This is a genomic window from Dactylosporangium sp. NBC_01737, from assembly GCF_035963215.1.
Taxonomy (GTDB): Bacteria; Actinomycetota; Actinomycetes; order Mycobacteriales; family Micromonosporaceae; genus Dactylosporangium.
The window spans coordinates 4,452,062-4,508,938 of record NZ_CP109153.1; the positions used below are offsets into that span (position 1 = coordinate 4,452,062).

General features: G+C 72.7%; 51 protein-coding genes, 1 tRNA gene and 1 pseudogene (2 of these 53 only partly in view). 28 read left to right on the forward strand and 25 right to left on the reverse strand.

Annotated features, from left to right (window positions below; genetic code table 11):
* From OHA72_RS20280 to OHA72_RS20310, 7 genes are all read left to right on the forward strand, one after another.
* A protein-coding gene (locus OHA72_RS20280; RefSeq protein ID WP_327009364.1) for an ABC transporter permease crosses the window boundary here: on the forward strand, window positions 1–85 show its 3' end. The gene continues 710 nt to the left of window position 1, outside the view; 85 of the gene's 795 nt are visible here — the last part of the coding sequence; the start codon falls outside the window, past its left edge; it ends in the stop codon at window positions 83–85.
* On the forward strand, window positions 78–881 hold the full coding sequence (locus tag OHA72_RS20285) for an ABC transporter permease (protein WP_327009365.1): 804 nt from the start codon (window positions 78–80) through the stop codon (window positions 879–881). The genes OHA72_RS20280 and OHA72_RS20285 overlap by 8 nt, the downstream gene beginning before the upstream one ends.
* On the forward strand, window positions 878–1,807 hold the full coding sequence (locus tag OHA72_RS20290) for an ABC transporter ATP-binding protein (protein ID WP_327009366.1): 930 nt from the start codon (window positions 878–880) through the stop codon (window positions 1,805–1,807). Before OHA72_RS20285 ends, OHA72_RS20290 begins: the two co-directional genes overlap by 4 nt.
* Window positions 1,808–1,880: 73 nt before the next feature.
* Window positions 1,881–2,777 carry an ABC transporter ATP-binding protein gene (locus OHA72_RS20295; protein WP_327009367.1) on the forward strand — a complete coding sequence of 299 codons (897 nt, stop codon included), beginning with the start codon at window positions 1,881–1,883 and terminating at the stop codon, window positions 2,775–2,777.
* Between the two features lies 1 nt (window position 2,778).
* Window positions 2,779–3,516, forward strand: coding sequence for an ABC transporter permease (locus OHA72_RS20300; protein WP_327009368.1), 738 nt, complete (start codon window positions 2,779–2,781; stop codon window positions 3,514–3,516).
* Between the two features lie 38 nt (window positions 3,517–3,554).
* Window positions 3,555–4,667 (forward strand): sensor histidine kinase, encoded by a 1,113-nt coding sequence (locus OHA72_RS20305; RefSeq protein WP_327009369.1) that lies wholly within the window; start codon window positions 3,555–3,557, stop codon window positions 4,665–4,667.
* Between the two features lie 11 nt (window positions 4,668–4,678).
* Window positions 4,679–5,284: a response regulator transcription factor gene (locus tag OHA72_RS20310; RefSeq protein ID WP_327009370.1), complete on the forward strand. Its 606-nt coding sequence runs from the start codon at window positions 4,679–4,681 to the stop codon at window positions 5,282–5,284.
* 21 nt (window positions 5,285–5,305) lie between these two features.
* Here the strand turns inward: OHA72_RS20310 and OHA72_RS20315 are convergent, their stop codons facing one another.
* The 5 genes from OHA72_RS20315 to OHA72_RS20335 form a co-directional block, all read right to left on the reverse strand.
* Window positions 5,306–6,100: an SDR family NAD(P)-dependent oxidoreductase gene (locus OHA72_RS20315; RefSeq protein ID WP_327009371.1), complete on the reverse strand. Its 795-nt coding sequence runs from the start codon at window positions 6,098–6,100 to the stop codon at window positions 5,306–5,308.
* Complete coding sequence (locus OHA72_RS20320) at window positions 6,097–6,369, reverse strand: hypothetical protein (RefSeq protein WP_327009372.1); 273 nt, start codon at window positions 6,367–6,369, stop codon at window positions 6,097–6,099. Before OHA72_RS20320 ends, OHA72_RS20315 begins: the two co-directional genes overlap by 4 nt.
* Window positions 6,357–7,199 carry a hypothetical protein gene (locus tag OHA72_RS20325; RefSeq protein WP_327009373.1) on the reverse strand — a complete coding sequence of 281 codons (843 nt, stop codon included), beginning with the start codon at window positions 7,197–7,199 and terminating at the stop codon, window positions 6,357–6,359. Before OHA72_RS20325 ends, OHA72_RS20320 begins: the two co-directional genes overlap by 13 nt.
* Before the next feature lie 116 nt (window positions 7,200–7,315).
* A complete protein-coding gene (locus OHA72_RS20330; protein ID WP_327009374.1) occupies window positions 7,316–8,002 on the reverse strand; it encodes a flagellar basal body-associated FliL family protein in 687 nt (228 codons plus the stop codon).
* A gap of 118 nt (window positions 8,003–8,120) precedes the next feature.
* Window positions 8,121–9,305 carry a S8/S53 family peptidase gene (locus OHA72_RS20335; RefSeq protein ID WP_327009375.1) on the reverse strand — a complete coding sequence of 395 codons (1,185 nt, stop codon included), beginning with the start codon at window positions 9,303–9,305 and terminating at the stop codon, window positions 8,121–8,123.
* A 95-nt stretch (window positions 9,306–9,400) separates the two neighbouring features.
* Between OHA72_RS20335 and OHA72_RS20340 the strand changes: the two genes are divergently transcribed.
* Both OHA72_RS20340 and OHA72_RS20345 read left to right on the forward strand, forming a co-directional pair.
* Entirely contained in the window at window positions 9,401–12,049 is a 2,649-nt protein-coding gene (locus OHA72_RS20340; protein ID WP_327009376.1) for a CHAT domain-containing protein, read from the forward strand.
* 63 nt (window positions 12,050–12,112) lie between these two features.
* Complete coding sequence (locus OHA72_RS20345) at window positions 12,113–15,262, forward strand: hypothetical protein (RefSeq protein WP_327009377.1); 3,150 nt, start codon at window positions 12,113–12,115, stop codon at window positions 15,260–15,262.
* Here the strand turns inward: OHA72_RS20345 and OHA72_RS20350 are convergent.
* Window positions 15,252–16,343: a glycosyltransferase gene (locus tag OHA72_RS20350; protein ID WP_327009378.1), complete on the reverse strand. Its 1,092-nt coding sequence runs from the start codon at window positions 16,341–16,343 to the stop codon at window positions 15,252–15,254. The genes OHA72_RS20345 and OHA72_RS20350 overlap by 11 nt on opposite strands.
* 149 nt (window positions 16,344–16,492) lie before the next feature.
* Here OHA72_RS20350 and OHA72_RS20355 point away from each other — a divergent pair, with 149 nt between their 5' ends.
* Window positions 16,493–17,197 carry a DUF998 domain-containing protein gene (locus OHA72_RS20355; RefSeq protein WP_327009379.1) on the forward strand — a complete coding sequence of 235 codons (705 nt, stop codon included), beginning with the start codon at window positions 16,493–16,495 and terminating at the stop codon, window positions 17,195–17,197.
* Here OHA72_RS20355 and OHA72_RS20360 read toward each other — a convergent pair.
* The 4 genes from OHA72_RS20360 to OHA72_RS20375 all read right to left on the reverse strand — a co-directional run bounded on the left by OHA72_RS20360 (window position 17,165) and on the right by OHA72_RS20375 (window position 20,381).
* Window positions 17,165–17,710, reverse strand: a complete 546-nt coding sequence (locus tag OHA72_RS20360; protein WP_327009380.1) for a hypothetical protein — start codon at window positions 17,708–17,710, stop codon at window positions 17,165–17,167. The two genes, OHA72_RS20355 and OHA72_RS20360, sit on opposite strands and share 33 nt — an antisense overlap.
* A gap of 395 nt (window positions 17,711–18,105) precedes the next feature.
* Window positions 18,106–18,234 (reverse strand): hypothetical protein, encoded by a 129-nt coding sequence (locus OHA72_RS20365; protein WP_327009381.1) that lies wholly within the window; start codon window positions 18,232–18,234, stop codon window positions 18,106–18,108.
* A gap of 109 nt (window positions 18,235–18,343) precedes the next feature.
* Complete coding sequence (locus OHA72_RS20370; protein WP_327009382.1) at window positions 18,344–19,540, reverse strand: acyltransferase family protein; 1,197 nt, start codon at window positions 19,538–19,540, stop codon at window positions 18,344–18,346.
* A gap of 253 nt (window positions 19,541–19,793) precedes the next feature.
* A complete protein-coding gene (locus OHA72_RS20375) occupies window positions 19,794–20,381 on the reverse strand; it encodes a TetR/AcrR family transcriptional regulator (protein ID WP_327009383.1) in 588 nt (195 codons plus the stop codon).
* A 77-nt stretch (window positions 20,382–20,458) separates the two neighbouring features.
* Between OHA72_RS20375 and OHA72_RS20380 the strand changes: the two genes are divergently transcribed.
* Together OHA72_RS20380 and OHA72_RS20385 are read left to right on the forward strand one after the other, a co-directional pair.
* On the forward strand, window positions 20,459–20,941 hold the full coding sequence (locus OHA72_RS20380) for a nuclear transport factor 2 family protein (protein ID WP_327009384.1): 483 nt from the start codon (window positions 20,459–20,461) through the stop codon (window positions 20,939–20,941).
* Between the two features lie 23 nt (window positions 20,942–20,964).
* Window positions 20,965–21,414, forward strand: a pseudogene (locus OHA72_RS20385) (IS701 family transposase); the annotation flags it as partial.
* A gap of 393 nt (window positions 21,415–21,807) precedes the next feature.
* Here OHA72_RS20385 and OHA72_RS20390 read toward each other — a convergent pair.
* From OHA72_RS20390 to OHA72_RS20400, 3 genes are all read right to left on the reverse strand, one after another.
* A tRNA-Val gene (locus OHA72_RS20390) sits at window positions 21,808–21,879 on the reverse strand.
* Between the two features lie 81 nt (window positions 21,880–21,960).
* Window positions 21,961–24,117, reverse strand: a complete 2,157-nt coding sequence (locus OHA72_RS20395; protein WP_327009385.1) for a family 20 glycosylhydrolase — start codon at window positions 24,115–24,117, stop codon at window positions 21,961–21,963.
* 84 nt (window positions 24,118–24,201) lie between these two features.
* The gene (locus OHA72_RS20400) at window positions 24,202–25,263 is read right to left on the reverse strand and encodes a DUF5937 family protein (protein WP_327009386.1); all 1,062 of its coding nucleotides are present in this window, start codon (window positions 25,261–25,263) and stop codon (window positions 24,202–24,204) included.
* A gap of 99 nt (window positions 25,264–25,362) precedes the next feature.
* On the opposite strand from OHA72_RS20400, the gene OHA72_RS20405 reads away from it, so the two are divergent.
* Together OHA72_RS20405 and OHA72_RS20410 are read left to right on the forward strand one after the other, a co-directional pair.
* Complete coding sequence (locus OHA72_RS20405) at window positions 25,363–25,812, forward strand: MFS transporter (RefSeq protein WP_327009387.1); 450 nt, start codon at window positions 25,363–25,365, stop codon at window positions 25,810–25,812.
* A 98-nt stretch (window positions 25,813–25,910) separates the two neighbouring features.
* Window positions 25,911–26,648 (forward strand): MFS transporter, encoded by a 738-nt coding sequence (locus OHA72_RS20410; RefSeq protein WP_327009388.1) that lies wholly within the window; start codon window positions 25,911–25,913, stop codon window positions 26,646–26,648.
* On the opposite strand, the gene metH is transcribed toward OHA72_RS20410, so the two are convergent.
* Window positions 26,633–30,313, reverse strand: a complete 3,681-nt coding sequence (gene metH, locus OHA72_RS20415; RefSeq protein ID WP_327011618.1) for a methionine synthase — start codon at window positions 30,311–30,313, stop codon at window positions 26,633–26,635. The genes OHA72_RS20410 and metH overlap by 16 nt on opposite strands.
* Before the next feature lie 168 nt (window positions 30,314–30,481).
* Between metH and OHA72_RS20420 the strand changes: the two genes are divergently transcribed.
* From OHA72_RS20420 to OHA72_RS20430, 3 genes are all read left to right on the forward strand, one after another.
* Window positions 30,482–31,921, forward strand: coding sequence for a glycine hydroxymethyltransferase (locus OHA72_RS20420; RefSeq protein ID WP_327009389.1), 1,440 nt, complete (start codon window positions 30,482–30,484; stop codon window positions 31,919–31,921).
* A gap of 66 nt (window positions 31,922–31,987) precedes the next feature.
* Window positions 31,988–32,680 (forward strand): aspartate/glutamate racemase family protein, encoded by a 693-nt coding sequence (locus OHA72_RS20425; protein ID WP_327009390.1) that lies wholly within the window; start codon window positions 31,988–31,990, stop codon window positions 32,678–32,680.
* On the forward strand, window positions 32,677–34,038 hold the full coding sequence (locus OHA72_RS20430) for an MFS transporter (protein WP_327009391.1): 1,362 nt from the start codon (window positions 32,677–32,679) through the stop codon (window positions 34,036–34,038). The genes OHA72_RS20425 and OHA72_RS20430 overlap by 4 nt, the downstream gene beginning before the upstream one ends.
* Here OHA72_RS20430 and OHA72_RS20435 read toward each other — a convergent pair.
* A complete protein-coding gene (locus OHA72_RS20435) occupies window positions 33,974–35,164 on the reverse strand; it encodes an FAD-dependent monooxygenase (RefSeq protein WP_327009392.1) in 1,191 nt (396 codons plus the stop codon). The two genes, OHA72_RS20430 and OHA72_RS20435, sit on opposite strands and share 65 nt — an antisense overlap.
* Window positions 35,165–35,239: 75 nt before the next feature.
* On the opposite strand from OHA72_RS20435, the gene OHA72_RS20440 reads away from it, so the two are divergent.
* The gene (locus OHA72_RS20440; RefSeq protein ID WP_327009393.1) at window positions 35,240–36,505 is read left to right on the forward strand and encodes a DUF2786 domain-containing protein; all 1,266 of its coding nucleotides are present in this window, start codon (window positions 35,240–35,242) and stop codon (window positions 36,503–36,505) included.
* 564 nt (window positions 36,506–37,069) lie between these two features.
* On the opposite strand, the gene OHA72_RS20445 is transcribed toward OHA72_RS20440, so the two are convergent.
* The 4 genes from OHA72_RS20445 to OHA72_RS20460 form a co-directional block, all read right to left on the reverse strand.
* A complete protein-coding gene (locus OHA72_RS20445) occupies window positions 37,070–38,422 on the reverse strand; it encodes a hypothetical protein (protein ID WP_327009394.1) in 1,353 nt (450 codons plus the stop codon).
* A gap of 102 nt (window positions 38,423–38,524) precedes the next feature.
* Window positions 38,525–39,682, reverse strand: a complete 1,158-nt coding sequence (locus tag OHA72_RS20450; protein ID WP_327009395.1) for an alanine--tRNA ligase-related protein — start codon at window positions 39,680–39,682, stop codon at window positions 38,525–38,527.
* Between the two features lie 175 nt (window positions 39,683–39,857).
* On the reverse strand, window positions 39,858–40,925 hold the full coding sequence (locus OHA72_RS20455) for a hypothetical protein (protein WP_327009396.1): 1,068 nt from the start codon (window positions 40,923–40,925) through the stop codon (window positions 39,858–39,860).
* Between the two features lie 117 nt (window positions 40,926–41,042).
* Window positions 41,043–41,384: a YkvA family protein gene (locus tag OHA72_RS20460; RefSeq protein ID WP_327009397.1), complete on the reverse strand. Its 342-nt coding sequence runs from the start codon at window positions 41,382–41,384 to the stop codon at window positions 41,043–41,045.
* A gap of 30 nt (window positions 41,385–41,414) precedes the next feature.
* Here OHA72_RS20460 and OHA72_RS20465 point away from each other — a divergent pair, with 30 nt between their 5' ends.
* From OHA72_RS20465 to OHA72_RS20500, 8 genes are all read left to right on the forward strand, one after another.
* Window positions 41,415–42,692, forward strand: a complete 1,278-nt coding sequence (locus OHA72_RS20465) for a damage-control phosphatase ARMT1 family protein (protein WP_327009398.1) — start codon at window positions 41,415–41,417, stop codon at window positions 42,690–42,692.
* A 367-nt stretch (window positions 42,693–43,059) separates the two neighbouring features.
* A complete protein-coding gene (locus OHA72_RS20470) occupies window positions 43,060–45,060 on the forward strand; it encodes a peroxidase family protein (protein ID WP_327009399.1) in 2,001 nt (666 codons plus the stop codon).
* 71 nt (window positions 45,061–45,131) lie between these two features.
* Window positions 45,132–45,536, forward strand: a complete 405-nt coding sequence (locus OHA72_RS20475) for a hypothetical protein (RefSeq protein WP_327009400.1) — start codon at window positions 45,132–45,134, stop codon at window positions 45,534–45,536.
* 16 nt (window positions 45,537–45,552) lie between these two features.
* Entirely contained in the window at window positions 45,553–46,221 is a 669-nt protein-coding gene (locus tag OHA72_RS20480; protein WP_327009401.1) for a hypothetical protein, read from the forward strand.
* 105 nt (window positions 46,222–46,326) lie between these two features.
* The gene (locus OHA72_RS20485; protein WP_327009402.1) at window positions 46,327–46,989 is read left to right on the forward strand and encodes a hypothetical protein; all 663 of its coding nucleotides are present in this window, start codon (window positions 46,327–46,329) and stop codon (window positions 46,987–46,989) included.
* A gap of 20 nt (window positions 46,990–47,009) precedes the next feature.
* A complete protein-coding gene (locus OHA72_RS20490; protein ID WP_327009403.1) occupies window positions 47,010–48,248 on the forward strand; it encodes a hypothetical protein in 1,239 nt (412 codons plus the stop codon).
* 67 nt (window positions 48,249–48,315) lie between these two features.
* Window positions 48,316–49,776: a flavin-containing monooxygenase gene (locus tag OHA72_RS20495; RefSeq protein WP_327009404.1), complete on the forward strand. Its 1,461-nt coding sequence runs from the start codon at window positions 48,316–48,318 to the stop codon at window positions 49,774–49,776.
* The gene (locus tag OHA72_RS20500; protein WP_327009405.1) at window positions 49,773–50,573 is read left to right on the forward strand and encodes an alpha/beta fold hydrolase; all 801 of its coding nucleotides are present in this window, start codon (window positions 49,773–49,775) and stop codon (window positions 50,571–50,573) included. The genes OHA72_RS20495 and OHA72_RS20500 overlap by 4 nt, the downstream gene beginning before the upstream one ends.
* On the opposite strand, the gene OHA72_RS20505 is transcribed toward OHA72_RS20500, so the two are convergent.
* From OHA72_RS20505 to OHA72_RS20520, 4 genes are read right to left on the reverse strand one after another with little or no spacing between them, the layout of a single operon-like run.
* Complete coding sequence (locus OHA72_RS20505; RefSeq protein ID WP_327009406.1) at window positions 50,559–51,638, reverse strand: zinc-binding dehydrogenase; 1,080 nt, start codon at window positions 51,636–51,638, stop codon at window positions 50,559–50,561. The two genes, OHA72_RS20500 and OHA72_RS20505, sit on opposite strands and share 15 nt — an antisense overlap.
* A complete protein-coding gene (locus tag OHA72_RS20510) occupies window positions 51,635–52,987 on the reverse strand; it encodes an aldehyde dehydrogenase family protein (protein ID WP_327009407.1) in 1,353 nt (450 codons plus the stop codon). Before OHA72_RS20510 ends, OHA72_RS20505 begins: the two co-directional genes overlap by 4 nt.
* 28 nt (window positions 52,988–53,015) lie before the next feature.
* Complete coding sequence (locus OHA72_RS20515; RefSeq protein WP_327009408.1) at window positions 53,016–53,387, reverse strand: acyl-CoA dehydrogenase family protein; 372 nt, start codon at window positions 53,385–53,387, stop codon at window positions 53,016–53,018.
* Entirely contained in the window at window positions 53,384–54,160 is a 777-nt protein-coding gene (locus OHA72_RS20520) for an acyl-CoA dehydrogenase family protein (protein ID WP_327009409.1), read from the reverse strand. The genes OHA72_RS20515 and OHA72_RS20520 overlap by 4 nt, the downstream gene beginning before the upstream one ends.
* Window positions 54,161–54,217: 57 nt before the next feature.
* On the opposite strand from OHA72_RS20520, the gene OHA72_RS20525 reads away from it, so the two are divergent.
* Window positions 54,218–54,850: a TetR/AcrR family transcriptional regulator gene (locus OHA72_RS20525; RefSeq protein WP_327009410.1), complete on the forward strand. Its 633-nt coding sequence runs from the start codon at window positions 54,218–54,220 to the stop codon at window positions 54,848–54,850.
* Here the strand turns inward: OHA72_RS20525 and OHA72_RS20530 are convergent.
* Window positions 54,847–55,470 (reverse strand): hypothetical protein, encoded by a 624-nt coding sequence (locus OHA72_RS20530; protein ID WP_327009411.1) that lies wholly within the window; start codon window positions 55,468–55,470, stop codon window positions 54,847–54,849. The genes OHA72_RS20525 and OHA72_RS20530 overlap by 4 nt on opposite strands.
* Window positions 55,471–55,547: 77 nt before the next feature.
* Window positions 55,548–55,997: a PaaI family thioesterase gene (locus OHA72_RS20535; protein WP_327009412.1), complete on the reverse strand. Its 450-nt coding sequence runs from the start codon at window positions 55,995–55,997 to the stop codon at window positions 55,548–55,550.
* A gap of 83 nt (window positions 55,998–56,080) precedes the next feature.
* Here OHA72_RS20535 and OHA72_RS20540 point away from each other — a divergent pair, with 83 nt between their 5' ends.
* Window positions 56,081–56,877: the 5' portion of an AMP-binding protein gene (locus OHA72_RS20540; RefSeq protein ID WP_327009413.1), read on the forward strand. 661 nt of this gene lie beyond the right edge of the window; the window shows 797 of its 1,458 coding nt (coding positions 1–797); it begins with the start codon at window positions 56,081–56,083; the stop codon falls past the right edge of the window.

The following is a 56,877-nucleotide window of genomic DNA, read 5'->3' on the forward strand; positions in this document are numbered from 1 at the left end:
GGCCGCGTGGGCCGCGTGCCTGCTCGTCGCCGGCCGCGTCGTCTTCACGGCCGGCACCCGCAAGCTGGTGATCCAGGGTGGGTAACCCGTACGTGGTCCTGGTGCGGCTGCGGATGCGGGCGCAGACGGTGTACCGGGGATCCTTCGCGATCGACGTCGTCGCCAGCCTCGGCGCGACGATCAGCGGCTTCGGCGAGATCTACGTCATCTTCGCCAACGTGCCGGCGCTCGGCGGGCTCGACTTCGCCGCGGCCGTGCTGGTGTTCGCGATCGGGCACGTGGCGTTCAGCATCGCCGACCTGGTCGTCGGGCACCTCGACGCGCTGCCGAACTACCTGCGCACCGGCACGCTCGACGCGTTCCTGCTGCGGCCGCTGCCGGTCCTCGCCCAGCTGATCACCGCCGAGATCTCGTTGCGGAGGTTCGGGCGCACCGCGGCGGGCTCCGTGCTCGCGGTCGTGGCCCTCGCACACTCCGGCGTGGTGTGGTCGCCGGCGAAGGCGGCGCTGCTCGCGGTGACGGTGTGCGCCGGCGCGGCGCTGTTCGCGGGGCTGTTCGTCGGCGCCGCCGCCGTGCAGTTCTGGCTGGTCGAAGGGGCCGAGTTCACGGCGTCGTTCGTGTACGGCGGCAACTACGCCGCGCAGTTCCCGACGAGCGTGTTCGGCACGCCGGCGCGGGTGCTGTTCACGTTCGTGGTGCCGGCGGCGTTCGTCGCGTACCTGCCGGTGCTGACCCTGCTCGACATCCCCGGCACCCTCCCGGGCGGGATCTCCGGCACCGTGCTCGGCTGGTGCTCGCCGATCGCGGCGGTGGCGGTCTGGACGGTGGCGCTGCTCGGCTGGCGGGCGGGCCTGCGGCACTACACGGGAGCCGGATCATGAGCGGTGGCAACATCATCGAGCTCGACGCGCTGCGGCGGGTGTTCGGGGCGAAGACGGCGGTCGACGGGCTCACGTTCAGCGTGCCGAGGGGTGCCGCCGTCGGGTACATCGGCGCGAACGGTGCCGGCAAGTCCACGACGATCAAGATGCTCACCGGCATCCTCAAACCGACCTCGGGCTCGGCGCTGACCTGCGGGCTGGAGCCGCTGCGGCACCGGCGGCAGCTGGCGCGCCGGATCGGGGTCGTGTTCGGGCAGCGCAGCCAGCTGTGGTGGGACCTGCCGCTGCGGGACTCGTTCCGGGCGCTCGGCGCGATCCACCGGCTGGGTCGCGACGCGCTGCGCGAGCGGACCGCCGAGCTCGTCGACCGGCTGGACCTCGCAGAGTTCGTGGACACGCCGGTACGCCAGCTGTCGCTCGGGCAGCGCATCCGCGGTGAGGTCGCCGCCGCGCTGCTGCACGGGCCGGAACTGCTCATCCTCGACGAGCCGACGATCGGCCTGGACGTGCTCAGCAAGGAACGGCTGCGGGTGTTCCTCACCGAGCAGCGTGCCCTGCACGGCACCAGCCTGCTGCTCGCGACCCACGACATGGGCGACGTGCGCCGGCTCACCGAACGCATCCTCGTCGTCGACCACGGGCGGCTCGCGTTCGACGGGACGCTGCCCCAGCTGGTCGGGCAGGTCGGCGCCGAACGGATCGTGGTCGTCGACCTCACCGAACCGGCGCCGCCGCTGGACGGCATCCCCGGCACGCGCCTGGTCGGGACGGAGGCGGACGGGCTGCGGCAGCGGCTGTCGTTCGGGCCGGGCGAGACGACCGTCGCGGCGATCCTGACCGCGGTGACGCAGCGGGCACAGCTGCACGACCTGACGATCGAGGAGCCGGACATCGAAGCGGTGGTGCGACGCCTGTACGCGTCCTGACGGGACATTTGTCACCGCCGGCGTGCGACACACGCATCTGCCGCCACCGGAAGCCGGACCCTAGCGTCGATGCATGACCACGATCGAGCTGGATCACGTGTCGTACGCCTACAGCAGCACCAACGGGGGCGTCCCCGCCGTGCAGGACGTGTCACTGCGCGTCGGGGCGGGAGAGATCGTCGCGATGCTGGGGCCCAACGGCGCCGGCAAGTCCACGACGCTGCTCCTGCTGCTGGGCATGCTGCCGCCGCGGGCCGGCACCGTGCGGCTGTTCGGCGGCTCCGCCGACCGGGCCGTCGCCGCCGGCCGGGTCGGCGCGATGCCGCAGGTCGGCGGCATGCCGCCCCGGGCGAGCGTCGGTGACCTGCTCGAGTTCCTGCACGCGGTGTACCCGCGGCCGATGCCGGTCCGGGAGGCCCTCGCGCTCGCCGACCTCGGCGGGCTCGCGGGACGGACCGTGGAGCGGCTGTCCGGCGGGCAGCAGCAGCGGCTCCGCTTCGCGATGGCCGTCATCGGCCGGCCCGACCTGCTGATCCTCGACGAACCGACGGCGGCGCTGGACGTGCAGTCCCGGCGGGCGTGCTGGACGGCGATCCGCGAGTACGCCGCGCAGGGCCGCACCGTGCTGTTCTCCACCCACAACCTGGAGGAGGCCGACGGCAACGCCGACCGGATCGTCGTGCTCGACCGTGGGCGGATCATCGCCGACGGCACCGCCGCCAGCGTGAAACACCAGGTCGGCGTGCGGACCGTGAGCGTGGCGGGCGCCGCGTCGTCCAGCGGGTTCGCCCAGCTGCCCGGGGTCGTCGCGGTCGCGGACCGGGCCGGGCGGGTCGTGCTCACCACCACCGACTCGGACGCGACGGTGCTCGCGCTCGCCGCCCTCGGCCGGCTGCGCGACCTCGAGGTCACCGGCGTCGGCCTCGAAGAGGCGTTCCTTTCCCTCACCGGCACGAAAACAGGAGTCTGACATGCGCGCATATGTGCGGCTGGAACTGCGGCGGCTGGCCCGGATGCCAGGGCTGCTCATCTTCGCGGTGCTGATGCCGCTGCTGAGCTACCTGCTCTTCACGAACATCGACGGGTTGACGGGGCAGGAGCGCGACGTCGCCGCGACGTACACGATGATCAGCATGGCCGGCTACGGGGCGATCGGCGCCCTGCTCAACTACGCCTCCGGCGTCGTGGTCGACCGGTCGATCGGCTGGATGCGGCAGCTGCGGCTCACGCCGCTGTCGCCGGTGCGGGTCGTCGTCGGCAAGGGGCTCGCGGCGATGGTGACCGCGATCGTCCCCGTGGTCGCGTTGTGCGTCGCCGCGTCGGTCGTGAACGGTGTACGGCTCGACGCGGGGCAGTGGCTGGCGATCGTGCCGCTGCTGTGGTTCGGGGCGCTGCCGTTCGCGCTGCTCGGCCTCGGCATGGGGTACCTCGCGACCGCGCAGACGGTGCAGCCGCTGAACCTGCTCGTGTACCTGGGGATGTCGATCGTCGGCGGGCTGTGGCTGCCGCTGGACGCGCTGCCCGGCTGGGTCGCGGCGGTCGGGCGGTGGCTGCCGACCCACGCGTACGCCGACATGTCGTGGCAGGTCGCCTTCGGTGGTTCGCCGACGGTCACGGACCTGCTGACGCTCGCCGGCTGGTTGGTCGCGTTCACGGCGCTCGCCGTCGCCGGGTTCCGCCGGTCGGTCCGCAGCACCGCGAGCCTGTGAACGCCGGGCCGGAGCACGCGGAGGCTAGGGTGGAGCGCATGCCCGTGCAGCGGTGGAGGCCGTCAGTCGGCGGGCTGGTGTGGGTCGGGGTGTGGACGTTTCCGCTGCTGGACCCGCTCAGCACGATCGACGCCACGCACGGCGGGGTGCTTGCGGGCGTCGGGCTCGGGGTGTTCACGCTCACGTACATGGTGATCACCACGCTCGGGTTCGACCACCGCGACGACCTGCGCCGGGTCTCCGGCACCGGGTTCGGGGTCGTCGCCGCGCTCGGGGCCGGGCTGGCCGCCGCGTACGGCGAGCACTGGCTCATCCTGATGCTGTTCGTGGCGACGTGCGGGATGGCGGTGTACGCGGGCCGGGAGCGGGTGACCGTCGCGTTCGCCGTGCTCGTGTCGGTGCTGGCGGCCACGGTCCTGCTCGGGCTGCTGCACGACGCCCTGGCCACGGCGCTGACCACCGTCATCGGCACGGTCCTCGCGTCGGGGCTCGTCGGCGCGGTACGCCAGATGCAGCGGCTGATCCGGGAGCTGCGGCAGACCCGGGACGCCCTCGCGACCGTCGCCGTCGCGGAGGAGCGGCTGCGGTTCTCCCGTGACCTGCACGACCTGCTCGGCCACACGCTGTCGGTGATCGTGGTCAAGGCCGAGGTGGTGCGCCGCATCGCCGAACGGGACCCGCCCGCGGCCGCCGCGCAGGCCGCCGACATCGAGGACATCGGCCGCAGGGCGCTGGTCGAGATCCGGGAGGCGGTCACCGGGTACCGGGAGAGCGGGCTGACCGCCGAGCTCACCCGGGCGAAGGGGGTACTGTCCAGCGCGGGGATCACCGCGACGGTGCAACGGACCGCGGACCCGCTGCCGGAGGCCGCCGACCGGCTCCTGGCCTGGGTGCTGCGGGAGGCGACGACGAACGTGGTCCGGCACAGCGGCGCGCAACGCTGCGACATCGAGATCTCCACCATGGACGGCGCGGCGGCACTGAGCGTCGTGGACAACGGCGGCGCGGCTGAGCGTGCCGCGTCCGGCGGTGCCTCGTTCGGCAACGGGCTGCGGGGGCTCACCGAGCGGCTCGGCGCCGCCGGCGGCACGCTGCAGGCGGGTGCCCGCGACGGCGGCGGGTTCGCGCTGGTCGCGAGACTGCCGCTGTGACGGGCGCCGCGATGATCAGGGTGTTGCTGGCCGAGGACCAGGGCATGATGCGGGGCGCGCTCGCGCTGCTGCTCGGCCTGGAGCCGGACCTGGAGGTGGTGGCGCAGGTCGCGACCGGTGACCAGATCGTCCCCGTCGCGGAGCGGGTACGGCCGGACGTGGCGCTGCTCGACATCGAGATGCCCGGTGGCGACGGGATCACCGCGACCGCGCAGCTGCGCCGGCGGCTGCCCGGATGCAAGGTGCTGATCCTGACGACGTTCGGGCGGCCCGGGTACCTGCGCCGCGCGATGGAGGCCGGCGCGAGCGGCTTCCTCGTGAAGGACGGCCCGGTCGAGGACCTGGCCGCCGCGATCCGCCGGGTCCGCGCCGGTGGACGCGTCGTCGACCCCGCCCTGGCCGCCGCGGCCCTCGCCGCCGGGCCCGACCCGCTCACCGACCGGGAGCGCGACGTGCTGCGCGAGTCGGCGGGCGGCGCGACGGTCGCCGACGTCGCCGCCAGGCTGCACCTGTCGGAGAGCACGGTCCGCAACTACCTGTCGGCGGCGATCACGAAGACCGGCACCCGCAACCGCATCGAGGCCGTCGGTGTCGCGCAGTCCAACGGCTGGCTGTGAGCGCCCGGTCCGGCGGCGGCGCTACGGCAGGATCGCGTCGACGTAGCCGCCGTCGACGCGGACCGCGCCGCCCGTCGTCGCGGAGGCGAACGTGGAGCTGAGGTAGACCACGAGGTTCGCGATCTCCTCCGGCTCGATCAGCCGCTGCAGCAGCGAGTTGGGGCGGTGCCGGCGCATGAACTCCCGCTGCGCCTCGTCCCAGGGCAGGTTGCGGCCGACCAGGTCGTACACGAAATCCTCCACACCGCCGGTGTGGGTGGGGCCCGCGATGACGGAGTTGACGGTGACGCCGGTGCCGGCGGCCTCCTTCGCGAAGCCGCGCGAGACCGCGAGCAGCGCCGTCTTCGACATGCCGTAGTGGATCATCTCGGCGGGGATGGTGACGGCGGAGTCGCTGGCGATGTACTGCACCCGGCCCCACCCCCGCTGTTTCATCCCCGGGAGGTAGGCGCGGGTGAGGCGCACGCCGGTGAGGACGTTCGTCTCGAAGTACCTGCGCCACTCGTCGTCGGTGATCTCCAGGGCCGGCCGGGCGCCGAAGATGCCGAGGTTGTTGACGAGGATGTCGACCTCGGGCAGGACCTCCAGCGCCGTGCGGGTGCCGTCGTCGGTGGTGACGTCGGCGGCGACGGCCACGAACCCGGCGCCCGGCGCCTGTTCGCGCAGCGTGGCCAGGGCCTGCTCGACGGACCCGGCGGTGCGGCCGTTGACGCCGACCGTGGCACCGGCGCGGCCCAGGCCGAGCGCGATCGCGGCGCCGATGCCCTGGGTGGAGCCGGTGACGAGTGCGGTACGCCCGGCAAGCTCGATCTTCACGCCGTCAATCGTGCCACCGCCGGACCGGTCCGGCGCTGTGTCCGGCCGAGGCTCCCCCCGCAGCGCTGCCAGTGCCGCAGCATGGGGGCGACGTCCCAGCCGAGCTCGCGGGAGCGGTACACGGCGTCGGCGCACCGCACCGTCCAGCTCTGCCGTGCCGTGTCGCGTGCCGTGCCGGGTGGCAGCAGCTCGTCGCGCAGGTCCTGCAGGACGCGGATCGAGTGTTCGAACGCGGGCACCTCGCACTCGCGGTCGCTCAGCGCGGCCATCCAGTCCACGTCGCGGCCGTCGCAGACGGTGCAGGCGCAGCCGAACAGGTCCGGGTCGCCGTGGCGGCGGTGGGCTCTCGCGATGGCGCCGATCCGGCGGTACGACAGCGTCGGGCGGAACACCGCCGACGGCGCCGCGGGCCGGAAGCCGCGTGGCTGGGCGCCGGCGGCGACCGGTGCCGGGCGGGGGTCAGGTGGCGCAGCCCGGCGACGGTGCCGACCGCCGCGGCCTGCGCGCCGTGGCACAACGCGCCGAGGGCGGACACGTCGCAGCGCAGCAGCAGCGTCGGCACGCCGCAGCCGAGCACGGCGAGGAGGCCGTCGACCACGCCGGGCAGGGCGAACGGGTCGCGGTTCGCCTCCAGGACCAGCGCGACGGGGGCACCGGCGGCGCGGATGTGACCGGTCAGGACCGTGCGGTGCAGCCGATCCTGCAGCCAGGTCGGGTGCAGCGGCAGGACGGCGATCGTGTCGGGCAGCACGGCGGCGCGGTGCAGGATGCCGGCGAGCCCGGGTTCGTCGCCGCTGTCGACGTACCCGGAGTCGGTGAGCACCGGCACGCCCAGCTCCCGCTGCCGGCGCAGCCACCGCGGGTTGAACGGCGCGCTCGCCGGCAGCCGCGCCTGGCCGGCGTAGCGGGCCGCGTCGAGCAGCAGCGGCGCCTCGAACCGGCGCTGGCGCAGCAGGTACGCGGCGGTGGCGAGCAGGCCCGCCTCGTCGCGCTGGTACGGCGAGATGACGAGGCCCGCGCCGGGACGTCCGGCGATCGGCGCGCAGCGCAACGCCTGGTTGGCCGAACAGTGCACCAGCAACGTGCCGTCGGTGATCATGGCATTCGTCGATCCCGTCACTATTGGTACATCAAGCGTAACCAGTAGTGCGGGATTCACGAACATTCACGTTCGTACGTGTGTGCTATCTGAGTTTCCCGCGGCCCTGAGGCGGCTCAGTCGCAGGTGTACTTGAACGTCGCCGTGTCGGAGGCGGCGCTCGGCGCGGTCACCTTCAGCGTGGAGGTGTAGGTACCGGCCGCCCGCCTGGCGTTCGCCTCCCAGGTGTCGGTGTACGTCTTGGACCGCATCGTGGTGCCGAGCTCCTTGCCGCCGTCGACGGTGTACCGCAGCCGCACGTCCGGCACCGAGACGGTGATCGTGACCTTCATGGTCACCCGCACGTACCGCTCCTGGCGCGGGCACGGGCCGGTGACGCTCGCCGGTTCGACGCTGATCGACGCCGCCGTGACCCGCGGCCCGCCGGACGACGCCGTGACGGTCGTCTTCGCCGCGGCGGGTGTGGTCTTCGCCGGGCTGCCGCCCGGCGTCGCCGGCTCGGCGGCCGCGACGGCGTCCGGGTCCGCCGAGCCGGTCGGCACCAGCACGATCGGGTCGGTGGCCGCCGACTTCGGGCGCGGGCGGGCGGTGTCGGCGGACGCGCTGTACAGGCCGAACGCGGCGAGACCGGCGACGAGCACGAGGATCACCGCGCCGCCCCCGACGAGCAGCAGCGTCTGCCGCGACCCGGCCGCGTCGGACCGGTGACTGCCGCCTGCGCCGCCCTCGGCGCCTGGATCGCGGTCGTTGTCGCTGCCCGGGGTCAGCCACATCGGCGGCTCCGGCTGCTCGCTCTCGATCACGGGCAACAGTGCACCACGGCATCAATCCGAAGAACCCTCGGGAAAACGGCCAGAGCGGAGCCGACCGATCAGAAACCGGCCGGTTCCGTGCCGCTTCCCGTCGCGCGGTCCCGGGTGCTCAGCGCAGCGCCGGGTAGCCGCCGAGCGGGTTGCCCTGCGCCTCGGCGCGGACCGCGGCGGCCGCTGCCGTGACCGAGCCGGCCGTCGCGACGCGGTCGACGATCGCGGCGACGACCTTGGGCGTGGCGAACGATGTGCCGCTCCACGCCGCCCAGCCGCTGGTGAACAGCTCATGGTTGATGTACGTGCTGACGATGTCCGCGCCCGGTGCGGCGACGCTGACCCACGGCCCGGTGTTGCTCCACTCGCAAATCGCGGTGCCGTCGTGCGCGGCGACCGCGAGCACCTGCCCGGCCCAGCTCGCACCGCCGGCCGCCTGACCGGCGGCGAACGCGGCCGGCCAGAACGGGCGGTCGGCGATGCCGTTGTTGCCGGCGGCCGCGACCACGACCCGGTCACCGCCGGACAGGAACGTCTGCAGGGCGGCGGACAGCGCGGCGGGCGGCAGGTCCCCGATCGAGAAGCCGCCGAGGGACAGGTTGAGCACGTCGGTGTCGGTGAGGCCGGTGATCGCCACGGCGAGGTCGGCCTCGGTGCACACGCCGAAGCTGTCGAGGATCTTCACGATGCGGACCTGCGCGCCGGCGGTGTCCTGCGCGACGACCCCGGCGATGAAGTTGGCGTGCCCGACGTCGGAGTCCAGCATGCCGTCGGCGTCGCCGTCCAGGACGGTCTCGTGGTTCTCCGGCGTCGCGCTGTAGCACCCGGCCGGCAGCGGACTGTCCAGCCAGATGCCGGTGTCCATGACGACGACGCGGACCGGCGACGCGTTGTCCGGGGACGGGGCCAGCTTCGCCGGCGGGGCGTCCGCCGCGACCGGCGGGCCGAACGGGCCGCCGTGCTCGTGCGGGGTGGACATGAAGACGTGGTTGGGGCCGACGACCGAGCCCTGCGGCAGCTGCCCGCGCAGCCGGCGCACGGCGGCGGACACGTCGAGGCCGGACGTGCGCAGGCGGCGCAGCCCCGCCGACGGCTCGTCCTCGGCGATCTCGCTGGTGCGGTGGCCGAGGCCGGCCAGGGTGCGGTGGGCGATCGCGGTGCCGGTGTCCTGGACCAGGATCTCATCGGCGACGAACCGCACCGTCCGCCCGGCGTGCGTCTCGGTGCGCAACCACGGCAGCCCGGACAGGCGCTCGTCGCGGGTCTGCAGCCACCGTTCGAGACGTTCTCGTGCAACGGACATGCTCGCTCCTCTTGCTGGCAGCAACGTGCGTACATTCATCAACAGACGGACCGCTGACAAGAGACGCTACCGACCACCCGTGATACACATCGGGGGTGTCCTCCACCGCCGATGAACTGGCGCAGCGGCTGCTACCGATTGTGATGGCCGATCCCGGCAAGGCCAAGGCACTCGCCGAAGCGGCGCTGCGTGACGCCCGGCGCGGCGGCGACCGCGCCGCGCAGGCGGTGGCGCTGCGGACGCTGGGCCTGGCCGCCCGCGCCCGGCACGACGCGGCCGACGCCGCCCGGCACCTGCGTGCCTCGATCGCCGTCGCCCGGCGGCACCGGCTGACGCAGTACGAGGCGGAGGCGCGGATGAGTCACGCCCTGATCCTCGACGACCTCGGCCGCCCCACCGCGGCGCTGCGGGAGATCGACCGCGCCATGGCCGACCTGCGGGGGCAGCGCCGGACGCGGGCCACGATGCAGCGGGCCCTGATCCTGCGCCGGCTCGGGTTCGACCAGGAGGCGATGGAGCTGTACCGGGGGGCGCTGCGGGCGTTCCGCCAGTCCGGTGACGAGGTGTGGGAGGCCCGGACGCTGACGAACCGCGGGGTGCTGCACGGGTTCCGCGGCAACCTCCGCCTCGCCGAGGCCGACCTGCGCGCGGCGCAGACGCTGTACAACCGGCTCGGGATGGCGACCGCGGCCGCGCAGGTCGAGCACAACCTGGGTTTCGTCGCGGCGCAGGCCGGTGACGTGCCGACGGCCCTCGCGCGCTACGACCGGGCACACGACCGGCTGTGGAACACCGGCGTCGACGCGGTCAGCCTGCTGGACCGCGCGGACCTGCTGCTGTCGGTACGCCTGCTGCCCGAGGCCGACACGGCGATCCGGGCCGCGATCGCCGCCTGCACCGACGGGCACCTCGACTCGGTCCTCGGCCAGGCACACCTGATGATGGCCCGCCTCGCGCTGGCCCGCGGCGGCGTGTCGCCGGCCACCGAGTCCAGGGCCGCCGCGGCCGCGGCCCGCAAGGTGTTCGCGCGGCAGAAGCGCGGCGTGTGGATCGCGCGGGCCAGGGTCGCCGAGCTCGCGGCGGTCGTCGCGTCCGGCCGGGCGCACCGCGGCACGCTGCGGGACCTGCGCACCGCCGGGCGGGCGCTCGTCGACGCCGGCTGGCCGCAGCCGGGCTGGGAGGCGCTGCTGGACGCCGCCCAGCTCGCCGTCGACCTCGGCGAGTGCGACACGGCCGCGCAGCTGCTCGACGAGACCGCCGCCGCGTGGAAGCTCGGCCCGGCGCCGCTGCGGGTGCGCTGGTCGCACGTGCGTGCGCGGCTCGAGCTCGCCTGCGGCGCGACGGCCGAGGCCGCCAGGGCCGCCACCGCCGGGCTGCGGGTCGCCGACGAGTACCGGGCCAGCCTCGGCGCGACCGAGCTGCGGGTCCGTGGCAGCGTCGAGGCGGCGGCGCTCGCCGGGCTGCGGCTGCGGCTCGCTCTGGACCACGGCGGGCCGCGGGAGGCGCTCACCTGGGCGCAGCGGTGCCGGTCGGCGGCGCTGTCCCTGCCGCCGACCCACCCGTCCAGCGACCCCGTCGTCGCCCGGCACCTCAGCGAGCTGCGCCGCATCACCGGCGAGCTGACCGCGGCGCCCGCCGGGCCGCAGCGCGCCGGGCGGCTCCTGCGCCGGCAGCGGTCCCTGGAGGCGGAGATCCGCCGCCGCTCGTGGCGGGTGCCCGGCTCCGGCCCGACCGTGCGGACCGACGTCCCGTTCGCCGACCTCGTCGCCGCGCTCGACGGGCGGGTGCTGCTGGAGCTGCTCGCCATCGACGGCGTCCTGCACGCACTCGTGGTGAGCCGGATCCGGACCCGGTACCGGGTCACGCACCGGGTCGTCGGGCCGATCGCCGCGGTGGCGACGGAGCTCGAACACCTGCGGATCGCGCTGAGCGGTCAGATCCTCGGGCACGGCGGCACCAGCGCCGGGCGGGTCGCCCGCGGCGTCGAGGCCCTCGAACGGCTGCTGCTCGACCCCGTGGCCGACCTGATCGGCGCCGGGTCCCTGGTCCTGGTCCCGACGGGCGCGTTGCACGCGATGCCGTGGACGATGCTGCCCCGGTTGCGGGGACGGTCGATGACCGTCGCCCCGTCCGCCGCGATCTGGTGGCGGGTCGCGACCCAGCCGCCCGTCGACGGCCCCACCGTCCTCGTCGGCGCGCCGTCCGCGCCGCAGGCCGGCGCCGAGGTCGAGCAGATCGCGGCCGGCCGGACCGGCGCGACCGTCCTGGCCGGCGAACGTGCCCGGGTGGCGCCCACGCTCGCGGCCCTCGACGGGGCCGCGATCGGGCACATCGCCTCGCACGGTGAGTTCCGGGTGGACAACCCGCTGTTCTCGTTCCTGATGCTGGCCGACGGCCCGCTGACCGTGTACGACCTGTCGGTCCTGCGCCGCCCGCCCGCGCTGCTGGTGCTGTCGGGCTGCGACACCGGGCTGGCCGAGGTGCACCCGGGCGACGAGCTGATGGGCCTGGTCTCGGCGCTGCTGAACATGGGCACCGCGACCGTGGTGGCGAGCACGGGACCCGTCGACGACGGCGCGACCAGGTTGCTGATGCGCGACCTGTACACCCACCTCGGCGCGGGCCATTCGCCGGCGACGGCCCTGGCGATGGCCCAGTCGACCGCGCGGGCGTCGGCGCAGGCCCTCGACGACCCGGCGCTGCGCGCGAGCACCGACAGCTTCGTCTGCTTCGGCGCCGGCTGAGGTACGAATTCTTCTCTGGCTCGGCTCGCGGATTTGTCGGACCCCGGCCCTACGATGTGCCGCATGCGACGCCCGTGGACCCCGCTGACGGCAGCCGTGGTGCTGCTGATGCTCGGCGCGCTCGTCGCGTGGGGCGTGGGCGGCGCGCTCGGGCTGTCGTTCAGCCCGGTGGCCGTCCCGGCCGAGCGGCCCGTCGCCGCGCCGGTGACGCCGCTGGTCGCGGCGCCGCGGATCGGCACGATCAGCGTGCAGCACGACCCGCGGCTCACCCTCGCCGCGACCGCCGTCGCCGACGCACTCGTCCAGTGCGGCCACCCCCGGCCCGCGATCACCCAGGAGCCGGGCGCCGGACCTCCGGGCGCGGGGGAGCTGCGGGTCGTCGTCGGCGGGGCGCCGTTCGACCCGTCCCCGGAGGCGTATCGACTCGCGGGCGACGCCTCGGGGATCACCGTCGAGGCGGCCGGCGTCAGCGGCGCCGCCGCCGGGTTGTATGCGATCGCCGACCGGATCCGCTCCGGTGCGGCGGTGCTGCCCGACGTGCCGCCCGGCGCCGCCCCCGCCGTGTTCGCGCCGCGGCTCGGTCTGCGGCTCACCGACGCCGGGGCCGTCGGCCGGGAGCCCGACGCCGCCGCGTTCGCCGCCGGCACCGACTATTCGCTCAACACCGACGTCGTCGGCGCGGCGCTGCTGCCCGCGGCGCCGTGGGTCGACCGGGCCGCCGTCGACCGGATCGACGAGCAGTTCGGGCAGTTCGTCGAGCACTCCCTCGCGCAGGGCTACAACGGCGTCGTCGTCCCCGGCTTCCTGGAATACGTGACGTTCTCGCTCGTCGGCGACGGGCACGCCGTCTACCCGGCGGGCGACGACCACGTCGCCCGCGCGCAGGCGCTCCTCGCCGCGTTCGGCCCCGTGTTCCGACGCGCCGCCGACCTCGGCATGCGGGTCTACCTGCTCACGGACATGCTGGCCGTGTCGCCGCCCCTGGAGCGCTACCTGCAGCGGGAGTTCGGCGGGATCACCGGCGAGACCCGGCTGGCGGACCCGCGGTTCTGGCAGGTGTATCAGCTGGGGCTCGCCGAGCTGTTCGAGGCGATGCCGTTCGTCGCCGGGCTGATGGTCCGCATCGGCGAGGGCGGCGACGTCTACTCCCAGCCGGGCTGGGACTACTCGTCGAAGCTCGCGGTCACCGGCGTCGAGGCCGTCCGCGCCATGCTGCGGGCCCTGCTGTATGCCGTCGGCACCGCGGACAAGGACCTCATCTTCCGCACCTGGACCGTCGGCGTCGGCGCCGTCGGCGACCTGCACACCAACCCCGGGTCCTACGAGGAGGTCCTCGGCGGCATCGACGACCCGCACCTGATCGTCTCGACGAAGTACACGCTCGGCGACTTCTACAGCCACCTGCCGTTCAACGGCACCTTGGAGACGGGGACGCAGCGGCGGATCGTGGAGTTCCAGGCCAGGCGCGAGTTCGAGGGGTTCGGGGCACTGCCCAACGACCTGACCGGGCTGCACCAGCAGGCGCTGCGGCGGTTCCTCGCCGCCAACCCGCACGTCGAGGGCGTCTGGACGTGGACGCAGGACGGCGGCCCGCTGCGGGCCGGGCCGATGACGCTGTATCTGCGGACCGGGTTCTGGCAGCTGTATGACCTCAACGCCTACACCCTCGGGCGCCTCGCGTGGGACCCGGATGTGCCGGCGGAGCGGCTGACCGCCGACTGGGTGCGGCAGACGTTCTCGACCGACCCGGCGACCGTGGCCGCCGTCTGCGAGATGCTCGCGATGTCCCGGGAGGCGGTGACGAAGGGGCTGTATATCGGTGCGTACGCGGACCGCTCGGTGCGTGCCCTCGGCCTCGAACCACCACCCATGATGTGGATCTTCGAGTGGGACATCGTCACCGGCGACTCCGCCGCTCTCGACAGCATCTACGCGGTGACCCGCGACGCCGCGAGCGGGGGCACCGCGGACGGCGGCGCGGTCGAGGCCGCCGTCGCCGAGGGGCAGCGGGCCGTGGAGGTCGCCGACCGCATGCGGGCCCTGATCACCGCGACCGACCCCGCCACCTGGCGTGACCCGGTGCTGCGGGCGAGACTGATCGACACGCTGACCTATGAGGCCGATCTGTTCGGCACGCTCGGGGCGTACCGGACCATGGTGCTGCGGCACGCGCAGTGGCTCGACACCGGCGACGACGCCGCCTACGACGCGTGGCGCAAGGCCGAGAGCCGCTACATGGCGGCCCGCGACGCGCACGTCACGCGGTATGGCGGCGACGTGGACCTGCCCGCGTACAACTTCACCGCCGCCGACCTGGGCGCCGCCCGCGCCGACCGCGACCTCTGGATGGCGTGGCTGGCCAGGGCACTGCTCGTGGCGCTCCTGGCAGTGCTCGCGGCCGGGGCGCTGCGCGGACGGCGTGCCGGCGGCCCGGGCGTCGGCGGCTCGGGCTCTGGCGGTCCGGGCGGCGGCCGTCCGGGCGCTGCCGGGCTGCGGGCGCTGTGGATCGGTGCGACCCGGCCGTGGCGGCTCGCCGACCTCGACGCGATCCCGGCGCGCGCCGACCGGGTCGTCGTGCTCGCCGTGCCGGCGGCGGCGCTGGTCGCGAGCCGCCTCGCCTACACGTGGTTCGCCGCCCCGGCACACGTCGCCGCGACGCTCGGCGCGTGGCTGGTGTTCGCCGTCACGGCGAGGCTGCTGATCGGCCGGCACGACCCGTTCCATCTGTGGGCGGCGATCGGCGGGGTGGCGCTGCTGCGGACCGTGCTGCTCCTCGCCGTGCTCGCGGTGCGCGGGCCCGGGCACTACTGGCTGGAGTTCTGGACCGCGCCGACGGCCCGGTCCGTCTACATCTGCGTGGCGTTCGCGGCGTTCGGCTGGCTGTTCGTGGCGACGGGACTCGTCCTGCGCGACCGGCACGGGCTGCGCCGCCGCCGGGTGGCCGGCACGCTGCTGGTCGCGGCCGGGACACCGCTCGCGCTGCTCGGCGGCCTGGTCACCGCCACCGGCCTGGAGCGGGCGCTGACGGTCTGGAACGACCAGCTGGCGCTGCTGCCGTGGGGACTGTCGCGGATCCTGGGGATCACCGTGTATCTCGGCATCCCCGCCGCCCTGCCGGCCGTCGCCGCGGCGGCCGGGCTGCTGCTCGCAGCCCTCGGCGGCGCCCTGTGCCTGGGCAGGCCGGGCACGGGGCTGCAGCGCGTCAGCTCGTGAGTGCGCGGAGCACAGCCCCGGCGGTGGGCATGGCGGCGAGCTCGGTGCGGACCGTGGCCGCGGCCGTCGCGAACGCGGGCTCCTCCAGCAGGCGGGTGACCCCGTCGGCGACCGCGGCCCCGGTCACCTCGGCGGGGTGCAGGGCCAGGCCGGCGCCGGCGAGCTCGATCGCCTCCGCGTTCATGAACTGGTCGCCGCCCTGCGGCAGCACCAGGTGTGGCAGGCCGTGCGCGAACGTGCCGAACATGATCCCGGCGCCGCCCTGCGACACGACCGCGGCGCAGCGCGGCAGCAGCAGCGTGTGCGGCAGGTACGGGGCCAGCAGCACGTGCGCGGGCTGCCGGCCGAAGCCGGTCGGGTCGACGTCCGGGCCGACCGTGGCGACCACGTTCACCGGCAGCGCCGACAGCGCGGCGATCGCGGTGTGCAGCACGTTGCGGTTGTCGTGGAACACGGTGCCGAGCGTGACGTGGACCGTCTGCTCGTAGGGCAGCGCGTTCACGGCGGCGGGCAGCCGCTCGCCGGGCGCCGGGGCACCCGCGACCGGCCGCAGCGGCACGGCGTCCGGCCAGATCCGCTCGGCCGCCGACGCCCCCGCGGGTGGCCGGCGCAGGCTCGGCGGGCACAGCTCCAGGTAGGTCGCGGCGCGGTGGTCGCCGCTCGTGCCGAACCGCTCGAACAGCTCGTCGAGGATCGGGCCCAGCGCGCCCCACACCTGGATCGGCGGCATGATGCCGATGCCGTGCACGACCTGCCGCGCCCCGGTGACGGCGGCCGCGACGGGACCGGCCAGCTCGGTGTCCTCGGAGACGACCAGGTCGGGTTTCCAGTCCACGGCCCGCGGCACGAGGTCGGCGGCGCGGGACCGCGCCGACTCCGCGAAGTACGAGAGCCAGTTCGTGCCGGGACCGCCGCCGGCCTCGCGGTGCGACGGTCCGACGGTCCACGTGGTGACGCCGCGGCCCTCCGTGCGCGCCTCGAGGTGCGCGATCACGTCGGCGCCGGTCGCCACCACGACGTCATGGCCTGCGTCGCGGGCGGCGAGGACCAGCGGCAGGATCGGGTTGACATGACCGAACATCGGGCACGCGCTGAAAAGGATCCGCATACCTCGTCCACGCACCCCCGCCCGGTCCGGTTCAGGCCCCTGTCGAAATCCGGGTCCGCCGTTCGACGCGTCGGTGAGCGCACGAACCGCGGCGCTCCCGGCGAGACCGAAGGGGTCCGATCATGACCGTCACCGCCATCCACACCACCGCCACCACCAGCACCACCGCCGCACCGAGGCTGCTCGCGGCCGGGGTGCTCGCGGCGCCCGTGTTCACCGTTGCCGCCGTCGTGCAGGTGGCGACCCGCGACGGGTACGACATCACCCGCCACCCTGTCAGCATGCTGGCGCTCGGTGACCCCGGCTGGGTGCAGACCACCAGCTTCGTGGTGACCGGCCTGCTCAGCGTGGCCGCAGCGGTCGGCGCCCGCCGGGTCCTTCAAGACGGCCGGCCCGGCCGGAGCGGGCGCGGGCGCACGTGGGGGCCGGTCCTGCTCGCACTGATCGGGGTTGGGTTGCTCATCGCGGCGGTGTTCCGGATGGACGCGAGCGACGGGTTCCCGCTCGGCACCCCGGCCGGTCGCCTGACCACGATGAGCGGCCACATGATCCTGCACAACGTCGGCGGCAGCCTGTCGTTCTTCTCGATGATCGCGCTGTGCTTCGTGCTGGCGGCGAGGTTCCGCGCCGCGGGGGAGGCCGGATGGGCCGCGTCAGGCCGGGTCGCCGGGGTGCTGTTCGCGCTCGGCCTCGGGTGGGCGATGACCGGCGGTCAGGGCGGCGCGCTCACCCTGTTCCTGGGTGTCGCGGTCGGGTGGAACTGGATCGCCGCCGCGCTCGCCGCGCTCGTGGTGCTACAGCGCGGGGCTGGTCGCGGGGTGCGGTGAGCGTCCCAGCGGCAGCAGCCCGGCGAACAGCAGGACGGCGGCGAGGGGGATCAGGTCGAGGTTCACGCCGATCGCCGTGAACGCCGCCACCACCAGCACCGGGCTCCACACCGGGACGAGCCGCGCGAGCACCAGCAGCACCAGCAGGGTCAGCATGCCCACCTGGAACAGCGCCGGGCCCGCGATCTGCAGCGCGTCCGGCAGCTCCGGGAACGACGCGAACAGGTCCCCGACGATCACCCACAGGAAGCACGCGGCGCCGAACACCCCGGCGACCGCCGCGGCGAGCGCGACACGACGCCGCGCGGCCGTGCCGTGTACCGGGGGCAGCGCCCGGTACACGTGCACGGTCAGCACCGCCAGCAGGGCGAACGCGACGAAGAAGCAGACGTGACCGACGTTCCAGAGCGCGCCGTCCTTGTCGTGATGGCCGTCCCAGCCGTCGATGAGCCGCAGCGTGCCGTAGACGAAGAGCAGGACGGGAGCACCGAGTCGTACCAGCGGGGGAGTCATAAGGGCAGACTCGCAACCGTCGATCCGCACCGGCATCAGGGCACAGCCCGGACAGCACCCTGAGAAGCGCACCCCGAGAACGCGGCAGCCCGGACGTTGCCTTTCCGGCTACTGCCACACGAGCCGGTCCGCCCAGGCTCCGTCACCTTGCGCGTACCGCTGGAACGCCACGATGACGTCCGCGAGGTCCGAGGTGCTCGCCGTGTCCCAGTGGTCCACGACGTACCGGCCCTCTGCGCGTTCGACCTGAGGGAACCGTCCGTCGATGTGCGCCGGCGCGGGGTTGGCCGACCGGGGAGCCGTCGCAGGACGTCAGGACCAGGCGCGCACCGGTACGGACGAAGTCCGGGATGCTCGTCGTGCCGGTCCGCGGGGCGTGGCAGACCAGCTCCAGCTCATGCACGAAGCGGATGCGTCGGCGGCTCGTCCTCGACGGCTCCGGCGCGGAGGTCCTGGTGCCGGTCCACCACCCGCTCCTCGGCGATCGGTGCGGGCTCGAACCAGACGCCCATGTCGATGCTCATCGGTTTCCCGGGCAGGTGGTGTGATCGTCAACCTGACCCCGCACCCGATGCACGTCTTCCCTCCGGACTGCCCCGATCGGATCGCGCCCGACAGCTGATGGTCGGCGGATCAGCGGTGCGCGCCGATCGCCGGTTCGACGGCAGCGGCAACCAGCCCCTGCGCCTTGGTCTCCTCGCCACCAACCGAGACGCTGTAGCCAGTCCGCTCGGCGCGAATATCAGCAATCCCATGCCGTATCCATCGTTTCAACAAAGCCGACACAGGCCGTTCAACGAATCTGTGCACAAGCCACGCCAGCACCAGCATGGCGGCGAGGAGACCGAGCATCAGCGGCCAGTGCGGTATGGCGCGGTGGAGCCAACGGATCATGGTGAAGCCGATGACGTCATGAAGCAGGTAGAGCGGATACGTCAACGCCCCAGCCACCGTCAACCACTGCCACCGCACCCAGGACAGCCAGCCGAGCGCGACTCCCGCCATGGCGGCGTAGAAGATGGTCACCAGCAGTACGCTGATCCACCAGCGCTGCGTCGCCCCGGTGGACAAGGTGGCGATAGGTGCTTGGGCCGCCATGACGTACTGGGTTTGCAGCCACGAGAAGCCGACGATGCCCCAGAGAACGCCGGTCGGCCGGAATCGATACATCAGGTAGAACGCTATTCCGCCGACAAAGAACATGGACAGGTTCGGCGTGAAGACCGCCGTTAGCAGGGCGTTGTGCGATGCGGTAGCGGCCAGTGATGCGACTGCCCACAGGACGCAGAAGAAGACGACCCTTCGATAGGTCACGCCGCGCCACACCACCAGCGCAAAGAGGAGATAGAACTTCAGCTCGGTCCAGAGTGTCCAGTAGACGCCGTCGACGAGCGGAACATTGGCGGGCTCGGCGATCATCGTCAGGTTGAATGCTACCTGCGACCAGGGCAACCGATGGGTCTGCACTGGCAGCAGGGTCACCACCGCTGTTGTTGCGAGGACGGAGAACCAGAACGCCGGGTAGAGCCGCACCACGCGGGAGAGAAAATAGTCCCCCAATGACTTTCCCCAGGCGGTCATGCAGATGACGAAGCCGCTGATCAGGAAGAAGAGGTGAACACCCATCCAGCCGTACTGTGCAAATGTATGGAGGATGGGAAAGAGTTGCGGCATGGACGCCTCTTTACCCCATGCCTGTTGACCCTGACCCACCCAGTGGAAAAATACGACGAAGAGGGCGGCGAAGATTCGCAGCCCGTCGAGTACAAGTAGCCGGCCGGTTTTGTTGGGCTGCTGGGGGGTTTGGGCCGGGGAGGATGGCTGGAGCATGCGGCATCGTAGCGTACGGATGCTGCCGGCTGGGCGCGGCCGAAGCGGGCCGAGGTGGTGCGGGTGACGAACGCCGTGCTGCAGGGTGCGCGGGCGGTGTTCGTGGCGCTGGGTGAGGCGCTGTCGTGAGACTGCCGCGGTGCCCGGAGTGCTGGGTGTGGTGGTGCCTCGTCTGGTGGTTCGGGGGTGAACGACGCTGGTACGGCAGCCGCCGTTCGCGATCATCGCCGGGGCGGTCGACGCCACGGTCATTTTACTGGGGCTTCACCGATGTCGGCGGAGGTGTGGTCAGACTTTGGAAGCACGGGCGCAGTAGGTCGATGATCTGCTCGGGTGAGGCGTCCGCGAGGTGCGTGAGGCGTAGCAGGTATCGCTCGGCTATCACGCCGTGGATGATCGCGCTGAGCAGGCTTGCGCGCAGGTCGGCGTCGGCCGTCGGTATCGCCTCGGTGAGTTGGTTGAGTTGGGGCTCACCGGCGGTCCGGTAACGATCAGCGGCGTCGGCATTGGTGAGCATCGAGCGCAGTACCGCCAGGGAGGCCGCAGGCTCGCCGGTCAGGCGCCGGCCCAGCGATGCGAGCAGCGCCTCGGCCACCTCGCCTGAGGTGCCGTCGGGCAGCTCATCGGCGGGCACCTCGACGGCCCGGGCGAAGAGCAGGTCCTTGCTGCCGAAGTAGTGCATGACCAGACCGGCGTCGACACCGGCAGTCGACGCCACGGCCCGGATCGTGGTCCGGTCGTAGCCGAGCTCGGCGAAGATGTGACGGGCCGCGGCGAGGATGCGCTCCTCGCTCTGGCGGCGCTGCTGCGTCCTGGTGGGCCGGGGGCTCGATTCAGTCACGGGTTCATTCTACGGCCGTTGACCGACGGGCCTGTACGTTCTACGCTCGTTCAATCAACAGGCGTTCAATGAAGGGGGTGGCCGTGGCCTCCACATCACGCGAAGTCGTCGAGCGGATCCTGCGCGCGAGCCGCGAGCAGGACACTGAAACGTTCGTCAACCTGTTCGCGGCGGACGGCTATATCGAGTGGCCGTACCGACCCGAAGGCGTCCCGGGCCGCGTGGAGGGCCGCGACCAGATTCGCGAGTTCCTGACCGCGCTAGCCAACGGTCTCGTCAAGTTCGACGAGTACCGCAACACGGTCATTCACGAGACCACCGACCCGGAGGTGGTGATCGTCGAATACGAGGCTCACGGCACCGTGATCCCCACGGACGCACCTTTGCACCAGACGATCATTGCCGTTTTGCGGATCAGGGACGGCCTGGTCGTCTCGTACCGCGACTACCTCAACCCTCTGGTACTGGCCGAAACCCTGGCCAGCGTCGGCAACGTTGAACGGCGGCCTTCGTTCGGAACCTTGGACCGGTCCGGTGGACGCAGGGCGGCCACCGCGTAGACGCTGCTGGCTGGCAGCAGGTCCTGGATCAGGTGCTGGGCGCGTTCGCGGGCCGATTCGCGCGGGTCGAAACGCGTCGCGCGGCGGCCGGGTTCGTGACCGGCCTGCTGGCCGATCTCGAGGGTGAAAAGCAGTTGGCAACTCGCGGAACATGCCGGACACGCCCGGACGCGATGCAGCGGCTGCTGTACCGGGCGGTGTGGGACGCGGACGCCGTCCGCGACGACGTGCGAGCAGAGCTCGTGCAGCGCCTCGGTGATCGTGATGGCGTACTGGTCCCCGATGAGACCGGGGATCTGAAGAAGGGGACCCACAGCGTCGGGGTCCAACGTCAATACACCGGCACCGCAGGGCGGATCGAGAACGCTCAGGTCGCCGTATTCATGACCTACGCCGGCCGGCATGGGCACACTCTGATCGACCGTCGCTCCTACCTGCCAGTGTCCTGGACCGACGACCCGGAGCGGACGAGGCCTACGGCAAGTCCGGCGCTGGAACTCCTGGCACCGCTTCACGACTCTGGCCATGGCCACTTTGGCCGTCCCGGCAATCTGCGTCGCCGACAGCCGCGGTCGCGGCAACGACCCTGCCCCGCCGACCATGATCGAGCTAACCGTCAACGAGATCCGCCGTCTTGTCAACGCGTTCCTCATCGAACCCGTCCGTGACCGTATCCATCGTTTGCGCTGGTCAGGATGGCGACGCCAACACCAACTCCGCGCCAAACAATCCCACTACGCCCGCCGCCTCAACCTTGAACCCCAGCCATGATCTCGAACGACGGATGCCGTATTAGTCGCGCAATCAGTCATGCAGGGTACGAAAGAGGCCGTTTCCGATTATCGGAAACGGCCTCTGACCTGCGGTGGGCGATACTGGGATCGAACCAGTGACCTCTTCGGTGTGAACGAAGCGCGCTCCCGCTGCGCCAATCGCCCGCGACGTCTGTGCACTCTACCCGATCCACCCGGCAAACCGCACATCGGTTGCCGGGTGTCGTCGGGGACGGTGCGGGCGGGTCACACCAGAGTGAGGGTGAAGTCGTCCGCGTAGTAGGAGGGCTGGCCGTACCAGCCGTGGACGAAGACCGTCACCGACGTGGTGGTGGCGCCGGTGGTGAAGGTGACGGTGAGCGGGGCGTAGGCGTTGCCGGTGCCCGGGGTCCAGGTGCTGGCGTTGACGCCGGTGCCAGTGGCGCCGATGTACACGTAGCTGCCGCGCACGTACCCGGTGAGCCGGTACGTGCGGTTCGGCTGGACCGCTACCGTCTGCTGGCACTGCGCGGTGTCGCCGGCCGTCACGTCGCCGGCGAGGGCCTTCGTGCCGGAGCGGACCGGGGTGCTCACCACGGAGCAGCGGCTGCCGGTCCACGGCGCGAGCGACCCCGTCTCGAACCCGCCGTTGGCGAGCACCCCGGCGGGCGGCGACGACGCGGAAGGCGAGGTGGAAGGCGAGGCGGACGACGACGCGGACGGCGAGGTGGACGGCGAGGTGGACGGCGAGGTTGACGGCGACCGCGACGGCGACGCGGAGGGCGACGGCGACGCGGAAGGCGAGACCGACCGCGACACCGAGGGGGACGCCGACGGCAGCGTGCCCCACGGCACCTGCGGGGACCGGTAGTAGTTGATCCCCTGCACCGTCCAGCGCGGCCCCTGCGCACCCAGCCGCACCTTGAACGTGTCCCAGTTGCGGGCCGACTGCGGCGACCACGCCAGCTCCGCCAGGGCGGGCAGGCGCGGGAAGGCCATGAACTCGATGTCCGCCATGGTGCGGATGGTCTCGGTCCACAGTGGAGCTTCGACGCCGAGGACGGAGGCGGCCGGGACGCCCGGCAGGTAGGTGGCCGGGTCCCAGTTGTAGGCGGTCTGCACCTCGATCAGGCCCGCCCAGGTCAGGCCCAGCGGGGTCGCGTTGGTGTACTTCATGTCCAGGTACGTCTTGTTCGCCGGGGACAGCAGGACCTTGTCGCCCTTGGCGACGGCGGAGCTGAGGTCGGCGTCGGAGGTGGTGGTGCCCCAGTACTGCGCGACGCGGCCCGCGGTGTGGTCGGCCTGGCCGATCTGGTGCCAGCCCATGACGGTCTTGCCGGCGGCGCCGACGAAGGGCTGGACGCGGTTCATGAACGTGCGGTAGTCCGCCTCGGGGGTGCTGTGCGCCTCGTCGCCGCCGACGTGCAGGTAGGCGCCGGGCGTGATGGCGGCCAGCTCGTTGAGCACCTGCTGCACGAAGGTGTACGTGACCTCCTTGGCGACGCACAGCGAGCTGAAGCCGACCTCGGTGCCGGTGTACGGCGCGGGCGCGACGCCGTTGCAGTTGAGCTCGGCGTACGAGGCGAGCGCCGCGTTGGTGTGGCCCGGCATGTCGATCTCGGGCACGACGGTGATGTGGCGGGCGGCCGCGTACGCGACGAGGTCGGTGTACTGGGCCTTCGTGTAGTAGCCGCCGGCGCCGCCGCCGACCTGGGTGCTGCCGCCCACGGTGGCCAGGCGCGGCCACGCGTCCACGACGATGCGCCAGCCCTGGTCGTCGCTGAGGTGCAGGTGCAGGACGTTCATCTTGTACTGGGCGATCTCGTCGATGTACCGCTTGACCACGTCGACGCCGAAGAAGTGGCGGGAGACGTCGAGCATGGCGCCGCGGTACGCGTACCGGGGCCGGTCGATGATCCGCCCGCCGGCGACGGTCCACGGGCCGCTCTGCACGGTCCTGGCCTCGACGGCCGGCGGTAGCAGCTGCCGGAGGGTCTGGATGCCGTGGTAGAGGCCGGCCGCCGTCTGCGCGCGGATCGTGAGCAGGGACGCGGTGACGTCGAGCTGGTAGCCCTCGGCGCCAACGCTGGCGTCGGCGCCGGACAGCAGCAGCGCGATGCCGCCGGCCGGCGTGCCGCTGCCCACGGTGACCGGCAGCGCGAAGCCGGTCGAGGGGCGCAGCAGCGCGGCGAGGGCGTTGCCGACGTCGGCGGACTCGCTCTGGATGCCGGTGCCGGCGGTGACGGTGAACGTGACACCGGCGGCCGGCTGCACGGACGCCGGCGCGGGCACCACGTCCTGGAGGCTCACCACGGCGGCGTCCGCCGGCGGAGCCGCGACGGTCCACACGACACCGACGGTGACGGTCGCGAGGGCGAGCGCCGCGGCGAGCAGCGCGGGCCGGGGCGGGGTGGGACGGTGCACGGCGTCCTCCAGTGAAACTCATTGTAAAGTTTCCTGTTAATTGATGTCCTCCACTGCCCCACTGTCAAGGGCGTCATAGCTGTGTCATCGCAGCAGCGCCGCGAGCAGGTCCACGCCGAGCGCCGCGGTCGCCGTGATGTCGAGGTGGTGCCGCACGTACCGGCCGCGGCGCGTCGTCTGCAGCAGCCCGGCCTGCTTCAGCACGGCCAGGTGCCGCGACACCTCCGGCGGGGTCAGGTGCCACGCCTCGGCCAGCTCGCCGGTCGTGTGCGGCCCGCGCGCCAGGGTCCGGCACAGCCGCTGCCGCACCGGGTGCGCGAGCGCGTCGAGCCGCCGCCGCACCAGATCCATCGGCAGCGGGCGCCCGTCGTGGCGATCGGCCGCCGGGTACTGCACCACCGGCCGCCAGCCCGGCGCGTGGACGGTGAGCAGGTGCGGCCGCCCGTACACCGACGGGATGAACGTGACGCCGTCACCGACGGCACTCGTCGCACTGTCCTGGAGCTTGTCGAGGCGGATCCTGCTGCCGGCCGCGTCGGTGACCAGGGTGACGGCCGGCGACACCGCCGCGAGCGCCGCCGCCAGGCCGTGCCGGGCGAACAGGTCGGCCTTGTGCCGGGCGTCGGCGGCGAGCTGGTGCTCGACCTGCCGCCAGGCGTCGTGGAAGAACGCCTCCGCGCACGCCTGGAGCAGGTCCCGGACCGCGGCCCGCACCGCCGCCGGGTCGATGATCAGCCGCTCCGCGAACGCCGCCTGCCGCGGGCCACGCGCGAGCGCCAGCTCCAGCGCCCGGTCCAGGTCTCGGGCCAGCCGCGGAGAGCCGCAGCTCATGACCAGCGCAGCCGCCACGTACGTCTCGTCGGGGATGGCGTCGACGGCGTCGAGCTCCGCCTCCAGCGTCGGCCCCGGACGCCCCGGCACGAGGAAGTCCGCGCGCGAGGACCGCCACAGGAACTCGGCCTCCAGCAGCCGGTCGGCCAGCGCCGGCTTGAGCCCCGCGAGCGTCGCGCCGGCCCACGCCTGCAGCGCCGGGTGGTGCGCCGGCTCCGCGAGCACGTGCAGCATCGACGTGAGCTCGGCCAGGGGCGACGGCGCGAACACGCACCGCTCCGCGGGCATCGCCGTGATGTCGATCGTCAGCGCCACCCCACCATCGTGCCAGCGGACGGCCCGCGCGTGGCGCCGCTTGACGGGTCCCGTCAATCCGCGTGCTCCCGCGAGGGGCGCCGCCGCACCGTGGCCACCATGCGATTCGGTCCCCGTTATGCGGCCGCCCTCACCGTCGACGCGATCGGCGCGGGTCTGTTGCGCCCGTTTCTCGTGGTGTACGGCCTGAGCGTCCTGCACCTGCCCGCGGCCGCCACCGGTCTTGCCCTGTCCGCCGGTCTCCTCGCCGGGCTGGTCGCGGTGCCGCTCACCGGCCGCTGGATCGACGCGGGCACCCACCCGTTCCGGAGCCGGGTCCTGCCGGTCGTCGCGACGCTGCTGATCCGGGTCGCCGGCGTCGGCGTCCTGCTCGCCGCGCACGGCGTCCCCGCGTTCAGCGTCGCGTCGCTGCTGCTCGGCATCGGCAACCAGGTCTGGCCGCCCGCGCACGCCGCGCTCGTCGCCACGCTGACCGCTCCCGAACCGGCCGACGCGCCCTCGCCGCGGCCCGCTCCCTGCGCAACGCCGGCCTCGGCGCGGGCGCGCTGATCGCGGCGCTCGCCGTCACCGGCGGCCCGGACGCGCTGCGCCTGCTGGCCGCGGGCACCGCCGCCGGGTACGCGGCCGCGGCGGTCCTCGTCCTCACCGTGCCGGTGCCCGCGACCGCCGCCGCTGTGCGCACGTCGCCGGACGCCCCGGTCCCGGACGCCCCGGGTCACGGCACCCGGGTGCCCGGCATGGCGGTGCTCGTGTGGGCGAACCTGCCGTTCGCGCTGTGCTTCGCCGTCCTGGAGGTCGCGATCCCGGTCGTCCTGACCGACCACCTCGGCGCCTCCCCGGCATGGTCGGCGATCCTGTTCGCCGGCAACACCGTGCTCGTCGTCGCCCTGCAGGTGTACCTCGTCGTGCGCCTCGGGCACCGCTCCCGCCGCGCCGTCCTGGCCGCTTCCGGCGTCCTGCTCGCCGCCTCCTACCTGGGCTTCTGGGCCTGCGGCGCGGCGGGCGGCACCGCGACCGGACTCGCCGCCATCTGCGCCGTGGCAGTGGCGTACACCCTGGGCGAGATCCTCTACGCGGGCAGCGGCACCGCCCTCGTCACCGCTGCCGCTGCTCCGCACCGCCTCGGCCACGCCCTGGCGCGATGGCAGCTGTCCACCGGCCTCGCCAACGCCGTCGCCCCCGCGCTGCTCCTCGCCCTGCTCGCCGCCTCCCCGGCCCTGCTGTGGTCACTGCTGGCGGGCACGACCCTCCTCGGCGCGTACGCGGTGCACCGCTGGGCCCCCGAACCGGCAGCGCCCTCAACTCCCGCGGCGCCCTCAACTCCGCAGGTCCCCCGGCGCCCGTGGGCGCCGAGGGAGCGGTCGTGGGGTCAGGCCGGGTCGTAGGCGAGGTTGGGGCGCAGCCAGCGCTCGATCTCGGCGACCGGCAGGCCGCGGCGGGTGGCGTAGTCCTCGACCTGGTCGCGGTTGATGCGGCCGACCGTGAAGTAACGCGAGTCCGGGTGGGCGAAGATCAGGCCGCTGACCGCCGCGGCCGGGGTCATCGCGAACGACTCGGTCAGGGCGAGGCCGAGCTTGTCCGCTTCGAGCAGGTCGAACAGGGCCTGCTTGAGCGAGTGGTCGGGGCTTGCCGGGTAGCCCAGCGCCGGGCGGATGCCGCGGAACCGCTCGGCGTGCAGATCCTCCAGGGCCGGGGTCGCGCCGGGCTCGAACCAGGCGCGGCGGGCCTCGAGGTGGATGTACTCCGCGAACGCCTCGGCAAGCCGGTCCGCGAGGGCCTTGACCATGATGGCGCGGTAGTCGTCGTTCTCCGCCTCGTACCGGGCGGCGAGGTCCTCGGCGCCGTGGATGGCGACCGCGAAACCGCCGAGGTGGTCCGGGAACGCCGCCTCCGAGGTCGCCGGGGCGATGTAGTCGGCGAGGCTGCGGTTGGGGCGGCCCTCCGGCTTCTCGGTCTGCTGGCGCAGCATCGGAAACGTGACGCGCCGCCCCGCCACGTCGGCGTCCAGGACGATGTCGTCGCCGACGGCGGCCGCGGGCCAGAAGCCGTAGGCGCCGCGGGCAGTCAGCGAGCCGTTGGCGATGATCTCGTCGAGCAGGGCGTTGCCCTCGGCGAACAGCTCGGCGGCCACCGGCTGGTCGAGGATCGCCGGGTACTTGCCCTTCAGCTCCCACGCGAGGAAGAAGAACTGCCAGTCGATCATCTCGCGGAGCGTCTGCAGGGCGGGCTCGACGATCCGTACACCGGTGAAGTCCGGCGCCGGCAGCTGCGCGAACGACACGTCGGAGGCGTTGCCGCGGGCCTGCGCGAGGGTGAGCAGCGCGGTGTGGCGGCGCTCGGCGTGCTGGCGGCGCAGGCGCTCCTGCTCGTCGCGGTTGTCGGTGGTGAGCTGCTCGACCCGATCCGGGTCCAGCAGGCCGGCGACGACCCCGACCACGCGGGAGGCGTCCTGCACGTGGACGGTGTTGCCCTCGTACGCCGGAGCCACCCGCACCGCCGTGTGCTGCCGCGACGTGGTGGCGCCGCCGATGAGCAGGGGCAGCTTCAGGCCGCGGCGCTGCATCTCGGCGGCAACCGCGACCATCTCATCCAGCGACGGGGTGATGAGACCTGACAGGCCGATCGCGTCGGCGCCCTCCGCGACCGCGGTGTCGAGGATCTTCGCGGCGGGGACCATGACGCCGAGGTCGATGACCTCGTAGTTGTTGCAGCCGAGGACGACGCCGACGATGTTCTTGCCGATGTCGTGCACGTCGCCCTTGACGGTCGCCATGACGACCTTGCCCTGGCCGCTGCGGCCGGGAGCGGCCTCGGCGAGGCCCTGGGCCTTCGCCTCGGCGCGGGCGAGCTCCTTCTCGGCCTCCATGAACGGCTCGAGGTAGGCGACGGAGCGCTTCATCACGCGGGCGCTCTTGACGACCTGCGGCAGGAACATCTTGCCGGCGCCGAAGAGGTCACCGACGACCTTCATGCCGTCCATCAGCGGGCCCTCGATCACCTCCAGGGGGCGCTTCGCCGAGAGGCGCGCCTCCTCGGTGTCCTCCTCGATGAAGTCGACGATGCCGTGCACGAGGGCGTGGGAGAGCCGCTCCCGGACAGGGGCCTCACGCCACGACAGGTCCACGACCCGGGCGGTGCCGGAGCCGCTGACCGTGCCGGCGAACGTGACGAGCCGGTCCGTGGCGTCCTCGCGCCGGTCGAACAGGACGTCCTCGACGAGCTCGAGCAGGTCGGCGGGGATGTCGGCGTACACGGCCAGCTGGCCGGCGTTGACGATGCCCATGTCGAGGCCGGCACGGACCGCGTGGAGCAGGAACGCGGAGTGCATGGCCTCGCGGACGACGTCGTTGCCGCGGAAGGAGAACGACAGGTTGGAGATGCCGCCGCTGGTGCGCGCGCCGGGGCAGCGCTGCTTGATCAGAGGCAGCGCGTCGATGAACGCCTTGGCGTACCCGTTGTGCTCGGCGATGCCGGTGGCGACGGCGAGGACGTTCGGGTCGAAGATGATGTCCTCGGGGGCGAAGCCGGCGCGGTGCACGAGCAGGTCGTACGCCCGGCCGCAGATGTCGACCTTGCGCTGGGTGGTGTCGGCCTGGCCGAGCTCGTCGAACGCCATGACCACGACGCCGGCGCCGTAGGAGCGGATGACCCTGGCCTGCTCCAGGAACGACTCCTCGCCCTCCTTGAGGCTGATCGAGTTGACGACGCCCTTGCCCTGCACGCACTTGAGGCCGGCCTCAAGGACGCTCCAGCGGGAGCTGTCGATCATGATCGGGATGCGGGCGACCTCAGGCTCGGTGGCGATGAGGTTGAGGAACGTGGTCATCGCCTGCTCGCTGTCGAGCAGGTCGGCGTCCATGTTGACGTCGAGGAGGTTGGCGCCGCCGCGGACCTGCTCGAGGGCGACGTCGACCGCGCCCTGGTGGTCGTCGGACTCGATGAGCCGGCGGAAGCGCTTCGAGCCGGTGACGTTGGTCCGCTCACCGATCATGACGAAGCCGGTGTCGGGGCCGATCTCGAACGGCTCCAGCCCGCTGAACCGGGTCGCCGGGACGCGCGCCGGGACCTGCCGGGGAGCCATCCCGCGGACCGCCTCGGCGATCCTGCCGATGTGTGCGGGCGTCGTGCCGCAGCAGCCGCCGACGACGTTGACCAGCCGGTCGGACACGAAACCGGCGAGCAGGCCGGACGTCTCGGCCGGGGTCTGGTCGTAGCCGCCGAACGCGTTGGGCAGGCCCGCGTTGGGGTGCGCGGCGACGTACGTCTCGGCGAGGCGGGCCAGGTCCGCGACGTGCGGGCGCATCTCGGCGGCGCCGAGGGAGCAGTTGACGCCGACGATGAGCGGCTCGGCGTGCTCGACCGAGCGCCAGAACGCCTCGACGGTCTGCCCGGACAGCGTCCGGCCGCTCAGGTCGACGATGGTGACCGAGATCCACAGCGGCAGGTCCGGCGCGACCTCGCGGGCGGCGGCGACGGCGGCCTTCACGTTGAGCGTGTCGAAGATCGTCTCGATGAGCAGCAGGTCGACGCCGCCCTCGACGAGCGCGCTGATCTGGTCGGCGTACGCGGCGCGGACCGTGTCGAACGTCACCGCCCGGTAGGACGGGTCGTCGACCCGCGGCGACAGCGACAGGGTGACGTTGAGCGGGCCGACCGAGCCGGCCACGAACCGCGGGCGGTCCGGGGTGGAGCATTCGTCCGCCGCCTGCCGGGCCAGCCGCGCGCCCTGCACGTTCATGTCGCGGACCAGCGACTCCAGGCCGTAGTCGGCCTGGGCGATCGTGGTGGCGGTGAACGTGTTGGTGGTGGTGATGTCGGCGCCCGCGGCCAGGTATTGCCGGTGCACGTCGAGGACCACGTCGGGCCGGGTGAGGTTGAGCAGATCCGGGTCGCCGGTGACATCCTGGAGGTGATCCGGGGCGATCAGGTCCGCGCGGTAGTCGGCGGGCTTGAGGCCGGCCATCTGCAACATGGTGCCCCATGCGCCGTCGAGGACGACCACCCGCTCGTCGAGCAGCTTGCGCAGGCCTGCAATCGCCGCCGCTGTCATCGTCACGAGTATCCACCTTCCGTGGGTGAGACGGAAGGCGCCCTTACAGAGAGTGAATCCAGGTCGAGCGTGGCGGATCGTCGATGACCCGTCGCAGCGCCTCTCGCCCCGACCGTAGATTCTAGCCTGTTACCGTGGTTGGCCGTCACACAGTCAAGGGGTCCCGTCATGAGCGCGCAAAGTTCGGAATCGATCGCGGTCAATGCCGCACTCGACGTGGTCCGGGCCGTGGAGCCGCGGATCGCGGATGCCATCGCCCGTGAGCTGACCGCCCAGCGCGAGTCCCTCAAGCTCATCGCCAGCGAGAATTACGCCTCGCCGGCCACGCTGCTGGCGATGGGCAACTGGCTCAGCGACAAGTACGCCGAGGGCACCGTCGGCCGCCGTTTCTACGCCGGCTGCCAGCAGGTCGACACCGTCGAGTCGATCGCCGCGGAACACGCCCGTGAACTGTTCGGCGCATCACACGCATATGTCCAACCACATTCTGGGATCGACGCCAACCTCGTCGCCTTCTGGGCGGTGCTGGCCCAGCGCGTCGAGGCGCCGTTCCTCAAGGAGACCGGCGTCCGGCAGGTCAACGACCTCACCGAGAGTGACTGGGCGAGGCTCCGCCACGACTTCGGCGACCAGCGGATGCTCGGCATGTCCCTGGACGCCGGCGGGCACCTGACCCACGGCTTCCGGCCCAACATCTCCGGCAAGATGTTCCACCAGCGCAGCTACGGCACCAACCCGGAGACGGGCCTGCTGGACTACGACGCGCTGCGCGAGACCGCCCGCGAGTTCCGCCCGATGATCATCGTCGGTGGCTATTCGGCGTACCCCCGGAAGGTGAACTTCGCGATCATGCGCGAGATCGCCGACGAGGTCGGCGCCACCCTCATGGTCGACATGGCGCACTTCGCCGGGCTGGTCGCCGGCAAGGTCTTCACCGGCGACTTCGACCCGGTGCCGCACGCCCACATCGTCACCACCACGACCCACAAGACCCTGCGCGGCCCGCGCGGCGGCATGGTCCTGTGCCAGCCGGAGCTCGCCGACCAGGTCGACCGCGGCTGCCCGATGGTGCTCGGCGGTCCGCTGCCGCACGTCATGGCCGCCAAGGCCGTCGCGCTCGCCGAGGCCCGCACCGCGTCGTTCCGCGACTACGCCCAGCGGGTCGTCGACAACGCCGCCGCCCTCGCCGACGGGCTGCAGCGCCGCGGGGTCCGCCTCGTCACCGGCGGCACCGAGAACCACCTGGTGCTCATCGATGCCTCGCAGCTGGGCGGCGCCCCCACCGGTCTCACCGGGCGGCAGGCGGAGGCGGCGCTGCTGGACGCGGGCATCGTCACCAACCGCAACGCGATCCCGCAGGACCCCAACGGCGCGTGGTACACCTCCGGCGTGCGCATCGGCACCCCGGCGCTGACCACCCGCGGCCTGGGCGTCGCCGAGATGGACACCATCGCCGAGCTCATCACCACCGTGCTGACCAGCACCCGGCCGGCCGCGGACTCGAAGGCGAAGTACACCCTCGACGGGTCGGTCGCGGCGAAGGTGTCCGGCCAGGCGTCCGACCTGCTCGCCGGATTCCCGCTGTACCCCGAGATCACCCTGCACTGAGTACCCGCCGCCGTACCCGCCGGACATCGACCGGCGGGTACGGTTTCGGGCCACGGGGGTGGGTGCATGCTGGGTGTCATCGGTGGCGTCGGTCCGGTCGCCACGATCGAGTTCTACCGGTTGCTCGTCGCGGAGGTCGAGGCCCGCACCGGGAGCTGGCCGGACCTGCTGGTGCACAGCCAGCCGCTGCCGCTGCGCCTCGTCCACGCGGCCCTCGCCGGCACCCTCGCCGCCGCGGAGCACGCGGAGATCGACGCGCTGCTCGGCACCGCCCTCGACACCCTCGAACGGGCCGGCTGCGACCTCGTCGCGATGCCCTGCAACACCTTCCACCGCCACCTGCGCCCGCTGCTCGCCGGGCGGCACCTGAAGCTCATCGACATGGTCAACGAGACCATCGACGCCGCGGCCGCGCGTGGCCTGCACCGGCTGGTCCTGCTCGCCACCGGCACCAGCGTCGACCACGAGGCGTACGCGGCGGCCCGGCTGCGCGGCATCGAGATCCTGCGCCCCGCCGACCAGTCCCATGTCGTCGCCCTCGTCGAACGCTGCGTCGGCGCACTGCACGGCCCGCGCGACCTCGACGCCGCCGTGCGCGCCGCGGCCTCGGCGGCAGGCGCCGTCACCAACGCCGACGGGGTGCTGCTCGGCTGCACCGACCTGACGGTCCTGCGCGACGGCCTGTCGCGCGTCACCCCGGTCGTGGACAGCCTCACCTGCCTCGTCGCCGCGTGCGCCGACGCGCTGACCCGCGCATGAGGGCCGTCGCGGTCTGTCTCGGCTTCTTCCTGGTCATGCTCGACAGCACGATCGTGACCGTCGCGCTGCCGTCGATCGGTGGCGGCACCGCGACCCTGCAGTGGGTCGTCGACGCGTACACGGTCGTGTTCGCGGCGCTCGTCCTCGCCGGTGGTTCGCTCGCCGACCGGTTCGGGGCGCGCAGGTCGTACCACGGCGGCGTGTCGATCTTCGCGCTCGGCTCGGTCCTGTGCGCGTGCGCGGGCAGCCTGCCCGGCGGCGGCGGTGCGTGGCTGATCGCCGGGCGGGTCGTGCAGGGCGTCGGCGCGGCGGTGCTCATGCCGAGCTCCCTCGCCCTGATCCGCTCCACGTACCCCGAACCGGCGGCGCAGGCCAGGATCATCGGCCTGTGGGGCGGTCTCGGCGGGGTCGCGGCCGCCGCAGGCCCGTTGCTCGGCGGCGCGCTGCTCACCGTCGCCGGCTGGCCGTCGCTGTTCCTGCTCAACGTGCCGTTCGCCGTGCTCGTCCTGTGCGTCGGCAAGGGCCTGGTCGACCCGCCGGTGGTCCCGGGCGCCCGCGTCGACGTCCGCGGCGTGGTCACATCGGCGGGCGGGCTGGCGCTGCTCGTCGCCGGCTGCATCGCGTACCGCGCCGATCCGCTCACCGGCGCGGCCCTGGTCGCCGGCGGGGCGGCGGTCCTCGGGCTGTTCGTCGCGCTCCAGCGCCGCCACCCGGCCCCGATGCTGCGCCCGGACCTGCTGCGCCACCGCGCGCTGCGGGCGACGGTGATCACGGGGTTCGCCCTGAACTTCGGCTTCTACGGGCAGTTCTTCCTGGTCACGTTGTACCTGCAGCAGCAGCGCCACCTGTCGCCGCTGCTCACCGGTGTCGCCCTCGCGGTGCAGGCCGCCGGCGCCGTCGTCGGGTCCCCCTTCGGCGGCTGGGCCACCCACCGCTTCGGCCCGCGCACCGCGATGCTGACCGGCCTGCTCACCGGCGCCGCCGGCTTCGCCGCGCTCGCGGCGTGCATGCAGGGGGCGCTGCCGGCGGTGCTCGTCGCGCTGTTCGTCGTCGGGTTCGGCATCGACACCGCGATGACCGCCGCGACCTCGCTGACGCTGCAGGTCGCGCCCGACGGCCACGCGGGCGTGGCGAGCGGGCTGCTCAACACGCTGCGCCAGGTCGGCAGCGCCCTCGGGGTCGCGGTCCTCGGCGCGATCGGCGGCTTCGCCACCGCCATGCTGGTCGCGGCCGGCACCTATCTGCTGGCCGCGGCCCTCGTCGCGCTGCGCACCGCAACCCCGGTGAGCGCACCTACACCGCGGGTTCCGGCGCCGCTCGCAGGTCCGCGTGGGCGTCGTACCCGTGAATCCAGCTGACCATGTCGGGCAGGTTGGCGAGGCGTTCGTTGCGGGCCTGGGCCTCGGGGCCGTCGGGCACCTGGAAGCACTTCGCGTTGCCCCGCGACCCGATCTGCAGCTGCCGGGCGCGTGGCTTGCGGACCGTCTCGTACGCCGCCAGGGCCTCGCCGACCTTCAGGTCCGGCTGCCCCAGGAAGTGCGCGAGCACCGCCACGTCCTCGACGGCCTGGTTGCTGCCCTGCCCGGCGTGCGGCAGCATCGGGTGCGCCGCGTCGCCCAGCAGCGTGACCCGCCCGGTGCTCCACTGCCGCAGCGGCTCCCGGTCGAACAACGCCCAGCGGCCCGTGTCCTGCACGGCGCCGAGCATCGCGAGCACGGTGTCGTTGAACCCCTCGAACGCGGCGACCGCCTGGCTCGCGTCGCCCTTCGCCGACCACGACTCGTCGGTCCACGCCTCGTCCCGCGTGTACGCCACGAAGTTGATCAGCTCGCCGCGCCGTACCGGATAGACCACGAGGTGACTGACGGGCCCGAGGAAGAACGTCAGCCCCATCTGGTCGCCGCCCGGGACCCGGTCGACCGGGACGAGACCACGGAAGCAGCTCATGCCGGCGAACACGGCCTCGTCGGGCCCGGCGACGTGCTGCCGGACGGTCGAGCGGACCCCGTCGGCGCCGATGAGGACGTCGGCGCGGGTGCTCGTGCCGTCGGCGAACGTGACGTCGACCCCGTCGGGCAGCTCGTCGATCGCGACGCAGCGCCGGCCGAGCCGCACCTCGCCGCCGCCGGCCCGGAACGCGTCCAGCAGCACCTGCTGCAGGTCGGCACGGTGCAGGCCGAGGAACGGGGCGCCGAAGCGGTCGGTGTACCAGTCGCCCATCGGGTGCTCGTAGAACAGCTCACCGGTGCGCCACTCGTGGAACTGGATGCGGTGCAGGTCGGAGCCGACCTCCCGCAGGGCCGGGCCGAGACCGAGCCGCTCCATCAGCCGCGAGCCGTTCGCGCCGAGCGACACCCCCGCCCCGATCGCGCCGAACGTGGTCGCCTGGTCGTACACCTCGACCTCGTGTCCCTCGGCCAGCAACGCGATCGCCGCGGTGAGACCACCGATTCCGGACCCGATGACTACGATGCGTGAAGTCATGACACCTTCTCGACGTTTGAGGGTCTGCCGAACAGCGACGGGAGCCTATCAGTGGGCCACGGGTAGCCTTGCCCGGTGCAGACAGGCGCAACACAGACGGCAAAAGAACAGATCAGGGCGGTGCTCGACGGCAGCGTCGGGTACGAGCGCGGCCTCGACGCGCTGACCGTCGCGCCCGCCGCGGAGGTCGACCCGGTGCTGTTCACCGCCCTGCAGTCGGCCTGCGCACGGCTGTTCGACCGCGGCTGGCAACCCGGCGAGCTGCACCGGGTCGTCGGGCGGCGCGGCACCGCCCCGCACACGCTGCTCGTCATCGACGCCGTCGCGGCCCACCTGCGCGGCTTCCGGCCCGCGGCGGTCGACCCGCGCTGGCGGGCCCAGGCCGACGCGCTCGGCGCCACCGTCTGGTGGCCGGCCGACAACGTCTACTTCGACCGGCTGCCCGCCCGGTGGCGGGTCGACCGGATCGAGATCCTCGACACGGTCCTGGTGCTGCTGGGCATCCTGCGGACCCTGCCGGCGATCGAGGTGCTCGTCCCGGCACCCGGCACCGCCGCCGCGGCGGCCGCTGCCGCCGGCGCGTCCCGCGCCTCCCGCGGCGGCCGGCCCGGTGTGGTCGACGTGCGGCTGCTCGATCGGGTGCGGGCGCTGCTGGCGAAGGCCGAGTCGACGACGTATCCGGCCGAGGCGGAGACGTACACGGCGAAGGCCCAGGAGCTGATCGCCCGGCACAGCATCGACGAGGCGCTCCTCGTCGCGCGGGGCGCGGCGGCGACGGTCGTTCCCTTCGCGCGGCGGATCGGCGTCGACCACCCGTACGAGAGCGAGAAGGCCTCCCTCCTCGCCGCCGTCGCCGACGCGAACCGCTGCCACACGGTGTGGTCGCCAGAGCTGGGATTCACGACCGTGTTCGGTTTCGACAGCGACATCGACGCCGTCGACCTGCTGCACACGTCGCTGCTCGTCCAGGCGAACCGCGCCATGTCGGCGGCCGAGCCGCTGGGCGGCCAGGCGAACGGCAAGGCGGGCCGCGCCCGGCTGAAGACGTTCCGGCAGTCGTTCCTCGTCGGGTTCGCGGTCCGCATCGGCGAGCGGCTCAGCCAGGCGAGCGACGCCGCGGTCGCGGAGGCCTCTGCCGGCTCGACGGGCGGCTCCGGTGCCGCGGCCGCGCTGCCGCAGGATCTGCTGCCGGTGCTCGCCGCCCGCGACGCACAGGTCCGCGAGACGATGGACCGCGTCTTCCCCCGCACCGTGCGCGGCCGCGGCACCCGCGTCGACAGCGACGAGGGCTGGGACTCCGGCCGCGCCGCCGCCGACCGCGCGGCGCTGCACAAGGCCTAGGTGGGTCAGTCGGGAACGACACGTCTTCAAGGCGGCCCGGCGGGCCGCTGCGCGGGACACGCCGAAGCCCCGGACATCCTCAGCTTCACGCCGTCCATCGTGATCTGCGGACCGATCAGCGCGTCAACCGCCACGCAGTACAAGGCCTCCGCGCGGAAATACGCCGTCACATGCGGGTATGAAAGTATTCGAACGCCCAAACTCCCGCCAGAGGAAACGCCCGGCCCGGAACCCAGCGCTGCCACCACCTCGTCGGGATTCATTCCGAACCGCACCGGCAGGTGGACCCGCGTCGCCGGTCCGCGCTGTCGTGGGTCCCATCCGGCGTTCCTCGCATCGGTGGTGCACCGCACGACCGGTGCTGGTGTCACGAGAGCGGCGCGTTGCCCAGGCCCTGGCGACATGACGGCCGCCGCCCAACTGTCCACCGATACGCCACGCCGTCGATCACCGTCAGACGCGAGTTTCTTGCGGGCGAGTGCCATCCCACCTCCGTTCCGGGCCGCCGCCGTGGGCTGGGCGGGTCCGCGGACCCGGGGCTCCGGGTCCGCGGACGCGCGGGGGTCACAGGGTCTTCACGTACATTCCGGACGACACCCACGGCTGGATGGCGTCGATGAGGTCGGTGAACCAGAACGCGGTCCAGCAGTCGCGGATGCCGCCCCGGACCTGGTCGAGACAGTCGTACCTGGGGAAGTTCCCGCTGGCGTTGTCGGGGCTGCTGTGGATGATCCCGCGGGCGTTGACGCCGCTGTTCGGGTTGGTGATGCCGTTGATGGGCAGCCAGACCGGGCCGCCGCTGTCGCCGTCACCCATGACCTTCTGGCCGACGCTGGAGATGCCGCCCTCGACCCGGACGCAGACGCCGTCGATCTTGTTGTAGCAGTCGAGGGTGGGGCCGGAGGCGCGGATGGAACAGGCCCAGCCGGTGAACGCCCCGCTGACGCAGAGCCAGTCGCCGACGTTGGTGTGCGAGGCGGTCTTCACCGGCAGATAGCCCTGCGTGCCCTGGGCGTAGGCGCCGACGCCGGTGAAGATGCGGCCCAGGCTGCCGCCGGGCGTCTGGATGAACGCCAGGTCGTAGAAGATGCCCGGGCCGGGTGTGCCGTGGCCGATCACCCGGTCGCCGTTCTTCACGTCGTACCCGGTGAAGCGGCAGTGGTCGGCGGTGGTCAGGTAGTCGCCGCCGTTCCAGCGCACCGCGAAACCGGAGGAGCACCAGGAGACCTCGTCCGGGAGGACGGCCCTGACGAGCGATCCGCCGGAGAGGCCGCCGTACCCGTCGTCGTACTGGCGGCTCGCCAGGGCCGGCGGGTCGCCTGCGGGCGTGACCGTCACGTGGCCGTTGGCCTGTGCGGCCCGCAGGTGGGGCAGGGAGTGGCCGGGCGGCGAAGCGTTCGGGTCGATCCCGGGTGCCGCGGCCACCGCGACGTCGACGCCGCTGCCGTCCGGGCGTTTGGTGATCCGCACGATCTGTTCGCCGGCCGCCCCGGCGTCCTGGGCGATCAGCGAGACCTGCGCGTCCAGCTGCGCCCGCGAGTACCTCGCCGGTACGAGCCGGACCTTGATCCCGCTGCGGCGCACCGCGGCGAGGACCGTCGCCTCGGCGGCCGACGGCGGGCCGTTCCAGTAGACGGTCAGCGACGCCGTCTCGGGATCGACGCTGAGGCTGGTGAATCCGGAGCCGGGCCGGGCGCCGGCGGCGTCCTCGATCCGGGTGGCCGCGCTGTCCAGCACCTGCTGCACGGCGAACAACTCGTCCCAGGAGCGGAACTTCGCGGGCAGACCGGCCAGGCTCGGCCCGTCGGCCGCGGGGTCGGGCACCGGTGCCGCCCCCGCGGGTGAGCCGGCCACGGCCAGCCCGGCCGCGACGATGAGCGTGAGGAGGGATGTTGACAGTCGTCGTTCTCGTCCCACGTGTGCTCCCGCATTTGCCTGCGTAGGCGCCGGCCCCCGAATGGAACGGCACTCGACGATGTAACGCCGAGTATGGCCGCGGGAGATCACGGGAGTCGATCCCTACATCGCGGTCACGACCTCCTCGACGAGGTCGCGGGGGATGCCGTGGGTGTCGTGCAGGTAGTGGTAGTCGTCGTCGGTGAGGGGGCCGCGCTGCAGGAGGCGTTCGATCAGGGGGCGGCCGCGGCGCAGCAGGGCGCTGAAGCGGCGTTCCTCGTAGACCAGGACGTCGTGGACGTAGAGCGGGTCGATGCGCAGGTCGTGGTGGTCGACGGTGGACGCGATCGGTTCGGTCGGCAGGTCGAGCAGGGTGCGGGACGGGTCGTCGCGCCAGAGGGTGGTCAGGACGCGGCGGATGAGGCGGCGCAGGACGTAGCCGCGGCCGGTGTTCGAGGGGTGGACGCCGTCGCCGATGACGACGACGGAGGAGCGCAGGTGGTCGTAGACCAGCCTGGACGGGGTCCACAGGGATGACACCGTGCGTTTCCATGGTTCGAAGACGTCGGTGTCGAAGACCGAGGAGTGGCCCTGCAGCACCATCGCCATGCGCTCGAGGCCCATGCCGGTGTCGACGCTGGGGTGTTCGAGGGCGGTGAGGGTGTCGTCGGGGTGGCGGCGGTACCGCATCATCACGTGGTTCCACACCTCGACCCAGCGGTCGTCCGTCGATGGGGTGCCGGTGGGTTCCGTGTCGCCGGTCCAGATGAAGATCTCCGAGTCGGGGCCGCAGGGGCCGGTCGGGCCGTTGGACCACCAGTTGTCCTCGCCGAGCTGTTCGACCGGTACCCCGAGTCGCTGCCAGGTGTCCAGGGAGCCGGGGTCGTCGTGGTGCACGGTGACGTGCAGCCGCCACGGCGGGATGCCGAACCCGTCGCGGAGCAGCTCGTATCCCCAGCGGAGACTCCGGTCGCCCGGATAGTCACCCAGGGACCAGGAGCCGAGCATCTGGAACATGGTCAGGTGGGTGTCGTCGCCGACCTCGTCCAGGTCGGTGGTGCGCAGGCAGCGTTGCACGCCGGTGAGACGGCGGCCGAGCGGATGCGGCAGGCCCTCGATGTACGGCGTGAGCGGGTGCATGCCCGCGCTGGTGAACAGCACCGGGTCGCCCTGCGGCGGGATGAGGGTCGCGTCGCCGACGACCTGGTGGCCGCGGTCGCGGTAGAAGTCGAGGAACGTGCCGGTGATCTGCCGCGTGGTCAGGGTGGTGGTCGTGTCCATCGTGGTCCTCCTGGGATGGACCGGAAACGGACCCCACGGCACACAAAAACGCCGGCGACCGTTTCCGGTCGCCGGCTGAAGCGGGAGAAGATCAGGCAGCGGCGTCCGGCGAGCGGTGAGCTCGCGCGGCAGCAGCGGAGAAACGCCTGATACGCATGCGGGGGAGTCTACCTCCTCAGAAGCGCGACGAGTACTCGACGGTGAAGCCGCTGTTGACGGGTGCGCCGGCGTTGGTGAAACAGTTGATGCGGATGCCGAGCCCACCGGCGCCGGGAGTCCACGGCAGGTGCAGGCCGCAGTGGTCCGGCGTGGTGCCGAACGCGGTGACCTGGACGTTGCCGGGTGGGGACGCGACGCCGCCGAACGTGGCGGTCCAGACGGGCGGGCCGAAGGCGAGCGCGCCCACCGGGCCGGCGGAGTTGAAGTTGGTCAGCGGCGGGCCGAGCGGCGGGACGTTCCACAGGTAGGCGAACTTGTAGGGCGGGGCGGCGCCCCCGTACAGCGCGCGCTGGTAGTGCCAGGTGAGCGTGAACCGGGTGTTGGCGGTCGCCCCGGCGGGGTTGAAGCAGTAGACGCGGAAGAACTGGCCGTTGGCGGACGACTGCCAGCTCGCGACCTTGCACCGGGCGCCGGAGGCCGGGTTGACGGCGGTGACCTGGACGTCGCCGGCCTGGGGGCCGGCGGTGCCGAGACCGGGCAGCGCGACGGAGTAGAGGCCGGGGGCGACGTTGGCGACGGTGTTGGCGGCACCGACGGAGTTGTACTGGGTGATCGTGCCGCCGGCCGGGTTGGCGTCCACGTAGCCGTACCGGGTCGCGGCGAACACGCCGGAGCTGCGGGCGAACTGCACGGAGAACCCGGGCAGCGCGTCGAGGAACCCGCCCGGCCGGTAGCAGCTGACCCTGACGATCTCGTCGGGGCCGACGGGACCCCACGAGTCGGCCTGGCACCAGCGGCCCGGCGGGTTGCTGACCGCGTCCTGGACGGCGGTCACGTGCACGACGCCACCGGCGGCGGCGACGCCGGGGAACCTGACGGTCCACCGGCCGGGGACGCCGGGACTGACGCTGGTCGCGACGGGCCACTGCTGCGACACGACCCCGCCGGACCACAGGGCGAAACCGAACGTGTCGGGCAGCAACGCGGCGGCGGGCCGGGCGGCGCCGAGGGTGCCGGCAAGCGCGCCGGCGAGCACGACGGCGACGATGCCGGCCATCCGCCGGTACCTCATGGGCAACGTCATACAGGTGCCTCCATCCTGGGAAAGGGGGAGGCAGCGTATCGACCAGCGTGGATGAGGATGGGTCGGATCAAGGACTCCCGGCGGCGCGCCGCACAAAGAGTCGTATGGGGTGAAACCTCAGCGGGTCTTCTGCTGGGGGCGGCGCTGCAGCTGCGGCGGGAGCAGCGAGCCGCCCTGCTGCTGGCGCTCGCGGGCCTTCGCCGCCAGACGGGTCAGGTAGATCAGGGCCGCGCCGAGGACGCCGACGTCGTCGAGGTAGATCGGGTCGGGCAGCAGGTCGACCGGGGACACGGTGTAGATGAGCGCGCCCCAGAAGGCGAACTTGCCGCCTGCGCCCATCGCCTGCAGATATTTGCCGGTCTTCCACACGCGGGTGGCGAGGACGATCGCGGCGATCAGCACCCCGATCAGCAGCACGCCGCCGATCACGATGAGCGCATAGAACACGGTGTCGTCCATGGGCCTGAGTCTACGGGCGATACTCGCACCATGCCCGTTGACGCACCCCCGCCACGCATCCGCAGTGACGACCCGGCGTCCTTCGCCGCGTCGGTCCTGCGCGACCGCCACCCGGCCATCGTCGCCCGGGTCCTGGCCGACCTGCCGTTCGCGGCGCCGGTCCGTGACGGGCTTGCAAGGCTCTTGCAGGACCCGACCGTCACCCCGCTGCCACGGGACGCCCACGACCATGAGGACTGGGACCGCTGGGGGGAGCCGTACTTCGGGCAGTCGATGTTCGACGTGCCGTTCCTGTGGGCGGAGAACTACTTCTACCGGCGGCTGCTGTACGCGACCGGCTACCACGAGCCGGGGCCGTGGCGGGGGATCGACCCGTTCGGGCCGCAGAAGGCCGCGGACCTGCCGGGGGAGGAGGAGCTGCGGGCGCTCGACGCGCTGCTGGTCCTCCCTGAGGATGAGCAGGCCTCGGCACTGGTCGCGGCGGCGCTGTGGGGCAACCGGGCCGACCTCGGCTTCCAGCTGGCGCAGCGGCACGCCGCGGAAAGGGCCGCGGAACGCGACGCGGAAAGGGCCGCGCAACGAGACGGGGAAAGGGCCGCGCAACGAGACGGGGAACGAGACGCGCAACGAGACGGGGAACGAGACGGGGAACGAGGGGCGGCAAGGGCCGCGGAGCAGGGCGCCGGAGACGGCGCGCCGCAGCGGGTCGACGAGCTCGTCGCCGATGACACCGAGCGGCTCTGGAAGCATCTCGGCGGCGGCACCGTCTGCGTCGTCGCCGACAACGCGGGCCGGGAGCTGCTGCCGGACCTGGTGCTCATCGACTTCCTGCTGCGCACGGGGCGGGCCACGCGGGTCGAGCTGCACGTCAAGCCCGCGCCGTATTTCGTCTCCGACGCGCTGACCGCCGACGTGCTCACCGAGCTGTGGCGCTTCCCGGCCGACAGTGCCATCGGCCGCCGCCTGTGGGCGGCGCTGCGCGCCGGGGTCCTGGAGCTGGTCACCGACCCGTTCTACTGCGCGCCGCTGGAGTTCCCGCAGATGCCGGCCCGCCTCGCCGCCCGCTTCGGGGCGGCGACGCTGACCATCCTCAAGGGGGACCTCAACTACCGGCGGCTGGTAGGGGATCGCAGCTGGTCGCCGGAGACGTCGTTCTCAAGTACTACCGGATACTTTCCCGGGCCGGTCGCGGCCCTGCGGACGGTGAAGTCGGACGTGGTCGTCGGGTTGGCCGCGGGCGTCGAGGCGAAGCTGCCCGCGTCATGGCGCACCAGCGGCGCTTTTGCCATGGTCCAAGTGCGCGGCTGAAACACCGGCGGTGCCGGTGGGAGCGGCGGCGGTCGTCGTGGTGAAGGTCGGTCCGGCCCAGATGCGCTTCGTCGTCATGGTGAGCACTCTGCCGGGCGGTACTTGGCGGGCACTTGCGGTCGGCTTGCGAAACCCCTCAAGCGTGGCGGGCGTCACGCATCGACCGCCGTCTTCACCGGAAATGTCCGACATGCCGGTCGCATGCGCGCGGTGTCATGCGGGCGTGCAAGCCGTGCGCCGGGCGTTGCAAGGTCATGGGCGCCGCGCTGCAAGCCTTAAGCCAGACTTGAGGGCCCCTTCATTGACGCTCCTGCACAGGTAGGCGAAGCATTGCCACCGGCGAGGCGGTCGTACCTGTGGAGGAATCATGGGTCATCGCATCGGCAAGTTCGTTCCGTTCTCGGTCCAGGTTCTGGTACTTGCGGTGGTGGTGGCCGGGGGCACGGCCGTCGCCGCTGAGATCACTGCTGACCGCGTCTCCGGCCGGCAGCGTCCACCTGGGCGCGGCGGCGGCATCGACCTGGAGGTGCAGAGCCTCGACGGGTCCGGCAACAACCGTGCGCACCCCCGGTGGGGGCGGGCCGGGCTGCCGTACAGCAGGGTCGCGCAGGCGCGGTACGCCGACGGACGCGGTGCGATGGTCCAGGGACCCGACGTGCGCTGGATCAGCAACCGCGTCTTCAACGACAGGAACCAGAACATCTTCACCGACCGCCGGGTGAGCCAGTGGGGCTTCGTCTGGGGACAGTTCGTCGATCACACGATCGGCCTGCGCGAGGAGGGCGGCCCGAAGGACCCCGGCGTCGAGAAGGCCGACATCGCGTTCAACGCCAAGGACCCCCTCGAGTCGTTCGTCAACACCGTCGGCGGCATCCCGTTCACCCGCTCCAAGCCCGCGGCGGGCAGCACGTCCAGGTCCGGCGGGCCGCGCCAGCAGACGAACCTCGTCAGCTCCTACGTCGACGGCTGGGCCGTGTACGGCGGCACCCAGGAACGCCTCGAGTGGCTGCGGGAGGGCCCCGTCGACGGCAACATGAGCAACAACGGGCCGCACCTGCTGCTGCAGGGTGGCTACCTGCCGCGCCGCGACAGCCGCGGCGACCCCGGCACCGCGCCCGCGATGGCGGTCGACGGGATGCTGCTCGGCCGGCCCGGGAAGGCCGCCGTCACCGGCGACCAGCGGGCCAACGAGAACATCGCGCTCACCGCCGTGCAGACCCTGTTCGCCCGCGAGCACAACCGGGTCGTCGACCTGCTCCCCGCCACGCTCAGCGCCGAACAACGCTTCCAGATCGCGCGCCGGGTCGTCATCGCGGAGCAGCATTACATCACCTACGAGCACTTCCTGCCGGCGCTCGGCGTCGACCTGCCGCGGTACCGCGGGTACCGCCCCGACGTCGACGCGACGCTGTCGAACGAGTTCGCGACCGTCGGGTACCGCGCGCACAGCATGATCCACGGCGAGATCGAGATGTCCTCGGACGTGGACCGCTACAGCACCGCGACGCTCCAGCAGTTCGAGCGCGGCGGCGTCGAGGTCACCGTCGACGGCGACGAGGTCGAGCTCGCGGTGCCGCTCAACGTCGCCTACTTCAACCCCGACCTGGTCCCGGCGGTGCAGCTCGGGCCGCTGCTGCAGGGCATCGGCTCGGAGTCGGAATACCGCAACGACGAGCAGATCGACAACCAGTTGCGCAGCGTGCTGTTCCAGATCCCGGTGGCCGGCAACCCGCAGTGCCTCGACGGGCCCACCCTGCCGGAGTGCTTCCGCGGCGTCGTGGACCTCGGCGCAATCGACGTGCAGCGCGGCCGCGACCACGGCATCCCGAGCTACAACGAGCTGCGCCGCGCGTACGGGCTGCCCGCCCGCCGCACGTTCCGCGCCATCACCGGCGAGGCGACGGAGGCGTGGCCGCGCGACCCGGAGCTGACCGCCGGCAAGGAGGTCGACGACCCGTCGGCGCTGGACTTCGTCGGGCTGTTCGACGCCGACGGCAAGCGGGTCGACCCCGCGTCGGACGCGGCGGAGGCGTCGGTCACCCGCGGCGTGCGACGCACCGCGCTCGCGGCCCGGCTCAAGGCGGTCTACGGCTCCGTCGACCGGGTCGACGCGTTCGTCGGGATGGTCGCCGAACCGCACGTGCGCGGCAGCGAGTTCGGGGAGCTGCAGCTGGCGATCTGGGCCCGCCAGTTCCAGGCGCTGCGCGACGGCGACCGGTTCTTCTACCGCAACGACGCCGGCCTCGACATGATCAGGAGGGTGTACGGGGTGGATTTCCGCCGCAACCTGGGTGACATCATCGCCCTGAACACCGACATCCCCCGGGCCGAGCTCACCGCGGACGTGTTCATGGCACCCGCCGCCTGAGCGCGCGGTGCCGCCACGCGCCGCGCGCCGCGCCGGTGGTTTTGTTCCGTGGACCTGGGTAGGACCGCGCAATGCAACCTGAAGCCGACGAGTCGGTGCCGGAGCTGGCGACTCAGCCTGACGACGAGCCGCCGGCGCCCGCGCCACCGTCCCCGCAGATCAACGGCGCACCGTTTCGCGCGAACACCGGCGGCACGCCCGCCGCGACCCTGGCGTCCCTGTGGAATGACACCGACCGGCAGCGTATCCGCGGCAAGTGGCAGGAGCTGCAGCTGAAGTTCCTCGACGACCCGCACCTGGTCGCGGGGGAGGCCGAACGGCTCGTCCAGGAGGCGGTCATGTCCCTGACCGCCTCGCTGGACGCCCGGCGGACGCAGCTGCACCAGCAGCGGGCCAGCCGCGGGGTCGACACCGAGAACCTGCGTGCAGCCCTGCGCGACTACCGCGAGTTCCTCGACCGCATCCTCGGTCTCTGATGAGCAAGGGGTCCACATGAACTCGACGACGATCACGATCGGCCTGGTCGTGCTGGCCCTGGCGGTCGGCGGCTGGATTCTGCTGCGCGGCGGCAAGGAGGAGGAAGAGGAGGAGGCCACGTCGGGCCCGCCCGCGCCCCGTCCCCCCGCGCCGGCCAACATGCCCGCGAGCGGCATGTCACCCAACGGCATGGCAACGAACGGGATGGTACCGAACAACATGGCACCCAACGGGATGGCGGCACAGAACGGGATGGCGGTACCCAACGGCATGGCCGCGACCGGGATGGCCGCGCCGGGCGGATACGGTGCGCCCGCCGCGACGTACGGCGCCGCGTACGGTGCGGCCGCCGGTCCCGCGGTGCCCACGCCGATGTCGTCGGTGCCGGCGCCCGGGTCGACCTACTTCTCGTCGGCGACGTCGCCGTTGACGTCCGAGGCCCACGTGTACGAGGTCCGCACCCGCTGGCAGGAGCTGCAACTGCGGTTCATGGACGACCCGCAGACCGCGGCGGGCGAGGCCGAGCGGCTCGTCGACGACGCCCTGGCCGGGGTGACCGCGTCGCTGAACGCCCGCAAGGACCAGCTCAGCACGTGGCGGGCCAGCGGGCGCGACGACACCGAGCAGCTGCGGGCGGCGGTCCACGGGTACCGCGACTTCCTGACGCACCTCGTGGGGCCGTGAGTGCCCCTCGCCGTGAGCCGTAGCCCATGAACGAACTGCCCGTAATGACCGTTCTCGTTTGATACTTCGTGTCATGCGGAATACCTCCTGTGAAGGAGGACCGCCATGACAACCACCCAAGTTCTCATCACGATCGTCGTGCTTCTGGTGATCGCGGCGATCGGTTACGGCATCTGGTTCGTCACTCGGCGGCGGGCGCTGCAGCACCGGTTCGGCCCTGAGTACGACCGGGCCGTCGCCGAGGGTGACAGCCGCGTCGCCGCCGAGCGCGAGCTCCGCGAGCGGGAGCGCCGCCACGCCGAGCTCGAGCTGCGTGACCTCGCCCCTGAGGCGCGCACCCGGTACACCGCGGCGTGGGAGGAGATCCAGGCCCGCTTCCTGGATGACCCGGCCGGCGCCGTCCGCGACGCCGACGCGCTCGTCACCGAGCTGGTCGCCGAGCGCGGATACCCGACCGGCGAGTACGAGGAGCAGATCGCGCACCTGTCGGTGGAGCACGCCCGCACCCTCGGCCACTACCGCGACGCGCATGAGATCAGCCAGCTCAGTGACCGTGGCGAGGCCACCACCGAGCAGCTGCGCCAGGCCGTCGTGCACTACCGCACGCTCTTCTCCGAGCTGCTCGGCACCGACGCCACCCCCGGCGTCGCGAGCACCACGGACACGCACGCCACGGACACTCACGCCACGGACACGGACGCCGATGTCGACGTGCCCGTGCAGCGTGACCCCGCGGACGCCCCCCACGACACCAGCCGCCGGTCGTAGGGCCGGGAAAGGAACCCCCGATGCAGGATCAACGCGGCACCTTGGACGAGGGCCACGTGCCCGGCCCCCGCAACCCGGCCGACGACGATGACGTGGCAGTGGGCACCGCCCACACCGACCACGCGACCGGCGACACGCACGATCACGACACGCACGAAGGCACGCACGAAGGCACGGATGAGTCGTACCCGGCCGGCACGTACGCGTCCGGTTCCGCGGTCGCCGACACCGACCGTGACGACCTGGCCGACCGTGACGACGTCGAGGTCGTCGACCACGACCAGGCGCTCGCCGAGGAGCAGGCCGACGAGCGGGACGAAGAACGGGACGACGAGCGGGCCGAGGCGGACGAGGCGACCGACGACGAGACGGCCGACGAGGTCGAGGCCCGCCAGGAGAACGAGGACCGCGGCGACACCGACTTCGTCCCCGCGGACGTCGCCCCGCAGGCGGACGAGCGCGACGAGGTCGAGGCCGCGGCCGAGGAGGAAGCCGAGGACCGCGCCTGGACCGCCGAGCACACCGACGCGGCCGGCACCGACGTGGACAACACCGACGTGGACAACACCGACGTGGACAGCACCGAGGCGGTCAGCACCGATGCCGAGGACCGCGCCTGGGCCGCCGAGCACGCGACCCAGCTGCGAGCCGGCTCCCTCACCGAGGACGACACGACCACGGCCGACACCACCGACCACTACGACACGACCACGGCCGACACCACCGACCACTACGACACCGCCGACCATGACACCGCCGGCACCGACACCGCCGACCACTACGACACCGACAGCGACACCGCCGACGCTGACGCTGACGCCGGCCGCTACGACGACACCCTTGCCGAGCCGGTCGCCGCCAGCGAGGCGCTCGAAGGTGGCGAGGCGCTCGACGCGGGTGACGTGGTCGCGGTCCCGGTGCCGGACGGGTCGGCGCAGGACACGGCCGGTGCCGGGCAGGACCTGCGGCCCGGCGCGGTCGAGGCGCTGCCGGTCGGGGCGATCTGGGCCGACGGCGCCGGCGACGGGCTGCGGGAGCGGTGGCGTGAGCTGCAGCTGCGGTTCATCGACGACCCGCGTTCGGTGGCCGGCGAGGCGGACCAGCTCATCGCCGAGGCGGTCTCGACCGTCACCGGCGCGCTCGAGTCGCAGCGGGCGCAGCTGAGCGCCTGGCAGAGCGAGGGCGGCGAGGACACCGAGCGGCTGCGGGCGGCGGTCCGGCAGTACCGCGACTTCCTGAACCGCCTGCTCGACCTGTAACGCACGCTTCCACGCGAAGCTACCCGGTGGTAGCCTCCCTGGTACCAGTCGGTACCAGGGAGGCTGCATGCATGTCAGGGTCGCGATCGTCGGGGCCGGGTTCGGCGGGCTGGGCGCCGCGATCCGGCTCAAGCAGCGTGGTCACGACGACTTCGTCGTCTTCGAGCGGGCCGGTGACCTCGGGGGCACGTGGCGCGACAACGCGTACCCGGGCTGTGCCTGCGACGTGCCCTCGCACGTGTACTCGTTCTCCTTCGCGCTGAACCCGCGGTGGAGCAGCACGTACTCCCCGCAGCCGGAGATCTGGGACTACCTGCGCGACTGCGCGGACCGCTTCGGGCTGCGGCCCAGCATCCGCTTCGACACCGACGTGCGGCAGGCGTCCTGGGACGACGCCGCCGGGCACTGGCGGATCGAGACGTCCCGGGGCGGATCGCAGGGCGAGTGGACGGCCGATGTGCTGATCAGCGCCGGCGGCCCGCTCAACGAACCGGTCATCCCGAAGCTCCCGGGCCTGGAGACGTTCCGCGGCGAGACGTTCCACTCCTCCCGCTGGAACCACGGGCACGACCTCACCGGCCGCCGGGTCGCGGTCATCGGCACCGGGGCGTCGGCGATCCAGTTCGTGCCGGCGATCCAGCCCGAGGTCGGCCGGCTGACCCTGTTCCAGCGGACCGCCGCCTGGGTGATGCCGCGCAACGAGCGGCCGCTGCGCAGGTGGGAGCACGTGGCGTACCAGCGGATCCCCGGCGCCCAGCGGCTGATGCGCACCCTCGTCTACTGGGGGATCGAGTCCACCGTCATCGGCTTCCTCCGGCCGCGGGTGATGCGGCTGGCGCAGCGGATCGCGCTGCGCAACCTGCGCCGCGCCGTCGCCGACCCGGTGCTGCGGGCGCGGCTCACCCCCGGCTACGCGATGGGCTGCAAGCGGGTCCTGAAGTCCAACACCTACTATCCGGCGCTCACGCGGGACAACGTCGACGTGGTGACCGAGCCGATCGCCGAGGTCCGTCCACAGGGGATCGTCACCCGCGACGGCGTCGAGCACGAGGCCGACACCATCATCTTCGGCACCGGGTTCCACGTCACCGACCTGCCGATCAGCGAGCGGGTCCGCGGCCGGGACGGGCGCAGCCTCGCCGAGGTGTGGCAGGGCAGCCCGCAGGCGTACCGCGGCACCACCGTGGCCGGCTTCCCCAACCTGTTCCTGCTGCTGGGCCCCAACACCGGTCTCGGCCACAACTCCGTGGTCCTGATGATCGAGGCGCAGATCAACTACGTGCTCGGCGCGCTGGACACGCTGCGCCGCACCGGTGCCCGCAGCCTGGAGCCGCGCGCGTCGGCGCAGCGGGCGTTCACCGCCGCCGTCGACCGGCGCATGGCAAGGACGGTGTGGGCGACCGGCGGCTGCAGCAGCTGGTACATCGACTCGACCGGCCGCAACTCGACCCTGTGGCCCGGTTCCACCTGGCGCTTCCGGCAGCGGATGCAGCGCTTCGACGTCAAGGCATACGAGGTGACCGCGTGACCCTGTACACCGTCCGCAAGGGCGCCGGCGAGCCGCTCGTGCTCATCCACGGCATCGGCCACCACTGGCGCGCCTGGGAGCCCGTCATCGACCTGCTCGCCGCGCACCACGACGTGATCGCGATCGACCTGCCGGGCTTCGGGCGCTCGCCGGCCCCGGCCGAGAACCACGGCATGCCGAGCGCCGTCGAGGCCCTCGCGGCGTACTTCGCCGAGGCGGGACTCGACCGGCCGCACGTCGCCGGCAACAGCCTCGGCGGCGCCATCGCCCTGGAGCTCGCGGCGGCCGGCCACGCCCGGTCGGTGACCGCCCTGTCGCCGGCCGGCTTCTGCACCCCGGCCCAGGTGCGCCGGGCGCTGAGCATCCTGCGCGGCCACCGCGTCGGCGCCTTCACCCCGGCGCCGCTGCTGAAAGTCTTCTACCGCACCGGTTTCGGCAAGGCGTTCTCCTTCGGCTGGCTGGTGCGCAACCCCGGCGTCCTCACCGCCGAACGCGCCCTCGCCGACACCCTGGCGCTGCGCGGCGGCCGGGGCTTCGGCGCGGTCGCCCGCCACGGCCGCGCCTACACCTTCACCGCGGACCCCGGCGTCCCGGTCACGATCGCGTGGGGCTCCCGCGACCGGATCTTCCTGCCGGTCCAGGCCGGCGTCGCCCGCGACCGCCTGCCCGGCGCCCGGCACGTCACCCTCGACGGCTGCGGCCACGTCCCGATGAGCGACGACCCCGCCCTGGTCGCCGGCGTCATCCTGCGCACGACCGCCGCCGCCCGGCGGATGGACCGCCTAGAAGTGGACTAGCGTGCGGGCGCCGACGCCGTTGCGCATGCGGTCGAAGGCGTCGCCCACCTCGTCCAGGGAGACGTGGTCGGTGACGAGGGCGGACAGGTCCAGCCTGCCCGCGCGGTAGTGCGACAGCAGCACCGGGACGTCCACGGCCGGGTCGGTGCTGCCGTACATGCAGCCGGTCAGCGTGCGGGCGAAGTACGCGACCTCCAGGGCGCTGAACGTGACCTCGTCGGTGGTGGAGCCCAGGCCGAGGACGGTGGCCCGGCCGCCACGGCGGGTGACGGACCAGGCGGCCCGGATCGTCGCGGCGCGGCCGACGCACTCGATCGCGTGGTCGGCGCCGCGGCCGGAGGTCAGCGCCCGGATCTCCTTGGCGAGGGAGGTGCCGGGCGTGAGGAAGTGGGTCGCGCCGAGGGACAGGGCCAGGTCCTCCTTCGACGGTGACGCGTCCACGGCGATGACGGTCGAGGCGCCGGCGATGCGCGCCCCCTGCAGCGCGGCGAGGCCGACGCCGCCGAGGCCGATCACGACCACGGACTCGCCGGCGCGCACGCGGGCGGAGTTGAGGACCGCGCCGACGCCGGTGAGGACGGCACAGCCGAGCAGGGCCGCCTCGTCGAGGGGGATGTCGGCCGGCACCGGGATGCAGGCGTTGGCGCCGATGACGGTCTCGGTCGCGAACGCGCCGGTGCCCAGGCCCGCGTAGACGTCCTCGCCGCCGGCGGTGCGGGCGAACGGCACCCCGCGGGCGTCGTCGGCGTGCGCGCACAGGTACGGCTCGCCGGCCTCGCAGAACCAGCAGGACCGGCACGGCGGCGACCAGTTGAGCACGACGTGGTCGCCGACGGCCAGGCCGGTGACGGCCGCGCCGACCTCCACGACGACGCCGGCGCCCTCGTGGCCGAGGACGACCGGGAACGGCTGGCGCAGGGTGCCGTTGGCCAGGGACAGGTCGGAGTGGCAGACCCCGGCGGCGGCGAGCCGCACCCGCACCTGGTGCGGGCCGGCCGGGTTCAGGGTCAGCTCCTCCACGGCCGCGGCACCGTCCACGGCCCGCAGGACCAGGGCGGCGGTCACAGCTGGATCGCCTTCACCGACGTGAACTCCTCGTAGCCGTGGACGCCGAGCTCGCGGCCGTATCCGGAGTCCCCGATCCCGCCGAACGGGGCCAGGGGGTTGAACGACCCGCCGTTGACGTCGACCTGCCCGGTGCGCATCCGCCGGGCGACGGCGAGGGCGTGCTCCTGCGAGCCCGACCAGACGCTGCCGGCGAGCCCGTACGGCGTGCCGTTGGCGATGCGGACGGCGTCGTCCTCGTCGCGGTACCGGATGATCGACAGCACCGGGCCGAAGATCTCCTCCTGGGCGATGGCCGACGCGGGGTCGACGTCGGCGAAGACGACCGGGGCGACGTAGTAGCCGACGCCGGGCACGGATGCGTTGCCGTGCGCCAGTTTCGCGCCGTCGGCGAGGCCGCGCTCCACATAGGACAGCACCCGGTCGCGCTGGGCGGCCGAGGCCAGGGGGCCGAGGCGGGTGGCGGGGTCGGTGGGGTCGCCGACGGTGTAGCGGGAGGCCGCGGCGGCGGCGAGGGCGACGACCTCGTCGTGCTGCGACTCGTGCACGAGCAGGCGGGTCCAGGCGGTGCAGGTCTGGCCGGAGTTCAGGTAGCAGTTGCCGACGCCGACCTTCACCGCGGCGGCGAGGTCCGCGTCCGGCAGGACGACGTTCGCGGACTTGCCGCCCAGTTCGAGTGACACCCGGGTCAGGTTCCTGGCTGCCAGTGCCGCCACGGTACGACCGGCGCCGGTCGAACCGGTGAACGACACGAGGTCGACGCCGGGGTGCCCGGCCAGCGCCGCCCCGGTCGGGTCGCCGTATCCGGTGACGAGGTTGTAGACGCCCTCGGGCAGCCCGGCCTCGCGGACCAGGTCGAGCAGGCGCAGCGCCGACAGGGGCGCGACCTCGCTCGGCTTGTGCACGACGGTGTTGCCGGCCGCCAGCGCCGGCGCGAGCTTCGCGACGGTCTGGTGCAGCGGGTAGTTCCACGGGGTGATCGCCGCGACGACCCCGACCGGGTCGCGCACGATCAGCGAGTTGCCGATCCGCTCGTCGGCGCCGCCGGAGAGGCCGCCGAGCAGGTCGACCATCGAGGACAGCACCGCGATCGGCAGGCCGACCTGGACCTTGCGGGCGATCGCCAGCGGCGCGCCCATCTCGGCGGTGATCAGCGCCGCGAGCTCGTCGGCGTGCACGGCGAGGAGGTCGCGCAGCGCGGCGAGGTGCGTGGCGCGCCGGGCGGGCGACAGCGCCGACCACGGCCCGAGGGCGGCCCGTGCGGCGGCGACGGCCGGGTCCACGTCGGTGGTCTCGGGCACGGACCCGATGACCTCCTCGGTCGCCGGGTTGTAGACGTCGATACTCATCGTTGAGATCCCCTTTGTGCGGCGCGGCTCAGACGAACGCGTTCACGCCGGTGAGGGCGCGACCGATGATGAGCTTCTGGATCTGGCTCGTCCCCTCGTACACGGTAGTGACCCGGGCGTCGCGCAGGTATTTGCCCACCGGGTACTCATCGATGTAGCCGTAACCGCCGAAGACCTGCAGCGCCGCGTTGGCCGAGCGGACCGCGGCCTCGGAGGCGTAGAGCTTGGCGGTGGAGGACTCGGTGGCGAAGGGCAGCCCCCGGTCGATCAGGTCGGCGACCCGCCAGGTCAGCAGCCGCGCGGCGTCGGCCTCGACGGAGATGTCGGCGATGAGCTGCTGCACCAGCTGGAACGAGGCGATCGGCCGGCCGAACTGCTCACGCTGCTTCGCGTAGGTCACGGCCGCCTCCAGACGCAGCCGGCGGCCAGGGACATGCGGCCCTTCGCCAGCGCCGACATCGCGATCCTGAATCCCTCGCCGATGCCGCCGAGCAGCGCGTCGTCGCCGACGGTCACGCCCTCGAAGGTCAGCGCCGCGGTCGCCTGGCCGCGCAGCCCGAGCTTGCCGTGGATCTCCTCGATGCGCAGGCCCGGTGTCGCCGTCGGCACCAGGAACGCCGAGACGCCCTTCGGGCCGGGGCCGCCGGTGCGGGCGAAGACCAGGGCGACCTGCGCCCAGGTGCCGTTGGTGATGAACATCTTCGACCCGTCGAGGCGCCAGCCGCCGCCCTCGGCGTCGCTCAGCTTCGTGGCGCGGGTCGCCAGGGCGCCCGCGTCGGAGCCGGTGTCGGGCTCGGTCAGGGCGAAGCAGCCGAGGGCGTCGCCGGCGCACAGCCGCGGCAGCCAGGCGGCCTTCTGCCCGGCGGTGCCGTAGCCGTTGATGCTCTTCGCGACGAGTCCGAGGGACACCGACACGATGCCGCGCACCGACGAGTCGCCCTTGCCGAGCTCCTCCAGCACCAGGCAGTACGTGGTGTGGTCGCCGCCGCTGCCGCCGTGCTCCTCGGGGATCGTGATGCCGAGGATGCCCAGGTCGGCGAGCTTCTTGATGATCGACAGGTCGACCTGCTCGGCACGGTCCCAGGCGGCGGCGTGCGGGGTGATCTCGCGGTCGACGAACTCGGCGGTCACCTGGCGGATCGCGCGCTGTTCGTCGTTGAGCGTGAAGTCCATGGCCATCCTTCAAACCCGGTCCGTTAACTAACGCCGTTAGTTTCTAAGATCGTAGCCATGGTCCGCCCCAGAACGCCACTGCTCAGCCGAGACCGCATCGTCGAGGTGGCCACCGCGATCGTCGACGCCGACGGCCTCGACGCACTGTCCACCCGGCGGCTGGCCCGTGAGCTGGGCGTTCAGGCGCCCTCGCTGTACAACCACTTCGCCACGAAGGAGCAGATCGTCGACGCGATCGGCGACAGCATCGTGGCCGGCGTCGACCTGTCCATGCTGGGGCGCGACCCGTGGCCGGAGGCGCTCAAGGCGTGGGCGCGGGCGTACCGGGCGGCGTTTCGCGCCCATCCGAACGTGGTGCCGTTCCTGGCCCGGGGCCCGGCCCGCCGTCCCGCGTCGCTGCGCCTCGCCGACGCGGTCTACGGCGCGCTGGTCAACGCCGGCTGGCCGCCCGGGTACGCCACCCGCATCGGCGCGACGATGCGGTTCTTCGTCGCGGGGTCGGCGCTGGGCTCGTTCGCGCTGGGGTTCGTCGACGACCCCGACCTGTACGCGCGCGACTACCCGCACCTGCGCGACGCGCACCGCCTCGCCGGCCAGCACGCCCACGTCGACGACAGCGCGTTCGAGCTGGGCCTGGAGGCCCTGGTGGACGGCCTGGAGCGCAGGTTCCTGCAGCTGCCCGCGAGCTAGGCGGCCGCCGCCTGGGGCATCACCAGGAGGATCTGGCCGCCGGGGCGGGTGCTCATGCGGACCGGCATGCTCAGCATCCGGCCGGCGCGGATGAGGACCGTGGCGGTCTCCAGGTCCGCAACCCGCAGGCCGGGGGAGCCGGACCGGGACGGACCCGACACCAGCAGCACGCCGCGCCACGCCGACTCGGCGAGCTGGCGGGCGTGGCGGATCTGGCGGGTCGAGCGCGGCAGCTCGGGCGCGCCGCACAGGTCGGCGTAGCCCTGCTGCCAGGCACGGTCCAGGGACGCGGCCGTCGTGGGCGCGGTGAGGACGCGGAAGATCTCGTAGCGGTGCCGCGTGCCCGCGGTGTAGCGGTGCACGCTCGCCGAGTGGCCGGCTGCCCCTAGCAGCTCGACCAGCCGGTCCGCGGCGACGGACCGGTTGAACTCGGCGAGCACCCCCGCTGGTGCGTGTGCGAAGGCGGCACGGACCCGGGTGCCCCCCAGCGCCCGGGCCCGTCCTCCTCCGCCACACACCCCTGTGCACCGCACCAGCACGGCCGCCTCGAACGCGGCGACGGTCGAGGCCCGATAACGCTCGCCGGTTGAGGAGCGCTCGCCGGTTGACACGATGTTCACCTGTTCACCGTGGCCGGTCCGACCACGCCGGCGGAATCGCGGGAGTCGTTCCTTGAGGGAAACTTGACGCTGCGAAATCAGGCGGACATCAAGACCTGGGTGCAGCGGCTGGCGGCGAGGGTGGTGCCGCCGGTGTCGTACAGCTCGGCGGCGCAGAACACGACCTTCCTGGTGCGGCGCAGCACCGTGCCGACGGCCCGCAGCGTCCCCGGCCGGGTCGGCCGGAAGAACTCGACCCGCAGGTCCGCGGTCAGGAACAGCTCGTCCCGGCCGAGCGTGGTGAAGCAGGCGCCGCCCATCGCGGAGTCGAGGATCGCGGTGACCAGCCCGCCCTGGATCACCGGGCCGCCGGGGGTGGTGAAGCCGTACTCGACGGTCGCGTCCCACTCGACCGTCGAGCCGCCGGGCTCCCACCCGGTGCGCCGGAAGCCCAGCGTGCGCCACAGGTTCGGGCCCTCACCGCGGCTGTTGTTCCAGTCGCCGACGTCGGCGAAACGTTCACCGGCGGTGATCGGACGATCGGTCATCGTTGTGGCTCCCTGAGACTCGGCATTGACACTAGACAGGTATCGGCATAGGCAGTGTAGAAACCTGGACTGGAGGTTCGTCGATGTCCAACCTCGCCCGTCTCGCGGAGGCGTCACTCGACCGGCACGGCGACTACCCCGCGCTGTGCTTCGAAGGGTCCTGGCACACCTCGGGGGAGGCACACGACCGCGCGACCCGCATCGCCGGAGGGCTCCGCGAGCTCGGGGTGCGCCCCGGCGACCGGGTGGCCGTCGTCATGGCCAACTGCCCCGAGGTCTCGCAGGTGTACCAGGCGGTGTGGCGGGCCGGTGCCGTCGTCACCCCGGTCGTCTTCCTGGTCACCGCCGACGAGCTCGGTCACGCCCTGCGCGACTCCGGTGCCGTCGCCGTGGTCACCTCGCCGGAGTTGATGCCGAAGTTCGGCGAGCTGTGCCGGGGGCTCGGCGTGCCGACGGTCGTCGTCGGCACCCCGTCGTTCGAGGCGCTCCTCGCCGCGGACCCGGCCCCGATCGTGGACCGCGACCCGGGCGAGCTCGCGGCGCTGCTGTACACCGGCGGCACCACCGGACGCAGCAAGGGCGTCGCGCTGAGCCACGCCAACCTCGCGTACGCGGGGCGGGTCTCCCGGGAGGCGGCCCACACCCCCGGCCTCAACACCGGCATCACCGCCCTGCCGCTGTCACACTCCTACGGCCTGATGGTCACCGTCGGCGCGATGCAGGCCGCGGAGCCACCCGTCGCCGTGCTGCAACGCTGGTTCGACCCGGCCGGCTGGCTGAGGCTCGCCGCCGAGCAGCGCGCGCAGACCGCGGCCGTGGTCCCGTCGATGATCGTCATGCTGCTCGGCCAGCCCCTGGCGGAGGTGGACCTGAGCGCCCT

Bases quoted from the DNA above. Each gene is read 5' to 3' on its own strand.
- OHA72_RS20310 (WP_327009370.1), top strand. From the start codon at position 4,679: ATGATCAGGGTGTTGCTGGCCGAGGACCAGGGCATGATGCGGGGCGCG.
- OHA72_RS20465 (WP_327009398.1), top strand. From the start codon at position 41,415: ATGCCCGTTGACGCACCCCCGCCACGCATCCGCAGTGACGACCCGGCG.
- OHA72_RS20435 (WP_327009392.1), bottom strand. From the start codon at position 35,164: ATGACTTCACGCATCGTAGTCATCGGGTCCGGAATCGGTGGTCTCACC.
- OHA72_RS20455 (WP_327009396.1), bottom strand. From the start codon at position 40,925: ATGACGTTGCCCATGAGGTACCGGCGGATGGCCGGCATCGTCGCCGTC.
- OHA72_RS20365 (WP_327009381.1), bottom strand. From the start codon at position 18,234: ATGAGCATCGACATGGGCGTCTGGTTCGAGCCCGCACCGATCGCCGAG.
- OHA72_RS20305 (WP_327009369.1), top strand. From the start codon at position 3,555: ATGCCCGTGCAGCGGTGGAGGCCGTCAGTCGGCGGGCTGGTGTGGGTC.
- OHA72_RS20460 (WP_327009397.1), bottom strand. From the start codon at position 41,384: ATGGACGACACCGTGTTCTATGCGCTCATCGTGATCGGCGGCGTGCTG.
- OHA72_RS20490 (WP_327009403.1), top strand. From the start codon at position 47,010: ATGCAGGATCAACGCGGCACCTTGGACGAGGGCCACGTGCCCGGCCCC.
- OHA72_RS20320 (WP_327009372.1), bottom strand. From the start codon at position 6,369: ATGGCCGCGCTGAGCGACCGCGAGTGCGAGGTGCCCGCGTTCGAACAC.
- OHA72_RS20450 (WP_327009395.1), bottom strand. From the start codon at position 39,682: ATGGACACGACCACCACCCTGACCACGCGGCAGATCACCGGCACGTTC.
- OHA72_RS20495 (WP_327009404.1), top strand. From the start codon at position 48,316: ATGCATGTCAGGGTCGCGATCGTCGGGGCCGGGTTCGGCGGGCTGGGC.
- OHA72_RS20370 (WP_327009382.1), bottom strand. From the start codon at position 19,540: ATGCTCCAGCCATCCTCCCCGGCCCAAACCCCCCAGCAGCCCAACAAA.
- OHA72_RS20355 (WP_327009379.1), top strand. From the start codon at position 16,493: ATGACCGTCACCGCCATCCACACCACCGCCACCACCAGCACCACCGCC.
- OHA72_RS20485 (WP_327009402.1), top strand. From the start codon at position 46,327: ATGACAACCACCCAAGTTCTCATCACGATCGTCGTGCTTCTGGTGATC.
- OHA72_RS20335 (WP_327009375.1), bottom strand. From the start codon at position 9,305: ATGTCCGTTGCACGAGAACGTCTCGAACGGTGGCTGCAGACCCGCGAC.
- OHA72_RS20295 (WP_327009367.1), top strand. From the start codon at position 1,881: ATGACCACGATCGAGCTGGATCACGTGTCGTACGCCTACAGCAGCACC.
- OHA72_RS20300 (WP_327009368.1), top strand. From the start codon at position 2,779: ATGCGCGCATATGTGCGGCTGGAACTGCGGCGGCTGGCCCGGATGCCA.
- OHA72_RS20520 (WP_327009409.1), bottom strand. From the start codon at position 54,160: ATGGACTTCACGCTCAACGACGAACAGCGCGCGATCCGCCAGGTGACC.
- OHA72_RS20405 (WP_327009387.1), top strand. From the start codon at position 25,363: ATGCGATTCGGTCCCCGTTATGCGGCCGCCCTCACCGTCGACGCGATC.
- OHA72_RS20345 (WP_327009377.1), top strand. From the start codon at position 12,113: ATGCGACGCCCGTGGACCCCGCTGACGGCAGCCGTGGTGCTGCTGATG.
- OHA72_RS20535 (WP_327009412.1), bottom strand. From the start codon at position 55,997: ATGACCGATCGTCCGATCACCGCCGGTGAACGTTTCGCCGACGTCGGC.
- OHA72_RS20325 (WP_327009373.1), bottom strand. From the start codon at position 7,199: ATGATCACCGACGGCACGTTGCTGGTGCACTGTTCGGCCAACCAGGCG.
- OHA72_RS20510 (WP_327009407.1), bottom strand. From the start codon at position 52,987: ATGAGTATCGACGTCTACAACCCGGCGACCGAGGAGGTCATCGGGTCC.
- OHA72_RS20480 (WP_327009401.1), top strand. From the start codon at position 45,553: ATGAACTCGACGACGATCACGATCGGCCTGGTCGTGCTGGCCCTGGCG.
- OHA72_RS20425 (WP_327009390.1), top strand. From the start codon at position 31,988: ATGCTGGGTGTCATCGGTGGCGTCGGTCCGGTCGCCACGATCGAGTTC.
- OHA72_RS20475 (WP_327009400.1), top strand. From the start codon at position 45,132: ATGCAACCTGAAGCCGACGAGTCGGTGCCGGAGCTGGCGACTCAGCCT.
- OHA72_RS20350 (WP_327009378.1), bottom strand. From the start codon at position 16,343: ATGTTCGGTCATGTCAACCCGATCCTGCCGCTGGTCCTCGCCGCCCGC.
- OHA72_RS20430 (WP_327009391.1), top strand. From the start codon at position 32,677: ATGAGGGCCGTCGCGGTCTGTCTCGGCTTCTTCCTGGTCATGCTCGAC.
- OHA72_RS20470 (WP_327009399.1), top strand. From the start codon at position 43,060: ATGGGTCATCGCATCGGCAAGTTCGTTCCGTTCTCGGTCCAGGTTCTG.
- OHA72_RS20420 (WP_327009389.1), top strand. From the start codon at position 30,482: ATGAGCGCGCAAAGTTCGGAATCGATCGCGGTCAATGCCGCACTCGAC.
- OHA72_RS20290 (WP_327009366.1), top strand. From the start codon at position 878: ATGAGCGGTGGCAACATCATCGAGCTCGACGCGCTGCGGCGGGTGTTC.
- OHA72_RS20360 (WP_327009380.1), bottom strand. From the start codon at position 17,710: ATGACTCCCCCGCTGGTACGACTCGGTGCTCCCGTCCTGCTCTTCGTC.
- OHA72_RS20525 (WP_327009410.1), top strand. From the start codon at position 54,218: ATGGTCCGCCCCAGAACGCCACTGCTCAGCCGAGACCGCATCGTCGAG.
- metH (WP_327011618.1), bottom strand. From the start codon at position 30,313: ATGACAGCGGCGGCGATTGCAGGCCTGCGCAAGCTGCTCGACGAGCGG.